Source organism: Enterovibrio qingdaonensis (genome assembly GCF_028683135.1).
Taxonomy (GTDB): Bacteria; Pseudomonadota; Gammaproteobacteria; order Enterobacterales; family Vibrionaceae; genus Enterovibrio; species Enterovibrio qingdaonensis.
The window spans coordinates 57,672-114,511 of sequence record NZ_JAJUBB010000001.1 but is presented as its reverse complement, the minus strand read 5'-3'; the positions used below and the strand labels follow the sequence as shown (position 1 = coordinate 114,511).

The following is a 56,840-nucleotide window of genomic DNA, read 5'->3' as shown; positions in this document are numbered from 1 at the left end:
GTATCATCCATATCACAAGCATCACCAACGAAAGGCCTGTGCAAATCTTTCGGAAATTTAGGCACCTTGGCAAAGCGGTCGTTAAAGTCAGCGATGAAGTAGGGCAGCCATCCGTTCGCTTCCTCAATCGTATTGATCTTTTCCAGACGCATTTCCTTGATCAGTCTGTCCTGAAGGGTTTTGTTTGCACGTTCAACACGTCCTTTTGCTTGGCTCGAATTTGCACAAATGAGTTCTATGTTGAGCTCTTGTAGAGCTCGTCCATATTGTGTAATTCGGTCGGTATGTGCATCACGCTTGCTGACATGGAAAATGGTGTGGCGATCACTATAGAAAGCGACAGGCCTGCCGTGTAGTTCAATGTAGCGTCGAGTTGCTGCTAAATAGTCAAAGGTAGATTCAGTCTCACTAAAGTGTAGGTGCATTAGTTTACCCGTGGCATCGTCAATAAAGACCAAAAGGCAACACTTTGGGCTTCTGCCTTCAAACCAATCATGATGAGAGCCGTCAATTTGAATGAGTTCACCTAGACAGTCTCTACGCTGACGTGGTTGATAAATTCTGGGCTTGCGTTGCGAGTGAGGAACCCAAATACCGGCAGCCGTCATCCAACGGCGAAGGGTCTCGACGGCAAGGTGAATTGCATGAAGATGTGAAAGCTTTTCCGAGACCAACTTCGGTCCAAAATCATAATAGTGCTCACGAATGACGGCGATAACTTGTGAACGTAGTTCATCTGGATAAGATCTGTTACTGGGTTTTCCTCTGCGTTCAGACAATAGAGACTCAGCTCCATCAGTTTTGTAGCGACTCACCAGACGGTATAGATGTCTTGCAGTAATACCTAAGCGTCGTGCGGCTTGCGTTCCAGATAGGCGTCGGTCAATGACATTTTCGATCATCCGAATTCGGTGCAGTTCTTTATCTGTCATAGTCAGCAGCATGTTCAAAACTCCGCTGTGGAGAAGATCCAAAGCCTAGCTGAACATGACATTTCTAATGGGCTCAGATATGACACTACTAAAGAGTTCTAACACCTTAACTACGCTTTATGTATATTATGTTAAATGAGATATGCCGCTACGTGAAATGTGACTCTCTACTGTAATGACCCTCTTTCTTCAAATAATTCAGTCTATTAAACGTAATTATCTATTTACCATAAAATAGATAATTACCAGCTTATTAAGAAACAGCCACGAAACGTGGTTTCCTGCCAGCTTCTTCGTCCTCTGGGAATTATTGGGTTTTGGTGCGGGAATCTGATTCTTTGACTCCCGACCAAATTTACTTACGGTTCACGGCGTTGATACGTGCGCCAACTTCCGTACTCGGAAATGTCGACGGCACCAACCGTTCCTGCTTGCTCGCAGATAAATCCAGTGACTTGCGTGCCATCATCAAGTTCGACTTTGCCGAGTCCTAGTGGACTTGGGATGTTTGCCAGAAAATCCCCTAAGCGAGCTATCGGCATTTCCCATAACTCCATTGCGATACTCACGCCGCCTTCCGTTACCTTGACCATGCCTGGTCGTTTCGGGCCTTCTCCAGCTAACGCAAACAATCGGTAATTGGCTGCACTTTGTCGTTGCGCGACAAAGCTGGCTTGTCTGTCAGTTAATTGATGATTCAATGGCAAGTCTTTCATGTGTGCACCACACACCGCGATCAGCATCGATTCTGGTACTGGCTCAATCACATCAAAGGCTCGCTCGCTTTCATAAGCGTCTGCCAGAGCCAACAGTTTTCGCTCCGAACCCTTATCACCAAACAAAGTAATGCCAAATGGCATGCCTTTGCCTCGTTCATCCGCAGGAATGGCTATGGCCACATAATCTAATAGATTCATGAAGTTAGTGTAATAGCCAAGGTTTGTGTTTAGCTCAATCGGATTATCTCGCATCTCGGCAATCGTATAGATAGTCCCTGCCGTTGGGATCAGAATGGCATCGACCTTACTCAGAATGGAATCCGCTTTTTGTTTCAGAGCTTTAAGCTCATACTGCGCTTCAAATGCATCAACAGCAGACAAGCTTCTCGCACTACTGACAATCGCTTGAATGGACGATTCACATTGGGATTCGTGTTCATCAAAAAACGTTTGAATTGCAGCGTAACGCTCAGCTACCCAAGGGCCGTCATACAGCAGTTTTGCTGCGTCGAGGAAGTGTTTAAAGTCTAACTCAACAAGCTCTGCACCGAGGTTTTGGCATTGCTTTTTGGCAGCATCAAACCGCGCTTCGAAGTCGTCATTACCAAAAAAAGACAACAGCGATTGGTTAGGGACCCCAATTCTCGGCAGACTCGCCATGTACTCTGGCTCAATTTCTGCCTCGGCAAAGTCTCTGGCATACGCATCTTGCGGATCATATTGACCGGCGATGGGCAGCAAATACTGAATGTCTTCAACTGAATTGGCCAGCAAAGTGACGCAATCGAGCGAGCGACAAGCTGGTACTACGCCACGACAACTTAGGCGTCCAATACTGGCTTTTAAGCCAACAAGCTGATTGAACGCCGCGGGCACTCGCCCCGATCCTGCCGTATCGGTTCCCAGTGCAAACATTGCCTGATTCAGTGCGACAGCAACCGCACTGCCAGAGCTTGAACCACCAGAGATATACGTGGGATCGATGCTGTTTTTGCACGCGCCATAAGGGCTTCGTGTTCCGTTCAAACCTGTCGCAAATTGGTCGAGGTTTGTTTTTCCCAGAGGCACTGCACCTGCTTCTATAAGGGCTTGAACAACGAATGCTGATTGACCTGGCGTGTAGGAAAATGGCTCACACGCTGCGGTCGTCGGTAATCCAGCTAAATCAATGTTGTCTTTAACGGCAAATGGTACGCCGTATAGTGGTAAAAATTTGGGGTTAACACTGTTAAGCCGCTTAATATAACCGTCTAATTGTGCTTCACTTACCACGCTTATCCAGCAGTTATGCGCGTCAGCTTTCGCTTTACGCCACGCCAGATTCAAGTATTCCTCAGGCGTAATCAGTTTTTGTTTGTAGGCATCGAGTAGTGCGTTGATTGAGGTGAATTCCATTTAAATCTGCTCCATCACAAGCAGTGGTTGCCCTGCCTGAACTTGTTCGCCTTCTTGTTTTGACAACCTAACGACGCGCCCTCTTTGTGACGCTGTCACTTCAATTTCCATTTTCATCGACTCTACGATGAGAATAGGCTGTCCCGCTTCAATTGTGTCGCCCTCGTTGACCAACACACGCCAGACATTGCCAGCTAATTGGCTTGGAACGACAAACTGGCCCTGGTCTAGCAGCTGATCTTCGGTTTCTTCCTTTATGTCTGAAATAGAAACGAAATTGGCGTCGCCACTTTCTTCCCAGCGTTGACGTTCAGCATCAAAGGCGTGTTGTTGCTGCTGCTTAAACGCGGCAATGGCATCTGCTTCTTTCTCCAACAGAGCTTCGTAGCCAGCAAGACTGAAGGTGGTTTCTTCAATCCGAACGTCAAACTTGCCCAGTGGGAAGTCTTGTCGGATTTTCGTCAGTTCTTCAGGCGATACAGGATAGAAACGGATTTGGTCGAAAAAGCGAAGCAACCAAGGTTGGGTGAAGGTGTTGTTTTCTCGGTAGCGATTCCACATTTGCAGGGTTCGCCCCATCAGTTGATAACCGCCCGGCCCTTCCATGCCGTAAACGCACATGTAAGCTCCGCCAATGCCAACGGCATTTTCAGGTGTCCATGTTCTTGCGGGGTTGTATTTGGTGGTCACTAAACGGTGGCGAGGATCCATCGGTGTTGCGACGGGCGCACCAAGATACACATCGCCAAGTCCCATCACTAAGTAATTGGCATTAAAAACAATCTCTTTGACTTGCTCAATGCTGTTTAACCCATTTATTCTGCGGATGAACTCGATATTATCGGGGTTCCACGGCGCATTTTTGCGGACAACGTCATCGTACTTTTTCATCGCTTTTTGAATAGATGGGTCGTTCCACGACAGCGGTAAATGTATGATGCGAGACGGAACACTGAGCGACGATATATCACCAATCTCACCTTCTGCGATCTCAAGTATCGCGATCAATTCGCTGACGCTGCAACGCAAGTTGTCGTAATGGACTTGAAGGGAACGGATACCGGGCGTCAATTCTTTGATCGCAGGTATACACATTTTTTCTAGCGCAAGCATCAGGGCGTGAACGCGGAAACGCACGCGAATATCCAGGGCTTGCGGCCCGTATTCCACTAAGAGGTAATCTTCACCGCTTGGGCGATAAACCACCTGCTCGCCATAGCGTTCCTTGTCGATGGTTTTGAGTATGGGCGAACTGAGTGGAGCTGAATCCAAGTGCAGTTCACTGGCCAGACATTGGCCGACAGAAAGAATTTGATGGCACTCTGCTTCTTCAGCATCCACAAAGGTAACTGGCTGGAATCGTATTTTGTCGCCAGGTTTTAATTGTCCCAGCTTCCAAAGATCGGCTTTTATTACCGTCGCAGGGCAAACAAACCCGCCAAGACTTGGGCCGTCTGGCCCCAAAATAACAGGCATATCGCCCGTGAAGTCAACGGTTCCAACCGCGTAGGCGTTATCGTGAATGTTCGAAGGGTGTAATCCCGCTTCACCACCGTCAGCTCTCGCCCAATCGGGTTTTGGCCCGATCAAACGTACCCCTGTGCGGCTTGAGTTAAAGTGAACTTCCCATTCGGCCTCAAAGAAAGCGTCGATATCTTGGTTTGTGAAAAAATCAGGCGCACCGTGTGGGCCGTAAATCACACGCAGTGTTTTACTTGCGGCGAAGTCGACAGGCTCCATGCTTCGTTCATTTCCACTGGGTGCTGTATGTTCCGGGTTGAGCAAGTGAATGACGTCGCCGCCCATCAGGGCTCGCCCTGAGTGACCGCCAAATTTCCCCAAAGTAAAGGTTGAGCGGCTACCGAGATACTTAGGGCAATCTAAGCCGCCCTTAAACAATACATACGCACGTGCGCCTTCGCCTGTTACTGCACCGAGTTCTAGTACATCCCCTTTTTCTATGGAGAGTTCCATATTTAAGGAAGCCGTTTCTCCGTTGATAGTAATTGGTATTTCTGCGCCTGCCACAACGATATTGACAGCAGTGTTGAATCTTAACGAGGGCCCATTGGCGATGATTTCCAGCCCCGCACAAGAAGCGTTATTGTCCAGCAATTGGTTTCCCAAACGGAAACTTAGACTGTCCATGGGGCCGGAAGGTGGAATCCCAACGTGCCAATAGCCTTCTCTTCCCGGTATGTCTTGAATCGTGGTTTGTGTCCCTGCGGCGAGCACATCAAATGTCAGAGGCTGGTAATCAAACTGATTGAGGCTTGATGTCAGGATCTCCCCGTTGGTGACAATATCTTCCTGAGCCAGTTGAGAAAGATACGCAATGTTGCTTTCAATGCCATACAGCCGCGTTTCACGTGTTAATTCCGTTAACCCTGCCAAGGCATCTTCTCGCGTGCCGGCATGTACCATCAGTTTGGCGAGCATGGGGTCAAAATACGGACTTACCTCAACGCCAGATTCAATCCAACCATCAACACGCACTATTGTGCCGTCTTCACGTTGTTCGGGTCTGTTCATAACAACGTTATCAGGTAAGGCAAACTGGTTGATCAAGCCCGTCGAGGGCAAAAAGGATTTGTTTGGATCTTCTGCGTACAGGCGAAACTGAATAGCGTGGCCGAATGGCGTTGACATTCTTGCTGTGACCCAGCTTTCTTCAAATTCATCACAGCCAATCTCAATCATCAGGCGCACAATATCGACATCGAACAACATTTCCGTCACGCCATGTTCGACTTGCAGACGGGTATTTACTTCAAGAAAGTAAAACTGCTGGGTAGTTTCATCGAGGATAAATTCAACCGTGCCCGCACTGCGGTAATTCACCGATGCCGCCAGTCTTTGTGCCGTGTCTTGTAATGCTGAACGTGTGATTTCATCTAAGTTGGGTGCTGGCGTTTCCTCCATCACTTTTTGGTTTCGACGTTGCGCGGAGCAATCTCGCTCGCCGAGTGTCAGTACATTGCCGGCACCGTCGCCAACAACTTGCACTTCGATGTGTCGTGCGCACGTGATGAATTTTTCAAGGAACAATCCACTGTGGCTGAAGTTGTTCTCGCCCAATCGCTTGACTGCATCGAATGCGTCGGCCAATTCGTCGCTGTTCTCACATAAACGCATCCCGATGCCACCGCCGCCTGCGGTGCTTTTCAACATCACGGGATAACCCATGCTGGCCGCTTCGCACTGCGCATCTTCAAGGGTATCTAGCAACCCAGTACCAGGTAGCAACGGAACATTTGCGTTTTCCGCCAATTCCCTCGCGGTATGTTTCAGGCCGAACATGTTCATCTGTTCGGAGGTGGGGCCAAGAAACACCACGCCAGCTTCTTCACAAGCGGCGACAAAGTCCGGGTTTTCACTCAAAAAGCCATAGCCGGGATGAATCGCTTCTGCGCCAGACGTTTTGGCAATGTTGAGGATCGTCGAGATATTCAGGTAAGTGTCCGACGCGCTGCCATTGCCTAAGCAATAGGCTTCGGTGGCGTTTCTGACATGCAGGCTTGATGCATCATCTTGGTGGTAAACCGCCACACTGTCGATTCCCATTTCATCCAAGGTGCGAATGATTCTACACGCTATCGCTCCGCGGTTGGCGATCAGAATTTTTTTAAACATCGTTAGCTCTTGATCTAGTCGGGTCGTCCCGAGTAACGCGAGAGGCTTGAGCAAAATGCTGCTGACAGGGTCGTCCCTTACCTCAATAAATGGCGTTTACGCCGCACTCCACACTGCGATTTCTATCGGTGTTGGGTTATATGCGTTGCAGGGGTTGTTGAGTTGCGGGCAATTGGAAACCAATACGATGACATCCATTTTCGCCTCTAACTCCACGTATTTACCCGGTGCACTGATACCATCAGCAAAGGTCAATCCACCTGCTTCGGTAACGGGCACATTCATGAAGAAGTTGATGTTATGGCTAAGGTCACGCTTGGACAGTCCATATTCTGGATGTTCGCTCACTGCCAGCAGCCAGGAGTCTCGACACGCATGCATGCAGCGTTTTTCTAAGGCATAGCGGACTGTATTACTTTCCGTTGAACAGGCACCGCCCAAGGTGTCATGTCGGCCACACGTGTCGGCAACAACTTCAAGTAATGGGTTATTGAGGTTTGACTGTAATACCGAGCCTGCCGTGAGATACGCGTTGCCCTGCTCTCTTAATGTGTCCATGGCACTGTATCGTTCAGCGGTATTGTTCGCGTTAAAGAACAAGGTGTCTGCGGCCTGATTACCTTCTAGGTCGGTAATGCGAAGGCGATCGCCAGCCTTCACCACTTTAAAATAGTAATCGCCGGCATCAACGACATCACGAATTTGCGCTTGGCTTGTCTGTAGTGTGCTTTCTTTGATCATTGCGTGGCTCCTTCTTTGACGTAAGATGGCTGATATTGGCGCGTGTTGAAAAAGCCTCGGCGGTTTTCGTCGCAAAGGTTGAGGCAAGGGTCATCATCCGCCAACGGTGGCGACGGGATCATTTCGACGTTTACCGGTTTTCTCGGATACTCCTCTGCCTTGTTCATGGCATGCGGACAGGTTGAAAACACAACCACCGTATCCATCTCAAAACGCAATGTGATGACATCTCCGGCATGGCTGTTATGTGCTTCGTAGCTTAAGACGCCTTCTGACGACGTGTTCACTCGGCTAAATAGATTCAGCGGCGCAGCGAGATCGCGAAGCCCGAGTCCAAACTTGGCCATTTCCACCAAAACTGCATCGTGGCCGTTTTGAAGCCAGTTATTTCGGTCTGTTTGGTAGTCTCGTTTTCCCCACTGCGCGTCAATGTGCTGTGAATGGCTAAGGCCACCAACACTGTCAATCCACCCCGTGTCATCACGCACGATTGAGCAGAAAATACGGCCCATGTCCGAGTAAACACAGTTCCCTTGGGTAAGCTTAAAGGTGTGTTGGCACTTCAAGCTGTCCGGCAAGTTAATGCGCTCCAGTGTATTGCGAGGATTGAACATTAGCAGAGAGACATTCGCCCCACCGATGATGTCGGTAAAGCGAAGGCTGAACCCTGCGGGGACTTCCATCGACCCGTGTTGCCCTCCGTCATAAAGGTGCTGAAAGAGGCTGTTTAGCGACATAATCTTTACTCCTTTTGGTTTGCAGTTATGCGACTTCCTTTTGCTGTTTAGCCTGCAAGTCGGCGATAAGGGCTTCTTGCCCCGGTGTATTCAACGGAATATCAAACGTGACTTGAGAGCCGTATCGTTCCGGTTCTTGCGGGTCATAACGAGGTTTATCAAACACCCACAACCGCGAGCCCAGCTTGAAGCCTTCTTGCAGGTCGTGAGTGATCATAAAGATGGTCAGATTTTGCTCTTGCCAGATTTGGTTAATCAAGACGTGCATGTCTTTTCGAATACCCGGATCGAGCGCGCCAAAGGGTTCATCAAGCAGGAGTATGCGTGGCTTTTTCATCAAGGCTTGTGCGATAGCGAGCCTTTGTTGCATACCGCCGGACATTTCTGACGGGAAGCGATTGGCGGCGTGCGCCAAGCCGAGCTTATCAAGCTGATCCATGGCTTTGTCCTTCAGAGCGGTCTTGCCACTTCCCCATACTTTTCCAAGCAAACGAGACGCTTCAAATTCATCCGCCACCATGATGTTCTGAAGTGCCGTCATGTGCGGAAAAACGGAATACTTCTGAAACACAATGCCCCGCTCAGGCCCTGGTTCGGAGTTAAGCGGTTTGCCATCTAACAGGAGTTCTCCACGAGATGGTGATTGTGTGCCCAGCAGCATGTTAAGAAAGGTAGATTTACCACAACCCGATGTACCTAAAATGCTGACGAACTCCCCTTGCATCACACGGATGTTGAGACGTTCAAGCACGACATGGTCGCCATACTCTTTCCAGACATTCTTTGCTTCGATGATGGGTTGCAGCGCAGTGTTGTTATCCATATTCAACTGCCTCCTTTTGATGTGGCAAACCACGGGTAGGCTTTCGCGGATATCTTCTGTAGGCCCCAATCCATCAAAAAGGCGAGAATCGTAATCCACACCACGTAGGGTAAGATGACATCCATTGCCAGATATCGACGGATCAGGAAGATGCGATACCCTAGCCCTTCCGTTGATGCGATGGCTTCCGCCGCGATGAGAAACAGCCATGCACTGCCCAGTGTTAACCTGACGGCTTCAATCAGTCTTGGCATAACTTGCGGCAAGACGACACGGAGCAGCAAGGTCCAAGAGTTAGCCCCCAGTGTCTGCGCTTTGATAATTTGCTCACTCGGCAAACTTTCGGTGCGAAGCTGAAGATCTCTCACCATCATTGGCGTGATACCGATAATGATCAGCATGACCTTAGAAAGCTCACCCAACCCCAATGCGATAAACAGGATAGGAAGGATTGCCATGGGAGGAATGAGCGATAAAGCTCTTACCAGCGGTGAAAGCGGAGCTCTAACATAAGGCACCATGCCGTTGGCGATACCTATCATCAACGCCAATAACGCACTGATGCCAACACCTAGTGTGAGCCTTTCCAAGCTAGCAAGCGTGTCTACCCAAAACAGGTACTCGCCCGTGCGTCGACTTGGCTCAAACGCCATTCTCGCAAACCCGTCTGCAATGCTGGCAAACGATGGCAGCAATTTGTCATTTGGGTTAACGGCCAACCGTGCATCAGACGCCAGAACATACGCTGCTATCAAGAGTACAAAAGGCAAGCATGCGAGAGCGACTCGACCTAATGACGAGGGTTGGCGATTGATAATCCGTGTCATCGTTTCACCTTAAAGTTCGCCGTTGGCGGCCATTGCCATAAACTCAGGATTAAATCTCAACTGAACATTCGCGCTGTCTCCATACACCCCAGACGGTGTTTCGATACCAATGAAGCCCGCATCTGGCGCACCATCACCAAGCAAACCGTGCTTGAATGAAAACTCCGCCACTTTACCCATAGTGTCTTTAAGCGTTTCTGATTCAGTGAAACTTACCGCTTCTGAGGGTTGATAAAACATCTTGGTTGAGGCCAATTGCGCTTGGTATCCCGCCAAGTCGGTACCTGATGATGCAGCCATAAACTCCAACGCGTTCAAGCCTTGTTCGTCGTCTTGCTGCATCTGCGACATGATTTCATACCATGCACCAGTGAGTGCTTTACCAAGTTCAGGATGCTGCGCCAAGGTATCGCTGTTCACGACAAGTAGGTCGATGATCTCGCCGGGGATCTGAGAGGAATCGAAGACTTTATGACTGGCTGGCATTTTCTCGATTTCCGCTAGGAGCGGGTTCCATGTTGTCACTGCGGTTACGTCTTCGGTGGCAAACGCGGAAACCAAATCTGCATCTGCTGTGTTCACCACAGTGATGTCTCGCTCAGTCATGTCAACGCTTTCCAGTGCACGTGCCAACAGGTAATGGGATACGCTGAGCTCAACAAGATTTACACGCTGGCCTTTTATGTCTGCAAGCGCATGATCTGTTTTTAAAATGATGCCGTCATTGCCATTGGAGAAATCACCAACAATCAGCGCGGTGGAGTCCACACCACTCGCGGCTGGAATGGTCAGTGCATCCATGTTTGTCATGACGGTGGCGTCGAACGCGCCAGCGGTATATTGATTGATGGACTCGATATAGTCGTTCACCTGAACGACTTCGATATCAATGCCGTATTTATCTGCCCACTTTTCTATGATGCCAGCACTGTTACCGTAGTCCCACGGAACCCATCCGACGTAGATTGACCACGCTAAGCGAAAAGAAGGTTTCTCTGCCGACCAAGCCATGCTCGAGACAACAGAGAAACTAACAACGACAGCAAGGAGTATACGTTTGAGTAAGTATTGGAGCGATGTAGAACGAGTTTTCATAGCGACCTCTGCCTTGAGATTTCACGAATTAACAGCACCAAAGAGATATCGAGTCTCCCGGGCTTTTGTCCCTCCGTGTGACCTCAGCAATTGGCGTTACACCAATGCCAGCGAGGTTGACAACTCTCGGACCAGCCATGCATTTTTATCTCCCCACAAGACATTGCACCGGAACCCTAGTTGTCTATTGCCAAATTTTCAGTAGTGACGCTTTTAAGCGCGGTAACCGATACATCTTTGGTACGCTACTGAGGTGTACAAAGCAAAAGCGTTGCCAATTTTGCAGGTTGTTGTTTTTGATTGAATTATCAATATGACGGCAGTGTATTCGGTATGAAGTGCGCTGAACTGGTGCAGACTTTGCACAAGACTGACGCTTGTTTTTCGACCACTCCGCCAATTTTGATTCCCTCATTTTGCTTTTAGTCGGGCGCGTCTTACGCTCATTATTAGACAACGAGAATCCCGAAGATATTGGTGGATTTCGTATCTGATCACCCTTTCAGTAACCGTTAAGCAGTCAGTTACTTAGCAAACAACAAATCTATGTGTGCGCTACACATGTTTATTTCTCTATGGGATACAGTTGCTATGGTACTTAACGACAAACAAGACGACGCAGAGAGCAGTAAAGACAAAACCAAAAGGTTTGGGGCTTGAAGAAAAGCTGATTAACTCTCGCTCAATCATCATCTCTGGTGAAGTGAATCAGGAGCTGGCACAACGCATTTCAACGCAGTTGCTTATCCTACAAGAGATCAACGACGACCCAATCTATCTGTACATTAACAGCCAAGGCGGACATGTCGAAGCGGGCGATACGATTCACGATATGATCAAATTCGTGAGACCGAAAGTGATTGTGATTGGCACTGGTTGGGTCGCAAGTGCAGGCGTAACGATATACATAGCTGCTGAAAAAGAAGACCGTTACTGTCTGCCAAATACGCGCTTTATGATCCATCAGCCGCTCGGTCAGGTGAACGGCAAAGCATCGAATATCGAAATTGAAGCGAATGAGTTGCTCCGTATTCGCGCAAGGATCAACAAGTTGATCAGCGACGCGACAGGAAAACCTCTAGAACAAGTCGAACAAGACACCGACTACAACTACTGGATGGATCCGGCGCAAGCTATCGATTACGGGCTGGTGGCCAAAGTTGTCAGAAACATTTCTGAAATTCGCTAAGCACTAAGTCAGAAGCACAAAAGCGGGCTAACTTGGCTCGCTTTTCTATTCGAGATATAGATCCCCTATCGCATCATCTTCTTCAAGCGACCATCATAGTAGAAATCTCGCTGGTCGATGACTTTCACTTTCTGGCTTTCAGGGTGAATGGGATTGATAAGGAAGTTGTATTCGCTGGCGATGATCGCAGACGGAAGCTGAATCACTGGAGTTTGTTGCTCTTGCAGCCACATCGAACCGAATTGTCGTGATACGTCTGCATCTGGCACAGCATCCCAACCGTTTGGCAATTCGCTTTCACTGACGCGTTTAATCGCAATATCGTCCGGGATATAAATGGTCATCATAACAAGTGGTGGCATTTGCACTGGGCTTTCGTGAACAAACCGTTCAAGCGCAGCCAAGGAACGTGAACCTGCGGTATATAGAATCGGTTGCCCTTTTTGATGCCAACGACCAGAGGCAAACATGCCGCCCATACCACTGAGGTCCGCAAACTTTTTGACCGATAACCTGAATACTTCCATCAGGCGGTCATTCCATGCATCAGCCTGTTCAGGATGGTTTCAACATATTGAATGCCGGTATTGGTATCTAGGTAGTCTACCGCTGCCTTGCCGCCAAAGGCGACTTGAGGCGTTTTAAGCCAATCGAGAGCCGTTTGGTGACTGCCATAGTAATCAACAGCCAGATCTACGACACGGCGGATCGCAAGTGTCTTTTCGGATTGTGACGGTGTGAGTAAATCTGTGTCACTTTTACGCTGTAAGCTTCGTGGACTTAACCCAATAAGAGACACCCATTCGCCACTTGTCATGGCCATGTCGTTCATCACTTTGCGGGCATGCTTCACTGTCAGGCCGTGGCGAATGATTTCAAGCTCAGTATCTTGATTGATCACTTGCCCTTTTTTAACCACACCTAGAGAAACTAATTGCTCTGCGTACATAGGTTGCCTCCGTCAGACTATGGTTAAATTATGTGCGCCATTTGTCGTATTGTAAAGCGTCAGTTGTCGGCATTGCATTCTAGATTGGTAGCTTAGTCCGCTTTTTTACCTGACCAAATGCAAAGCTGGATTCAATGGCCGCAATGTTGGGAAGCCGCGTCAATTCACGCCGAATAAAGCGTTCATAGGTTTTCAGCGACTCACTGACGACATGCAAAAGGTAGTCATGCGTTCCCGTCATTAGGTAGCATTCCAACACTTCATCCATCTGGTTTATCAGAGATTCGAAGCTTTCCATGTTTTCTTCGGTCGGCTTTTCGAGCTTAACCAATACGAATACGTTGATGGGAAGTCCACATTTCTCCTGATCGATATGAGCGTGATACCCCGTAATAACGCCCTTTTTCTCAAGTGCACGAACCCTGCGCAAACACGGTGAGGGTGAGAGCGAGATACGGTCAGATAACTCTTGATTAGTTAGCCGCCCTTCTCGTTGCAACTCACTGAGAATGTTCCTGTCAATCTTGTCTAACTTGACGTCCATTTCCTCTCCTTTCCTTTTTGAGCAATATTCATTCACTTATTGCTTTTTCAATTAGCAGGATATGCCAAAAATTGGCACTTCAACGCCATATTTTGCAATTTATATGATCGCGGCCTTTGCTAAGTTTTTAAAAAAGAACGGAAGACGGTTTATAAGGAGATCCACATGAATACATCCACGCAGCTGAGCCCGCTTAGAAAAACGACAAAATTTGAAACAGCGGAAGCATTAGCGAAAGAGCAAGCCGAGCACTTTGGCATCGACGCAAATACTGAGTATGGACAGGCTCTTATCTCCCTTGCAACAACCCTCTATCAAGCCAATCACCATACGCATGACTTGTGGGCGATTACCTTAGATGGCTTAGCTGATCTGGACAAAAATGACCGCATTGCTTGGTTTAACGCGAAACGTTTTCTCTCCTTCCAACTCGCCAAGGTGCTAGATAACCTTCAAAACCCGATGCGCGCGACTTATCAGTCGATAGCAACACAAAATGGGCATTTTGCATCTAAAGGGGCGTATCCCATCTTTGACAATGTGGCAGCCATTTTTTCAGCAAGTCCTGTTATCACACGCACCGCGACCTATTTGTTTGCATGCACAGAATGGGTTGAAGATGCATTTAACGGCAGAGAGCCGCTACATGATATTTACTCTCGATTGCTCAACCCAACCTCAATCAGCTTGGCCAATCACATTGTGGATTTGGAAGCGGGCAAATTGGCCGACCAGTACTTGGCCTGGAACTTTAACTCCGGCATGGCGGCGATTGATGGACTACTTAGCCATTTATTAGGGCGTGAAGATGTCGTGATTGCTTCCCGCAATGTTTACGGTGGCTCCTATCAGCTGCTGCACGACTGGTACGGAAAATCTTCAAATCTTGATGTCGCGATCGAATGGGTAGATGGATACGACGCGGCATCATTCAAAACTGCCATTGAGGACGTAAAATCGAAGTATGCTGACCGTCTTAATCAGGGCCGTCATATCTACATTTATATAGAGAGCCCTTGCAATCCACATGGCTATGTCCTCGATGTTGCGGGGATCTGTAAAGCAGCCCATTCAAGTGGTATTCGCGTGATCACCGATACAACCGTTGGCACACCATTCCTTCATCCCGTATTGAAGCGTGATGACCCTGCGGAACGTCCTGATTTTGTCATTCACTCTTATACGAAGGAACTCGCAGGCTCAGGAACAACCACGGCTGGTGTGGTAATCGGTCGTAATGAAGATATGTTTATTCCAAAAGGTGACAGCGTCACATGCATGAATTGTGATGGGACTGAACGAACCGTGAATTGGAACGAAACCTTGTTCTGGAACGTGTATTACATCAAAGGGGCTTTCCTCGATGCTGACAAGGCATTCGAAGTCCTGAACGGCATGAAAACCTATGAAATGCGTGTTCTGCAAAAAGCCATTAATACGCTGACGCTTGCGCGAGTTTTCCAAATGCACACCGACATCAATGTGTCTTGCCCTGCATTACCCGACAACCCAAATTACCCGCTCATGAAAGCTAATATGCACCTTGGTTTGCCAGCTGCGCTGTTTACCATTGATATGGAGGGCTCGACCGTTCGCCCGGCTATCGAGAAAAACGTGTTTAAGCAATTTTTCGATATGCTGGAACCCGCAATAGGTATGCAAGTGAGTCTTGGACAAACAAACACAGTTGCGCTTTGTCCTGCGATGACAACACATTCAGAACTGGATAGTGATGCCCTCAACGCTGCGGGCATCAAACAAACTACGATGCGAATAGCGGTAGGACTTGAAGACCCAAGAGCGTTCCTATCTCACATACAAAGAGCGGCGGAAATGTCGATTGATGCAAAGCATCCAGATTTTTCTGCTGAATTCCCTACTCCAGAGGAAATCGACAAAATATACAAACAAACATATTTAGATGTTCACCAACGTTTTGTTGATTCGCTCCCTCAATACTCAGCATTATTGCAATAGCGTTTAAAACACCCAGCGCGACTTTCTCTATTCAATCAAAGGAAGACGCGCTGGACTTCGTTATCGAACCATCGCTGTTTAAATAACACATTGTCACTTGAAACAAGGGGAAGAGATCTTGAGTAAGTAATTGTAACTGCTGTAATCTGTTTACTTTGTTTAGCAGTTGTACATCGGGTTCACAGTACCATTCGCCAAACCGATGCAACTCCCTACTCGCCTGTGCTTTTCCTCTTGCCGTAACCACTTCAATTTTCATTCCAAGCCGCGAGGCTTCGAACCCACTTGCTTTCATTGCCAGCGCATTAATCATCGCGTCTTCCAGCCCTGCAACTTGCTGCGCCGTTAATACGGTGTGGTCTGTGGCCTCCAGAGCTGTCTGCGCTTTCACCATTTCCAGAGCAATCGTTGATAATGAATGAATATTCTTACGTATCACTGCTTCACTATTTCTACTTGAACGCTCAAATATAAGACCAACGATCGACAGCAAGATCACTAACGCAATGGCCATCAATATTCGCTGCATTTGAACACTCCATATCGACGCTGTAATTCGCTGATATATATCGTTGTTACCATTGGAGACACGTAAATGTTTAAGCAGTTGTTCAAAGCGCACGATATCAGCCCTGGGGTGGAAGCGAGTAACGTCACCAAACATAAACATGCAAATATCGGAATTACATTAAATTCACATTAATTGATTAACAATTCAATTAACGACATTCGGCATTCTCAAATGGTACTTAGTTAAGCAAAGTAATTATTCTAATCCCACTTATAAACTGTTGGTTATAAAGAATGACTCACAAATGAGAATTGCTTTGTAAAAAGTCCTATTAGTACTTTTTTCATTGAGTACTAAATTTTTGCCAAATTCAGAACGTCTTATTTATGAGATTATTTATTACGTGATTTATTACTTTAGATTCAAGAGGTAGACGAACCAATCCCTTACTATTTAACACTTTGAAAACGCTTTCATAAGCTATTGATTGCTCAACAACTCTAGCTATCAAGCATTTCATCTTTATGTATTCAGTCTTGGTTTTACAACATATTTTGCATGAATTTCCCGACCCGATTTAATTCGCGATTCAAAAAATGAACCCTATATTAATTCAGAAAAGTGTGAGCTCGATATCTACTTATAAAAAAGGAAGTATTTAGACCTCGAAATATATTGCAAATATGTTTATAAGTGAAATAATCCGCGGCGCAATAAATGTTAACACAAATGCAACATGCTGCATTGGATTGACACTTGAAAGCATAAAAAAACTGAAAAGGACTCGGTAATGAAACGTTTTATTTCGGCTGCTGGACTGTCGTTGTTCGCCAGTTCGGTCTCTGCAGAAGGGATCGATCAAGCAATCAACGAAATAGTCGCTCCCATCGTAAACCCCTTCGTAGGTATGATCTTCTCGCCCATCCCACTCCCATTCCTTGATGCAGAAGCACCATGGATTGTGTTGTGGTTGGTCGTCGCAGCGGTCATCTTCACCTTCTATCTTGGCTTTATTAACTTCCGTGGATTTGCTCACGCAATCCGATTGGTTAAAGGTGACTACACCAATCCAAACGAACCCGGTGAAGTTTCTCACTTCCAGGCTCTAGCAACAGCTCTGTCTGGTACGGTTGGTTTGGGGAACATTGCAGGTGTTGCTGTAGCAATATCTATTGGTGGTCCAGGTGCAACCTTCTGGATGATCCTCGCCGGTCTTCTTGGTATGTCTACCAAATTTGTAGAGTGTGCGTTGGGTGTTAAATACCGGAACACGAACCCAGATGGTTCGGTATCTGGTGGTCCAATGTATTACTTAAGCAAAGGTCTTAAGAAACGAGGCAATCCCGCTTTTGGCCGCACGTTAGCCGTTTTATTCTCAGTTTGTGCAGTCGGTGGTGCCTTAGGTGGCGGTAACATGTTCCAAGCTAACCAAGCATTTAAGCAAGTGGTTGGCGTTACTGGCGGCGATTTGTCTTTCTTCGCTGATAAAGGTTGGTTGTTCGGCCTAATCATGGCTGTGATTGTCGGTGTGGTTATCATCGGTGGTATTAAATCCATCGCGAAAGTGACCGAGAAAGTCGTCCCATTCATGGCAATTGTCTATGTAGGTGCAGCTATTGTCATCATCCTGCTTAACATTGGACATGTGGGTGATGCATTCGCAGCAATCTTCAACGGTGCGTTTACTGGTGAAGGTGTAGCTGGGGGCGTAATCGGTGCGATGATCCAAGGCTTCAAACGCGCCGCGTTCTCGAACGAAGCGGGTGTTGGTTCCGCGGCGATTGCGCACTCGGCAGTAAAAACCAAAGAACACATGTCTGAAGGTTTTGTATCTTTGCTAGAACCATTCATCGACACCGTTGTGATTTGTACCATGACCGCTCTGGTTATCATCATTACAGGTCAACTGTATGAAGGTCAGGAATTGACAGGTGTTGCACTAACTTCAGCAGCATTCGGAAGTGCAATTTCTTGGTTCCCGTACATCCTAGCGATTGCAGTTGTTCTGTTCGCGTTCTCTACGATGATTTCATGGTCTTACTACGGCCTGAAAGCGTGGACATATCTGTTCGGTGAAAGCATCCGTGCGGAATTGACATTCAAACTCATGTTCTTGGTGTTTGTTGTCATCGGTGCATCGATGAACCTGGGTCCTGTTATCGACTTCTCTGATGCAATGATCTTTGCGATGGCACTTATCAACATCATCGGTCTGTACCGTCTGGTGCCTGAGATCAAAGCGGATATGAATGATTACCTTGCACGTTTAGAAAGTGGCGCGATTGCACGCTACAAAGGCTAATCACGGTTAGTAAGGTATAAAAAGAGATGCCAATTGGCATCTCTTTTTCTTTCTAAAATGAGTCGTTAACCGCCAGCCAGTTTGACTGTGTGACCTTTCTTTTCAAAGTACGCTTTAATTTGGTCGCGTTTATCACCTTGAATTTCAATAACACCGTCTTTCACTGAACCACCACAGCCACACACTTTCTTTAGTTCTGCTGCAACGAGCTTTAGTTGGGTGTCTTCCATATCCAAACCGGTAACAAGGCAAACACCTTTACCTTTACGCCCTTTTGTTTGACGTTGGATGCGAACGATACCATCACCTTTATCACGAGCCGGTGCTTGTTTTTCTTCTTTGATTCGCCCAGTTTCGGTTGAATAAACCAAGCGGCTATTGTCGTCTTTCATAATTCACTCTTTGACGCATTGCTATGGGCACATGGTACCAAAAGATGAGTAAGCGATTGAAGTAAAATAGTTCGTGGCTAACTGACTTAAATGAGGATTAACGTACCATTGAGTGAGCATCAATGTAATTCTTAATCATTGGCAATGAGCCTTTGATCAATTGCCCGCGCGCAAGGATATACCACTGCCCCGGTTGTTTTTCATCACTCATGATTTGGATGCCTTTATAACTTTCTGCACGAGCACGTTCTGCTGCACGGAAGTCTTGGCGCCCAAATTCAGAAGGACGACGGAAAATACGTGTGTCACACCACCAATCGATGCATTGTTTTACACCGAGAAGGCTACCTGACACACTCTTACCATTAACTGTTGAGGTATAGAGTTCACCCTGGCTTACAATTTGATGCCCACGATGAGAATACCGTTTTTTCATTAGCTACCTGTTCTTCATAGTTCTAATTATTTTGCGGGGAGGATTCTAAAGAATATAGCCGGAGAAGAACATAATTTTTGGAACCAAATTCAAATAAATATCCTCTTGAGAACAGTCAGTTACACTTGGTTAACGCAATGTTACTGCTTGGTGGGAACGTTTTTATCAACAAATTGCTTGAGGGCTGGCAACGAACCTTTTAACAGGTTTCCTTGAATGATCATGTACCACGCTTTGTCATCATCTTCAGAGTCATTCATAATTTGAATGCCTTTGTACTCTTCTGTCCTCTTCGCTGTCGCATCTTCAAATTCCTGTTTTTCAAAGTCATTTGGTTCGCGAAGAATGTTGGTATCACACCACCAATCAATGGACTGTTTAACACCCAATAAGCTCCCGAGAACACGTTTCCCGCCAACACGGGCACTGTATTCCATTGTTGCTTCATCGGCTAATTCTACATTGTAACCGCGATGATAAAGACGTTTTCTCACTGTTAGCACCTCGTCACAGGCCCAATGAATGTTACAGATGTAACAAGTACTATTTACACTCTGTAAATTAGACCAGATTCAAGCATACTGCCAAATTTCTGTCCGTCCTTTAGCCAGAAAAACTGACATTTGTTTAGTGGGTTATGTGATCTCCGGACTTCATTAATCCTGAGTATGATGGAATAATGACGGTCATCATCATTTAGTTATAGTGCGTTAAGCCATGAAAAAGATTGAACCTATTCTTGATTCTTCCGAAATAAAAAAGAGCATTGCCCTTTTCAAGCAAGGACAGGTCGAATTGGAGGCATGGCAAACACTTACAAATAACCTGTACAGTCACAACTCTCTACTGAGTTTTCAAAATGACTGGATTACCTTTGTAAATTTCTGTAGAGACGTGAATGTATGTCCTCTGCCCGCTGCAGTAACAGCCGTTCGACGCTTTGTTGAACACTCAGCAAAAACGCGAAAAGCCGCCAGTATTAAACGCTATGTGATTACCCTTTCTTTAATGCACCGCGTTCATAGCCTGCCAGATCCGACAAGACACAGAGAGGTACGCTTCACCCTAAACCGCTTGTACCAAGAAAAATCTGACGATGCGGGTCAAGCGAATGCGTTCATGCTTTCTCACCTTTCTGAGTTGACCGCAAGATTAGGCAACAGTGAAAAACTAAAAGATGTTCGAGACCTGCTAATTTGGACCTTGTGCTTTGAAGGTATGCTCAAACGCAGTGAACTTGCCGCTTTGCCTTATAATGCGCCGAGAGAAACTGAGGAAGGTTTTGTTCTGGCTGTTGATGACCAATTAATTGCGCTAAGTCCAGAAGCGAAAGAACAAGTAGACAAATGGTTTGAGATGTCCGGCATTATTGACGGCCCGCTGCTTCGCGGCATAAACAAGCATGGACATTTAAGCGATGCGCCAATGGATCACTCGTCTATTTACCGTGTATTCCGTCGTGCAGCTACAGAGTTAGGTCTAGAAGGCTCGTTAACATTCTCTGGGCAATCTCCACGAGTGGGCGCAAGCCAAGAGCTCGCGGACGCGGGGAAAACCATCAAAGAAATTCAGCATCAGGGAAGATGGAAAAGCCCCGCTATGCCAGCCCAATACGTTGGGAACAAAACGGCAAGTAGCGAGGCAATGGCTAAATTCAAACGAAAAATCGAAAAGGACTAACCGTTATTCAAGCCTGAACGAATACAGCTCTGAAGGTAGTCAGAGAACGTGTGTCCGTTATGTTCCATCAGTTTTGGGAACATCGAGATAGGCGTCATACCTGGGTAGGTATTAATTTCATTGAGAAGCACGTCGCCTTCTGACGTTAAGAAGAAGTCTATACGAGACAGATCTTTTAATTTCAGATGAACAAACGCTTTTTCTGCGTATTCACGCATTTGAGCGATTTGCTCTTCGGTTAAGTTCGTAGGTTCAACGGTCGTCAGGCTATGGCTGCCCGCGCTGTACTTTTCTTCGTAGGTGTAGAAGGTGTCTTCAGGGCTACAAATCTCACCCGGGTTCGTCACGATCACGTCGCCATCAAAATGGTATGCGGCCAATTCAAGTTCACGAGGACGCACTGCTTTCTCAACAAGCACTTGGTTGGAATAGGTAAATGCGCTCTCTACCGCATCTTTCACCGCAGATTTTTCAGTCACTTTGTAACAACCGACTGAAGACCCTTGACACGCAGCTTTCACAAAGATTGCGCCCCAACGGTCGAACGCCTCTTCTGCTTTAACAACGCTGTCTGCGTTGTTTTCGGTCAAGAAAACATACGGCGTATTTGGAATGCCAATGGCATCAAACCAAAGCTTTGACGTGATTTTGTTAAAACAAACAATGCTGGCAGACGAGTCGCAACCCATGTAAGGCAAACCAGCAAGTTCGAGCAGCGATTGAATATCGCCAGTCTCACCAGGGAAACCGTGAATACACGGCACAACATAATCAATGTTGACGGTGTCATTGCCAACATTTAGCGTTTTATCCATGTTCAGGCGGCAATCCTGCCCGTCCATGTCTTTCCAGCCGTTCTCTTTAGTCAGCTCTACGCGAATAACAGATACAGAAGGCAATTTACGTAATTCAGATTCTACGTAGTTCGCGGAGACCAAAGATACTTCGTGTTCGGCACCACCGCCGCCACACAACAACAATACTTGAGTTGGGTTCATGACCTTTCCTACTCTACCCTGAGAACGTTCAGGGGCATTTAATATTCATCTGCACAATCCGGTGCATTACAGAAAGCCGCTCTATAGTAGACAATCACTTTGAGCCTTTCATCCGAAGAAAAGCAAATATCTGTCAAATTTTGCGTGATTGCGCAAAAACCCAGCGTAATGTAGGTCTTTTTTACTGAAAAGCGGCGTATCCCGTTTTACTAATGAAAAAAGAGAGCCGAAGCTCTCTTTTTTAAAAAACGGTTTAACCTAATTCACTCTAATCATTTCCGGCGTTGCGGAAGACTTAATAGACGCCATCGAACGAATGAATGGACCGTACGCTTTAATGTTTTTAGGTAATGCATTCAACGCTTTCTTAGCATCGGCTTTTGAGTTGTACTCCCCATAAAGCAAGGTGTACCAAGGCAGTCCATCAACCATCTTTTTGTTCGACCATACTGGCTTATCTGATGGTAGCTTGTTCACGTAATCACCAAAGCCTTTATTGTGGCTTAGTGCGACAACCTGAATGGTGTACTTGCTGCCCGACGTCATCGCAGGCTTAGTAACGGGTTTTGGTGCGGGCTTCGCTGTGCTCACAGGCTTGGTCATCTTAGGTTTTTCAGTGACAACCGGTTTTGGCGCAGGTTTAGGTACAGGCATCGCTTCTTGAGTTACTGCATCATCCGCCAAGTTAACCGCGACAGTCTGGGTTACTGGCATCACTTCTTCTTCTGTCGTTTGTGTCAGTATCTGAGACGTTGTGGCACCACCTACACAACCAGCAAGAACAAATGTCAACGCGATGGGAAAGATTTTCTTCATGAATTTTCAACTGTTATGAGCCATTACTCTCTATTTTGTACCTATGAACGTATTCATTCAATAGAAAGTACGAGGGGCCTGACAAGACTCTGCATCAGGTCACACATACTTACATTTACGTTATGTATTGCCAAACGACCTCGTGACGAAGGATTTAACGGCACGGTCTATCTGCCACGACTCAATGTGATTAAGTACAATAAGCTTTTGACGACAAAGACAAGTTGTTTTCGTTGTGGATCACAGCAAGGGCGACATACAAAAGCAGCAGCCTCGTAATCGCGATAGTATAAGAACGCCTGATAGTGAAAGTTGGAGAAGGAAATGACTGGCCTAGATATGCTCTTTAAACCAAAATCCATTGCTGTGATTGGAGCATCAGACACACCGGGGAGAGCCGGAAACGTCATTATTCGAAACCTGCAATCCGGCGGATTTAATGGTCCAATTATGCCAGTCACACCGAAATACCAAGCTGTTGCAGGCATCCTCGCCTATCCCACCATCGAGTCTCTCCCTTTAGTGCCCGATCTCGCCATACTTTGCACACAAGCATGCAGAAACAGTGAACTTGTCCGTCAACTGGGTGAGAAAGGCGTCAAGGTCACGATTATTTTGGCCGCAGGGATGAAAAAAACCGTGGCGCATGATGGCAGAACAGAATACGAGGTGATGCGTGAAATCGCATCACAATACGCCATGCGAGTGATAGGGCCGAACAGTCTGGGCTTGATTCTTCCTTGGTTAAATCTCAATGCCTCTTTCTCCCCGATTCCAGCAAACAAAGGCAATATCGCCTTTGTCTCTCAGTCCGCCGCCGTATGCACCACAATTCTTGATTGGGCAAGGAACCGCCGCATTGGCTTTTCCACGTTTATATCGTTGGGCGAAGCCAGCGATATCGATTTTCCAGAGTTGCTTGATTACTTGAGTCGCGAAAGTAAAACCGACGCAATCATGCTCTATATCGACAATATTCAGAATGCGCGCGCGTTTATCTCCGCGGCACGAGCAGCCTCACGTAACCGAAGAGTTCTCGTGTTAAAAAGCGGACGTACGCCAGAAGGCGCCGCATCGCTACCGCATTTACAGGCAGACGACCTTGGTTTAGACGGTGCCTACGACGCGGCAATTCGACGCTCCGGTATGCTTCGCGTAAAAACCACCCATGAATTATTTGCAGCCGTTGAAACACTTTCCCATTCGGTACCGCTTCGAGGTGAAAGACTGGCAATCATTTCAAATGGTGGTGGCCCTGCGGTAATGGCCGTCGATGCCTTATTGGAAATGGGCGGAAAGTTAGCCGTCTTGAGTGAAGAAACTATCGATAAGCTCAATAGCATTCTTCCCGTCAGTTGGTCACAAGGTAACCCCGTCGATATCGTGGGTGATGCAGATACGGAGCGCTATAAGAAAGTCACAGAGATCTTGCTTGAAAGCGATGAAGCAGACGCGCTGTTAATTCTTCATTCTCCTTCTGTGACGGCACCAGGCTTGGCGACAGCAAAAGCCCTTGCCGACATGCTTAAAAGCAGCCAGCGGGCTAAACGCTTTAATATTCTGACCAACTGGCAAGGTGAGAGTGATGATGCCACCGTTGCGCGTTTGGCTTTTGCACATGCAGGCTTCCCCGCCTATCGAACCCCTGAAAGTGCCGTTACTGCATTTATGCACTTGGTAGAATACAGACGAAACAAAAAGCAGTTAATGGAAACACCCGCTTCGATTGGTCAGATAGATTACGACGTTGAAGGCGGAAGAACCCTAATTCAACATGCGATAGACAGTCAGCAAACCTCATTGACCACCCATGAAGCAAGACCATTTTTGGCGAAATACGGCATCAATGTGATGGCAACGTGGTTGGCTGGCGATGCGGCCGAAGCGGCGCAGATAACCGAACAGGTCGGTTACCCTGTCGCGATTAAACTTCGCTCGCCTGACATTCCACACAAGTCAGACGTGAATGGCGTAATGCTCGATTTAAACAATGCCATTGAAGTCGCCAATGCGGCCCAACTGATGTTAAATCGCGTATCACTCTCCTATCCGACGGCACGGATTGAAGGACTTCAAATCCAAGGCATGGCGAACCGTGCAGGTTCTCAAGAATTACGCGTATGTGTTCGACACGACCCTGTATTCGGCCCAGTCATACTATTGGGTGAAGGGGGTTCAGAATGGAATGTGAACCGTGATGCGGCTGTCGCTATTCCACCGCTTAATATGACGCTGGCACGTTATTTAGTTATTGGCGCACTTAAAAATGGCCAACTACGCCAGCGCGGCCACCCTTACACATTGGATGTAAACGCGCTCTGCCATTTCATGGTGACACTGTCACAGATTGTTATCGATTATCCGGAAATTAAAGAGCTTGATATCCACCCGCTTCTTATCACCGGTGACAGTATCACGGTACTAGATGCTTCTATTCAGCTTTGTGCCTTCCAAGGTGATGCAAATACGCGTCTGGCAATTCGCCCCTATCCCAAAGAGCTTGAGCAACAGGCCACACTGAAAGATGGAACGCCCATTTTGCTTCGTCCTATCCTTCCTGAAGACGAGCCAAATCATAAATCGTTTGTTGAAAGAGTGTCTGTTGAAGATCTCTACAAACGGTTCTTCTCAGATGTCGGCGAACTCAATCATGAAGCACTGGCCAATTTGACCCAAATAGATTACGACCGCGAGATGGCGTTCGTTGCTGTGCAGCGTGACGTTAGTGGCAGCGATGAAATTCTTGGCGTTGTTCGTGCACTGGCAAACCCAGAGCACACCGATGCGGAATTTGCGGTATTGGTTCGCTCAGATCTCAAAGGAAAAGGCCTTGGCCGAATTCTCATGGATAAAGTGATCGACTATGGGCGCTTAAGCGGATTGAAAAGGCTCAATGGCATGACCATGCCCTCAAATTCCGGCATGATAGCCCTCGCCCAACGCGTTGGATTCAGTATTGATGTCCAACTTCAGGATGGCGTTGTTGAAATGGATATGATGCTTTAAACCTTCACTTCAAACCACCAGCAATTATCAGATCAAAAAAGCCAGCTAGTTGCTGGCTTTTGTCTATTGGCTTTGCAGCATTTGGCGGGTTTGGTTCATGGTTCTAGACCCCGCTGTACCGTATGTATTGATATCGTAGCGGTTTGGCGAATACCCACGCTGTTTGCGGTAACTGATATCTAGTTTTCTCAGATCAATGCCATATCGCTGGTTTAATTGTGAAATCACTTCATCAATCTTGGCCTGAGGCGAATTTTGCTCTCTGAGGAAATAGTAAAGGTTTGTTGCGCGTTGCAAGTCCATCTTTGTCTCCCCGTTTAGTTGATGAGGAGAGTGTACGCCTGAATCAGAAAAAGATAATCAGCAGAAAACACAATTCATTATTACCAACGAGTAATAATCAGCGTGTGTTCAACCTTGTGCTGGCACAGCACTAATAACGTGCGGATTATTCAAAGATTTCATAGTATCGAGAGACGTTTGAGGTAACTTCTCCCCAATGGGAAGATTTCACCCGCTTCTGATGAGACTCAAAAGCAGCTTTGTCGACAAATTCTTCATAAACGTCAAATCGCAATGGGTTTTCAATGCACTGAGATACTTCAAACACAAGGCAGCCCGCCTCTTCACGCGTCAATCGCTTGTGGTTTTCCAATTCCGATTTAACGATGTCGAGTTCAGGCTCAGGGACCAGGATGTGCCCTTTTAATATGACTTTTGACATGAATTCCCTTCATTCAGCGGCAGGTCTATTCAACCTAGCCTTTATTCTTTGCGCGTCTTTTCAAGGCTTTTTGATACCACGCCTCTTCGAGATACCAAAACAAGGTTGCGATCGCTGGCATAATGAGTAAGACGAACAAGGAATGCAGGACCTGCTCCTCCATATGACTTTCCTGCCATACACCATCATTGCCAAAGTAGGCACCAATAAAGCGGCCCAAAATCAATGCTAATGACAGCAACAAACTCGTTGACGCCACATATCGCAATTGGCCTTTATCTCTGTTTTTTTCCCAACGCTTGATCAACCTGTCGTTCATAACGTGCCATCCGAAAGAGATTGATGTCGTTTATCTTGCCAAATACACATGCAAATTGCCGTTCAGTAAGTCACGAGTAGGCATTACGAGGATTGACCAACATCTCAAATCGCTGATTTCACGAACGTTTAATCTCAGCAATTCGGAGAGTTAAATACTCAGATGGCGAAAACGAGAAAGGCACTATAAGAGTGCCTTTGTGCAGTAGTATTGGACGACCGATGGGAATACGTCTAGTTCAACGACGACAACGCATAGTCTACGACGATGATATCTTCGAGATGGGGAACGAAAACTTCTTTCAATGCTTCATGCTCAGGATGGAAGAGGTATGTATCTCGGGCACCTTCATCTTTAAAGGTCATAAATACCACGTGCGTGTATCCTTGGTTTTTCCCTTCCGGGCTGTTGTTCTCTCCCCATTCGACAGAAACGACCCCTTCTACGCGTTCAACCATTGATTCAAACTCTTCGCGAATCTCTTCAAAATCGGCTTCATTTGACGCTGGCTTGAACTTCACCAACAGAATATGTCTGATCATGATGCTGCTCTCCCTGCTAAAACATGGTCAAACTATACCCAAAATTCGTGTATCAGCGTGAGCGGGTCATCCCACTTTTTCTTCTGTGATTGGTTGTATCACTTTCAGCACTTTTGGGAGTTGGCGAATAAGCCAACTTTTTGCATTCCCCATACGATTACGCTTCCACGCCATAACCCAAATTAGCTTGTATATCTCACTGCCTTCTAGCACTTTAAGTCGACCTTCTGCGAGGTCTTCTTGAATCCACCAAGCAGGCATGGTGCCGATCCCATAACCATCCAATATGGCGTTGTACTTTTCCGTCATTGAGCTGACCGTTAAACGTGGCTGTTCATCGAGAATATTGTAAGTGTAGGTTTTGGCACTTCGCGCTGTATCTGCCACAGAGATACTGCGATAAAGACGACGAACATCAGGATCATACGGGTTCGTATGCTTATGAATGGGGTGATTTGCCGCAGCCACCCAATACCCATCTGAATATCCAAGCTCTTGGACTTTAACACCTTGAGGAATCGTCGGCGGTTTTGGGCTTATCAGAATATCTGCCCGGTCATCATCCAGTGCCTCCCACGATCCTGCGAGGATCTCTTCTTGTAAACGCACGCGCGTATTCGATTCCAAGCTCAGTTTTTCCACCAGAGGAAAGAACTGCCGAGCGGTTAATAGCCCATCAAAGGCGATTGTGATGTCTAACTCCCATCCGTGAGCAAGAGATTTTGCATCAGCGATGAGTTCGTCCGCCGCATTGATCAATATGCGACCACGCTCCAAAAGGAGTTTGCCCGCATCTGTGAACGACGCCTTGTGTCCAGAACGGTCAAATATCACCAGATCTAGGTCTTGCTCAAGTTTCTGAACCTGATAGCTCAACGAGGACGGCGCACGATTAAGTGAGTCTGCGGCCGCAGCAAAACTTCCTTTCCGATCAATCGCGTCTAAAACCTGAAGTGCTTCGAAAGATAGCATGATTAAAGTCGTTCCTTGTTAATTCTAAGTAGATGACCCGAGTACACTGGATTTGTATTCATTTATGCGTGTTCTCACGTATCAACTTTGTATAAGCCTGTCACAATAGTCTGAAACAAAACAGGATTTTCTCTAAAACCTCAATTTCGTGATGAACAACTCGCCATTGGCTTGTCATCTGTCTTACGCTTAAGAATGAGGTAACTATGAAACTAGATCGCATTGAATTATCGGGTTTTCGCGGAATACGACGCCTTTCCCTTGATTTGGATGACCTTACGGTTCTAATCGGCGAAAACGCATGGGGCAAAAGTTCGTTGCTTGACGCGCTTTCTCTGTGCCTACCATCCTCGGGTGAACCATACCAATTTCAGCGTAGCGATTTTCACATCGACCATACGCTTGGAAATGCCCAAACTAACCAAATCCAAATTATCTTTCGATGGAAAGAAAGTTTCTCAGGCGAACACCGCGCTCGACGTTATCGCCAATTCACTCGCGTTTGGAACCTTTGTGATGAAAGCGGACTTCGTCGCTTAGATTTTCACATCAACGCCATCCATGACGATAGAAAGATCACTGTAACGCGAGGATTTCTCGATGAAGTCGGCGACATCAAAGACGTCGAAAATAGCGACTCGCTTGCCATTAAGCTTACTCAACTCCATCCCATTGTTCGCATTCAGGATGCCCGTCGTCTAAGAGACACTGACATCGATTTAAATGGCAATGCCACTCGCCTTGAGAAACGGCTTGAAAACACAGTTAAACGTCTTCAGCAAAAACCCGGGCACGTAAACAAAGGCGAGCTTAGAAGTGGCTTAAAGGCCATGCGTACTCTTTTAGACCACTACTTTGCATTTGGTAGTCACAATCGTTCTCCCGGGGAAATAGAGCCATACCGTCACCTAAACATGCGAGCGAACTATGTTCACCCATTGGAATTGGTGGCCAATAACACGTCCAATCAAAGCCGGTTACTTCTTATGGGGCTGTTGAGCACTTTTGTTCGTGCTCGGGGCCCTAAGCAGCTTAAAGCCAATGCGCGTCCAATCGTTATTTTTGAAGACCCAGAAAGTCGGCTTCATCCTACGCTACTCAATCAGGCATGGCGGCTTATCAACCTTATGCCGATGCAGAAGATACTGACGACAAACAGCAGTAACCTTCTGTCTTCCGTTCCCCTTACCTCCATTCGACGTTTAGAAAGAGGCTCAACGCTCACAGAGACATTTCAGGTTCCTCATGACCACTTGAGTAAGAATGATCAGCGTAAAGTGTCTTTCCACGTTCGCTTTCACCGGCCTAGTGCCTTGTTTGCGCGTTGTTGGTTGCTGGTTGAAGGTGAGACCGAAGTATGGCTATTCAATGAACTGGCAAGAATCCAAGGATATGATTTATCGGCAGAAGGTGTACAGTTGATTGAGTTTGCCCAGAGTGGCTTAAAGCCATTAATTAAACTTGCAGGAGCCTTAGGCATTGAGTGGCATGTGATTGCTGATGGTGATTTTGCAGGGCAAAAATACGCGCACACAGCACGCAGCTTTCTTAACGGCAATCAGGAAAAACATCGCCTTACTGTCCTTCCAGACCGAGATATTGAGCACTATCTCTTCAACAACGGCTATGAACCGCTATTCCGTGCTATGGCACATATCGAAGGAAATAACCCTCATGTGCCCGCGAAAAAGATCATTGCCAAAGCACTGAAGAAATACGCTAAACCCGATGCCGCCCTCGCCATCATCGAATACACAGAAAAACACCATGACGAAGCCATCCCTTTGTTGCTCAGATGGACCCTTCAGCGCGTGATCAGTATGGCGCGAGGAGCGGGCTAACAAAGCGTTACTGCTTCTCAAAAAATAGCGTGACGCGCCCTACTTCAACGCCAAACTTCTTCATAGAGGTGAGGTTAAAGACGCGCTTATCGTCCTGACGAAACATCCAGTCGTCTAACGTTAACACGTAGGTGCTACCATCAACATCAACCGCCAGTTCGTAAACCCAATGCAGAGCGTTGCCTTGCTCCGCACCTAAAGCAATGCCAACAACATCGTCCGCACGTCCTTGATATGACCCGTCCCTCTGCTTGTCGATAACCCAAATTCGATTTTGCGTTTCACCGTCGTCAAACAGGAAATCTTCGTTTAAGGTCAGCGTGTTTCCTTCTCGTGTCCCCGTGAGTTCGACAGAGAAACGTCGCGTTTGTATTCCGGTAAAATCTTGAACCATTCCCCAAGCTAAAACCCGACCTTCGAAATATTGGAAAAGATCAAATGTAGGGGTGGCGTGCTTATAGTCTGATATAGAACTAGAGCACCCCACAGCAGTCCAAAGAAAGGCAAATATGACGGCAAATTTCTTCACTGCGGCTTGCTCCCGATCAGTGCTAAGCGGATGGATGGGTATGAGGTGCCAGGCGACAACCATATATCAGAAAATGCGTTGGCCAAGTCAGCATTGTCCAACTGACCTGATAAGGTGACGGCTCCCTTGAAAGGTTGATAGTAAAACGTGCCAGCGTTATTGTTGAGAACATAAATTAGCCGATCACCTTCTCGCACATTCGGCCATTTACCTTTCATTTCAGGCAACCAATTAACGATTTCCTGCTTCGTTATCCCTAAGTGTTCCCATTGCTCGACAGTAGCTTCGAGCAGATCATCACCGTCAATATCTCTGCTGTACGTTATCACCAAAGCGATGGGCTGTTTTTCCGAATGATATTCCCCAGAAGGCGTGCGCAGTTCGCTGTCGTAAATCTTCCAAAAGCCCCAAGTCAGAGACGCGCTACCCACAGATGGCCACCACTCCCAGTTGTCGCTTTGTTGTGCTTGAGTCATTGGCATTGAAGAAGGATTATTTGCTAAGGCTGCTGCGCTAGGCAATAAACCGAACAAACACGCTAACACTACACTCGCCCCAACGTGTAAAGCGTTTATGTGCCTTTTGATGTTATGCATTTGTCCTCCTTGTTGGCTGCCCAACGTAGCAGCGAAATAAAGGTGACAGTGTAACCAAGCCAAACAACAGCAAGTATGATAAAGCTACTCACTACACCGAAGCTAAATGAAACGGCTCCAAGGCGTTCACCTGCCAGATAACTCACACCTCCTCCTACGGAGCCCGCCAACACTAACATCCATGTGGGCTTCGCCAGTAACCATTCGCGCATTAGCCAGATATAAACGGCGAATCCTGCCCACAACAAGCACAGCCATATTGGAAGAAACGGTGTGTCGAACCTAAGTACGTCAAAGTGCCTAAGGACGTAGTCGCCGGTTATACCTATCAATCCAAACAGAAGAATGGCAAACAACACAGTTCGGTCAACGAGTAACGCACCTATCAGGGCAAGAATTAGGAAAGGAAGTGCTGTATGTTGGCCAACGACCGCCGCAAACCAGTACATATTGAACCACACCGAAATAACAATAAATCGCATGCTTTCCTCCCCTGAAACCGATATTCAATTGCATCAATACCGACGTGGTCGTTATCCTCTCCACCCCGAACGACTCAGTACCAGTTGTACGGTACTGATGGTGCGTTCTAAAAAGCCGCCTTCGCAATAGCAGAAGTAGTAACGCCAAAGTCGTGAGAATCGCTCGTCATATCCGATATCTTCTAATTCGTCCTGCTTCTCGGCGAAGCGCACGTGCCAATCTTGCAATGTTTTGGCGTAATCCATCCCAATGTCTTTCATATCGCGAACGACAAAATCAGACTGACGGGTAAATTGCTCGAGCAGCACATTGACGGACGGCAGGAAGCCTCCGGGGAAAATGTGCTTTTGAATAAAATCGACGTTCTTGCTGTAAGAGTCGTAGCGTTGATCAGCGATAGTAATGGCTTGAATCGCCATCAAACCATCTGGTTTGAGTAAGGACTGACACGTTTGAATGTAGGTTGGCAAAAATTGCTTACCAACGGCTTCAATCATTTCAATGGAAACTAATTTGTCATATTGACCATCAAGGTCGCGATAATCCTTTTTCAGCAAGGTTATTTTATGCGTTAAACCTTCATCGACAATGCGGCTTTGTGCCCATTGGTATTGCTCTTCAGATATCGTGGTCGTGGTGACATGACAACCGTAATGTTTAGCTGCATGAATCGCCATTGCCCCCCAGCCTGTTCCAATCTCAATAAGATGGTCACTTGGTTGAAGATTCAACTGCTGGCATAGCCGATCCATTTTTTTAAACTGCGCCTCTTCTAAAGAGTCAGAATCGTTTTCATAAATGCCGCTGGAATACAGCATTTCTTCGTCGAGAAAGCTTGCATACAAATTGTTACCCAAATCATAGTGGGCGGATATGTTCGACCGAGCATTGTCTTTTGTGTTGCGGTTTTGCCAATGCGACACCTTACGCGCAAGTACGCCCATCCAGCCCACTTTGCTCTCTAACCTATCTAGCGAATCGAGATTTCGACAAATGACCTGTATAACGCGAGTTAAGTCAGGAGAATCCCACCAGCCGTCTACATAGGCTTCAGATGCAGCTATGCTTCCGCCAGAAAGTATTCTCTGATACAGCCCTGGGTGTCGGACAATGATCTCTGCGTGAAGATCGGCACCGTGTTCACCCAATTGGTGCGTTTGACCATCACAGTCAACCAGTGTTAGCGATGCATTTTTTAAATGCCCCAATGTACTGATCAGCAGGCTTCTGGCAAACGTGTCTTTCTTTGTGACTGGCAGTCCTGCTGTTTCGATTTGACTCGTATACATGGTTACTCCTTCACCTGTTCTGGGTGTCCATAGAACTTCGCGCCCTTGATCCATAACTTAAGAGCCTCCCAGTAAATTGACACGACAACCTTGATCGTCATTATTGGGGTCTTCGCGATGAGCTTTGCGAGTTCCATTGACGTAAAAGGTTGTCTTTTCAACGCGAGCGTTGCATCAAACTCGCGCTTCTCTCTGTGAGTTTCTAAGTGCACAAATGCGGTTTTATCCAGTGCCCTCAATTTCCAAACGTACTTCTGGTCAATCGGGTTAAACGGTGACACGTGGAATGCTTTGTCATTTTCCCAATACTTACCTGCTGGAACCGCGTAGTAGTGACGCTGATTCCACGGGGTGTTACTCACTTCAGCCAATACGTACTGCCAACGATTTTGATCGTCGTAAACGTAATAAAAATTAACCGGACTGAAATATAGGCCGAAGTAACGCAGATGACAGAGCGCAAGCACTTTCCCACTAAACTTTTTTCCGGTTAGCGCAAACACCTTGTCCTGCACCGCTTGCTTCGTATCTTCACGCCCTTGCATGTAATCAGGTCGGTAAAATGACGCCATCGCCCATTTACGTGATGAAAACCCTCGAACTGACGAAGACAAAATCTCTATCTCGTCCAAATCAACCAGTGCCATAAACATGGGGTAGGTAAATGTATGCTCAACGGGGGAAAAACGGCGATGTCTAACGCTTCCAACAAATAAACCACTGTTAAGCTGTTGTTGTTTTTGACACGCATTTTTTTCATGCGCATTAACGGGGGCTTCACTTGTCATGAGGCTTTCCTTAATGCAGCTCCACCTAATGAACCGTGCGACAGTGAAATACCGTTGATCACATCTAGCGCACTACGAACACCGTCTTCATGAAATCCGTTATACCAATACGCGCCGCAGAACCAGGTGTTGTTGTGACCGTTGATCACATGACGCTTCCCTTGCGCGTCAATGCATTTTTGGTCAAATACCGGATGGGCATAGACAAACTTACGGAGGATCTTGCTCGGATCGATGCTGTCCGTTTGGTTCAAGGTGACACAAAACGTTTCTGGTGATTTGATGCCCTGAAGAATGTTCATGTTGTACGTCAGTGCTGCTGGTCGAGTTTCTCGGTTATCTTGAATACCAAGGTGATAATTCCAACTTGCCCACGCTGCTTTTCTGGTGGGCAGCATCGCTTCGTCCGTGTGCAGAACAACCTCATTGTTCTGATATTCGATTGAAGAGAGCAAATTCGTTTCGTCGAACGTGGCACCATCGAGCAGAGCTAAAGCTTGGTCGCTGTGACAGGCAAAAATTACCTGATCGAATTTCTCAGCATTTTCAGCGGTATTGATGGTCACTTCATTCTCGCTGCGCACTACTGAGCGAATGTCCGCACCTAGCCGGATACGATCTTCAAATGGCGGTATTAGCTTTCTGACGTATTCACGCGATCCCCCTGGAATGACATACCATTGAGGGCGATTAGTGACATCTAACAAGCCATGGTTTTGAAAAAATCGCAGGAAAAACTTGAGCGGAAAGGCTCTCATATCAGACAGTGTTGATGACCAAATCGCCGCACCCATGGGAAGGATGTAGTTCTGACAGAAATACTCGCTATATCCACGCTGAGAGAGAAATTCCCCTAGCGTCTGCTCAGTCAGCCCATTGCCGTGGGCAGCCTGAGAATATGACGCTCTGGCCTCTTTGTTAAAGCGTAAAATCTCCGCGATAAACCCATAAAAACGTGGATTAAACAAATTACGTTTTTGAGCGAACAACGAAGAAACACTGTGTCCGTTATATTCGAGCCCATTGTCTTCATTGCGTACGCTAAAACTCATTTCAGTTTCTTGCGCACTCACGCCTATTTCTGACAACAAGGTTTGAAAATTTGGGTATGTTCTGTCGTTAAACACAATAAAACCCGTGTCTATCGCGTACTTTCCACTCGCTACTTCAACATCAATGGTTGCGGTATGACCTCCAACGTAATCGTTGGCTTCGTAAACAGTGATGTCATGCTCACGATGCAGATAATGAGCACACGTCAAACCCGAGATCCCGGAACCAATAATTGCAATTCTCATTGTGTTTTCCTTGTCATTTTCTTTACGAGCGCAATCTGCATTGAGCTAGGTAGTGTTGACAGCATTTTGAGGAAGTAACTGAATTTACGTGGGAAATGGACCTCACTTTTCCGTTTGGCTAATCCCTGCCTGATTTCCAAAGATGCTTGTTCCGGCGAGATGAGCATTGGCATTGCAAAGTCGTTTTTGTCAGTGAGTGGCGTTTTCACAAACCCTGGCGATATCAAAGAGACAAATACACCCTTTCTTTCCAAATCAACGGCGAGAGATTTCGCAAGATACGCCACTGCCGCTTTAGATGCGCCGTAAGCTTCTGCTCGTGGTAATCCAAGATATGCTGCGGTCGACCCCATTAGTGCGAGATGCGTTTTATGAGTAAAACTGTCTTGAAGGGCTTCGATACAATTAAGTAAGCCGAACAGGTTGATATCAAAAACACGCTTGAACAAATCAACATCGATACGCCCTTTATCGATATATTCACACGTGCCAGCATTAAGAATGATGAGATCAATGTCAGCGAGGCAACTCAATGCCTCTAGGGTTTGTGCCTTATCGGTCGCGTCAAACATCAGCACACAGATATTGCCGTGCACACCAGATAAACTTTCTAACTTGGCCGAATTGCGTCCACAGGCAATTACGTTCCACCCATCTTGGGCATAGTCCTTGGCCAACTGATAGCCAATGCCAGAAGACGCGCCTGTAATCAAAACCGTCTTCATTGGCCCAACCTTTTCTTGATAAGTTTTACCGCCGATCCGAGAAAAGGGAGTGCCTCATAAAGCATTTCACCTAAATCAAAATAGTCTCTGTGTCTAACAACCCGACCGTCTTTGAGCGTCAGCTTTGTGCACCCGTTTACTGATCTGGCTTCTCCGCCTTGCAACTTAGGGTGTGACAATGTCATGGTCCAACTTAAAAACGCCACGCTTTCGTTGACTGCATAGTCGTGAATTTCAAAACGACAGTCGGTCACGTTCATGTAAAGCGATTCAAAGTAACTCGCGAGGTTTTCATACCCTTCAATGCGATGAGCGGGGTCTTCAAACACCACATCTTCACTGTAAATCTCATCAAGAGAATTGAGATTATCTTTCCTCAACGATGAGTAGATAGAGATAAACTTATCAAGCGTGTCTCTGTCTGAATGGATGGTTGAGTGCATCATGATTCCGCCCTGTGCGTGCTTTGAGAAACTTTCGCTATTTCAAACATGGTAATCGTTTTCTCACGCGCAATTTTGTGGTTGACGATGGGGCTGGGATACGCAAGTTCCTGCCCTTGTTTTTCCGCCCAAGAGTGAGGATCGTGGAGAGCCTTGTCTGGGACAGTTTCTAATTCTTTCAACCATCTACGGATAAATCGGGCATTCGGATCAAATCGCTTACTTTGCGAGTCAGGATTAAAGATACGAAAGTATGGCTGAGCGTCTGTCCCAACCGATGCACACCACTGCCACCCGCCGTTGTTCGCAGCAAAATCACCATCCACAAGACGGGACATGAAATAACGTTCCCCCCAACGCCAATCCAAATGCAGATCCTTTACGAGAAAGCTGGCAACAACCATTCGAAGCCGGTTATGCATCCACCCTGTTTCATTAAGTTGTCGCATGGCCGCATCCACGATAGGGAAGCCAGTTTTCCCTTGCTTCCAGCGCTCAAATTTGAGTTCGTCGCCCTGCCATTCAATATTGTCCGTCCAGCCTTGAAACGCTTTCCCTTTGCTTATGTTTGGATAGCGCGCCACGATGTGCTGATAGAACTCTCGCCAAATGATTTCTGACAACCAAACAAACGCACCTCCTGACCCTTTCTCTAAACAATCCGTTTGTTCAACAAGAAGTCTGGCGACACATTGTCTCGGGGAAATCGCGCCGATTGCTAAGTACGGTGATAACTGGCTGGTGGCGGGAATAGCAGGAAAATCTCTGGCTTCGTCATATTGCGTTACGCGGTAACGGCAGTAATCACGAAGACGTTGAATAATGGTGCTGTCGTCAATAGGCCAACTAACAGAATCGATTTGTGGATAATGAAATTCGATGGCGTTTTGTTGTTTTAGCAGGCCTTGCGTCAATGCATTCGTTTCTACAGGTTCCGGCGTAGCCAGAGGCTGAGGCAAACATTGCATAAACTTCTTTATCCAAGCTTTCTTAAATGGCGTAAACACACGATAGGTATTTCCCTCACCGGTCAAAATCGAACCCGGTGCGAAGATACATTTATCATCAACGGAATTTAACGTTGTGCTAGTTAAGCTCAATAGCCCCGAAATGCCATTGTCCCGATTCACTTCGTCAAACTCGTAATCACGTGTGCAGTAAATATCAGCGATTTGGTATTCTTGACACAGCTGGGCAATCACTGGGTTTATATCGCTATAACCAGCGACACTCTTAAATATCAGTGGAATGTTTAACGCCTCTAGATCTTGCCTTAGCCCCTGTAATCGTCGACTGATCAAATCCGCCTGAATTGGTGCCATATGGTGCTGTTTCCACTGCACATGGGTTTCAAAATACACTGCGATGACAGGTTCGCCATCTTTACAAGCTTCCGTTAACGCAAGGTTGTCTTTGACGCGAAGATCTCGCCTGAACCACATGAGTTTCATTGCGTTTCTCCCTTATGACTGTGATCACCGCCATGTAATTTGGGCGTTGACGCTGGCAATAGCTCTGGATGAATCACTGTGCATTTCCCTGCAATTACCATGCTCAACATCCCTTTCCCCATGATTTCTTCAAGCTCTTTTCGACAACTGGCGGATAACGCTTGGTCAGAAAACACCACCAGTTGTTCAACTGATTGGTCGATTAACGACACATAAAGGCCTGATATTCCGCTATTTACCCCTTCCAATACCGTGACACTGTAACCTTCAAGCTGTAACTTAAGGGCTTTCACGTATATTGAGTAGCCGGGATTCTCATCCAACCCCACCAGCCAACACCATCTAGTGTTTTTTCCTTTTGCGTTATCAAACGCAAGGTACGCGAGAGTATTTCTCAACGCCGTCTGCCACAAACTGATGTAGGGCTTCATCGCAGGCGATTTTTGCCTCAGTAACCAATCATCTAAAGGGTCAAAAATACGTTTTTCCAAAACACGTATGGGGTAATGCTTCGTTAAATCTAAGAGTTGTTTGGTTAAGGCTGTCGCATGTAAAGACATCAGCGCATTTTGAACAGCAACATACTCTGTATCTGGCTGTTCAACTTCTTCATGCACTCCTGTTTGGGTTTCTAGCAAGGCTTTTACCTGACTTACCGCAACCCCTTTATCTAGCCAATTTAAGATGTCTCGTATTCGGCTTACATCACCTGAGGTGTATAATCGGTGCCCCTTCGGAGTTCGCTGAGGCTTAAGTAATCCATACCGCCGTTGCCACGCTCTCAATGTGACGGAGTTTACCCCAGTCAGATCCGACACTTCGCCAATCGTCAGCAAGGTTTCTTCATAGGCCATAACGTAACCTCAAGCTTTCAGGATACGGATTCAAATAGCTCTGCTTGCGTAGGTAGTCGTCAGGGTTTTGTTGAAGGTGGTGGTTTATGAGCGTGAGTGGAGCAAGTAACGGCATATTCCCCTTACGGTAAGACTCAATCAGTTTCGCGAGTTCCGCTTTCTGGTTCTTATTGAGATCACGCTTAAAGTAACCTTGTAGATGCATCAACACGTTAGTGTTATTTTTTCGACTCGCTCGGTGAGCAATAGCCTGCATAAATAAAGTTCGGTACTCATAAAAGAATGCATTGATGTCGTGTTCCGCAATACGGGCAACAAAAGATCCTAGTGCTTTGTATGACGTGGGGCTGTGTGCCATAAGCACCAATTTGTAGCGAGAATGAAAGTCGATGATTGCTTTTCGGGTGATCCCCGACGCCACTGATTGATACAGGTCGTGAAGCGCAAATACGCGAAAGACAAAGTTTTCTTTCAATACAGGATCATTAAGCCGACCATCTTCTTCTATGGGTAACCAAGGCATTCGCTTGATCAGTGCTTGGGTGTATAGTCCCACGCCAATTTTCTCAGAAGCCACATGGCCATTTTCACGATAGATTTTTACCCTCTCCATACCACACGTCGGTGACTTAGCACAGACGACATAACCGCAAAGCTCCATGCTTGCCAACCGCTCAGCAGTGGACTCGCTGAATGCCATCATCTTATCCGTATGGTCAATTTCGCTGTCTTTTGTTTCAACGAGCCGAACACCGATTTCCTCTCCCCGATCCAACAAGCGTATGGTTGGTCGTGGTGTTCCCATGCCGATCGCCATTTCCGGACACACAGGAACATACTCAACGAAAGGTTGTAACTCTTCGCTGACAAAGTGGCTTCGCTTATGTCCTGTATCAAACCTTACCTTTTCACCGATGACACATGCACTGACTCCAAGTTTAATCGCCATTTTGTCGTTCCTTCTTGTACAGGGTTTCTACTTTGTACAACTTAAGCGTAACAATGGATCACTCTTGTACAAATTTTTTTCCTCGTACAACATGAGAACCATTAACTTCCTGGGACACGAAGGCATTTCAAACAACAAAAAAGCCCGCTGGATAAGCGGGCTCGCGAAGTAATAATTTTCCGCAACGACTACTGATCTGTTGCTGCTTCCTGTTCAGCGTTGATTGCGATTTCTATCTGTTCTTCAAATCCTTTCAAACGTTTGTAAATAGACATCAACTCAACAATTGTGCTCCAAGAATGAACAAGGAACTGGAATGAATCCTCAACCTTACCGAACGCACGAAGAATTTGCTGTAGAACACCCAAGGTGATCGCGCCAGAGACAATCGTTGGACCTAACGCAATGTACGGCACGATGACGGTGTACTGAATGTACGACCATTTCGCAATGTCGAAGTACAAGTAGTGGCGATACAGGTTAAAGTAGTTTTTACGTACATTTTGGAACAGTTCTTTGACGGATTCAGGTTGTGCACGGTCGTCATGATCTTCACCGAAAACCAATTCTTTACGATAAGCGGCTTCGACTTTTTGGTTTTTAAACTCAAGGCCTGGCAGTTTGATCCCCACGATGGCCAACAGCACTGTACCAAACAGCGCAGAGAGAATAGCGAGGTAAACCAATGAACGGCTGACCTCACCAATCCACGGTAATTCAGTCACATGCTCACTTAAGGTCCATAGAATTGGAAGGAAGGCTACCAATGTCATGAGTGAACGCATAAAGCTAACACCCAGACCTTCCATAATCCGTGCGAAGCGCATTGTATCTTCCTGAATACGCTGTGATGCACCTTCGATATGGCGGATTTTGTTCCAATGTGACATGTAGTAGTCATTCATCGCAGTACGCCAACGGAACACGTAGTGTCTGACAAAGAAGTCGAGCATGACGGCAATGATGATGTAGACGGAGACGATATTGAAAAACTCAACACATCCTGCGAAGAATTCCTCGAACGTCACAGCGTTTGGTTCAGAAAGGGCTTTTTGTATGAGGTTGTAAAAAGAACCAAACCATTCGTTTACTTTGACATCAATTTCTACTTTGTACCAAGTCACATAGAGAATAAGCGCAGAGCCGAGAATCGACCAATGAAACCAACGCTTATCCAGAAAAAACGATTTAAACATAAACACACATCCTTAGGCCTTGTGTCACTCTTTGAGTCCATAAATAAGAAAGAGTTTCTCGGGTCTGTTGTTCTTTGATGATCAATTTTTGTTCTAGCGAAAAACGTTTTAGGCGCGGCGAGGTGTATGTCGCCTAGTTACTCTAAGCAAATGCAGCTCAACAAAGCACAAAACGGTTTTAGCAGAACCCTTCGGGCAGCGTTTGTGTGGACTTTCTCCTTCGTTATCTGCTTCTCATGTAGGCCAGCTACACATCGAAGCCTCTGCCTTGCATAAAGTCCACACATACTGCTGCAAAAATCATCAACAAAGAGCAACAGACCCTAGTCTTACCAAATTGAACGTAATTTCTCGCCCTATATTTCAGTCTAGTCGTAGAATTTGGAATGACTCGACGTTAACAAATTGATCTTATTGATTAAAACAGCAAAATCAACAAACCACCAGCTATTCATCACGCATTTGGGTGAAACATATAACTGTTGCAAGCTAAAAAGGTGAAAGGTAAAAGGTAAAAGGTAAAAGGTGAATGATGTTATTGAATGAGGATATGTGTCGAGGACAAAGGATCGGAAGGCGTAAACGTTGTTTTGAAAATATCAAACGGAACAGGATCGCCAAAATAAGAGCCTTGCAGCATTTCCACACCGGCGCCTATCAAATAATCTGCCTGCGTTTTGTTTTCGATACCTTCTGCAACCACGTGTAATTTTGATTCTCTGGCAAACGCGAGTATGGAGTCGAGGATTTTGATCTTAAAGTTTTCCGTGCCAATCCCGTCTACGAACATACGATCAATTTTGATCGTATCGATATTCAGAATATGGAGATAAGAAAACGCCCCATAACCGGTACCACAGTCATCAAGTTTGATGGAAATACCTTGCTCGGTCAGCGTTTCAATACATTCTGATGCTTTATTCAAATCACTAAACTTCGTCCGTTCAGTGATTTCTAAAGAAAGAATATGCGGGTCGATACCACACTCTTTAAGCTTAGAGAGTAAGTTTTCTGCCGTATCCGCGCGTTCTAAATAGCTTGGCGAAACATTCACGCTGACAAAAAAACGCTCAGGTAACACGGTACTTTTTAAGTGATGCAACACATTGTCGATAAGCTGATCCGTGATTTTGTGGATTGTGCCGTTTTGTTCAGCGAGCGGAATAAAGGTATCAGGTGGAATATACTCACCATTTGATGCCAGCCACCTGACTAACACCTCACCGCCTACCACTTTGTATTCTCCGCCTTCGGGACGAACAATAGGCTGATAAAACGGCTTGAGTGCATTCGATTCGATCGCCTCGTTAAGTAAGCCCGTCAGGCCCTTTCGCTCCGTCTGATTTAGTTCAAAACCGACCGCAAAAAGTACGCCAAGCAAAATGATAAACACCGAAACCATGTCAACGAGTTCACCAACCAGAAAGTCCACGCCTTCTTGGTTAATATACAGCTTAATCATCATCTTATTTTCACCCATCGGCCCTTCATAGACTTCTCGATAAGGCACATCGGCGTGGTGATAGAGCTGTATCGTCCGACCGTCCACATTGACGGTCATGTATAAGCACATTTCGCAGTTTGAGAGAAAGTTTCGCGGTTGCTGGAAAATAAATCTGAGGGTGCCTTGTGATGTATGGAGTCGCATTTCCTCGAACTGACTGTTTTCCATGATTAACGTAACATCATCGAAGTCCAACTCATCCTCTGGCGGGAAACTGCCGAAAGGTCGCCCTGCTTTTTCACTGTTATAGATGGAACAGGAGTGATTATTGGTTAGGTGAAGGTCGACATAATCGACAAAGAGGTTACTTGATTTTGCTTGATTCATCAGCTCAATGTCTTCGTTGCTACATTGATAACTGAGTTTTGATGACAAGGTTTTCAGCTGTTCAAAGCTCTCCCGGTACAGCCCAGAATAGAGTGTGGACAACACAGTCGCATCCTCCTGAATTTTCTGCTTTACCAGCCAATTGGCAACTGAAAATTGAGAGAAATATGCAACCAGAGCTGACAATATAATTATCAACAATGCTTTCGTATGTTTTTTGAGCCAATCCACTGAGGCCCCTATCCATTCCATCATCCTGTAGCTAAGAATAGGACACTTGAAGGTAATGATTTTAAAAAAAAACGAGACGCTGCAAGGATTCGTATCAGTAATCAGGTCAATCGTGAAAATCACTGCCGCAAATCTCGGGGGGAGGACTTTTGTTGATTGCATAGCTATTCAGTAACACAATCATGATCTTAGTTCTTATTTTTAAGACATTCTTTCCTTTCTATTACATTGCGATTTGCCCCTGATGACATAGACTTCTTTGAGAGACACATGACTCATAGTTGAGGTTATCCCCTTGCACGACACCACTCAGCGCAATGATCCTTTCACTGAAACGTCGCAAAATGCACCGCGCTTTGTATCTGTCGTCGCGATTGCAGTCGTTTGCATGCTTATCCTTATCTCAACCTTTACCCTGTACCGAAGCGCACAATCGCGCCAGGTCGAACTTCAAGACCAAATGCTCAGCATTGAAGTTAATCGACTACAACGGGCTATTGAGGTGAATTTGCAAAAAGAAGCCTATTTCATTGTATGGCTGGCAAATAACTTCCAAAACGATGGCGATGTCACAGAGCAAAACTGGCGATCTGTCACTGCCAACATCCGCGAAACCTTTCCTTTTTTCGTTGGTGTGTATTGGATGGATCTCGACAATAAAATGGTGCTTCGATCCCCCTCATCGTTTAAACCTAACAATGATGTAAGCGACTGGAAAATTGCCCCCACAGTCAAATTTAACACCATGCCTGTACTGTCAAAGCTATCAACGTCTGATGTCATACAAGGTGATAACGGGGATCTCTATATAGAAATGCTTCATCCGGTCGAATTTGGCGGAAAAATAGCCGGCTATCTTGGGGCACGCTACGACGTTAACCATATGCTGAGTGCTATTGCTGAACAGTTTCTTCGCCCCCAACAAACGTTAGTGTTAAGTGACAACAACGCTCAGTTTTATGGCGAGTTACCCCATCAGCATGGCGTACTCGCCAACATGGTTGATGTGAATGCATTGAATGGAAAATGGCAACTGACCGTATGGCAGCAAACAGAATATAACCTTTCCTATTTCTCGTTACCGATGCTTATTTTTATCTCCGGTATCGTTGTGACCGCGTTAGTCGCAATTTCCCTCTACTTACTGGAGGTCAATGTCATGGGACGACGCGCCGAATCTGAATCGGTCATGAAGCTGAAAGGGGAAATCACTCAACGCAGGGAAGTCGAAGCGCAACTGCAATTCACTGCCAACCACGATCCGCAAACCCATTTACCTAACCGTTTTGCACTTGAATGTTATTTGGAACGTTCTATTCGCAGCGACCAAGATGTTGTGCTCCTGTGTATTGCTCTGGACAAGCTTCAAGAGATAAATGATATGTACGGCTACCTTGTCGCAGATCAGCTATTGCTAGAGGCTGCTAAGCGCTTTAAGTCTGTGTTGCCACCTCACGCCCTGCTCGCCAGAACCAGCAACGACCAATTTATGATCGCCTGCCCGGGCATGTCTCAACTGGAAGCTGAAATGCAGGCTAATCAATTGAGAATGTGCTTAGAAGAAGAGTTCTATATTGAAGATAACGACATTCTCACGAGCTGCGCGATTGGTATTGCATACCGCTACATTGAAGACATGCGTGCTGATGAATTACTTCGACATGCAGATACCGCGTCACACAAGGCCAAAGTATTGGGTAGCCGTAAGGTTGTCGCGTATAACCAAACCATGCAAGAACAACTGAATCATAAAAAAGAACTCGAACGAGCCATTCGTAAAGCGATAAATAACGACGAGCTTCAATTGCATTTTCAACCACAGGTTGATTTGAGAACACGACAAGTCGTTGGTGTGGAGGCTCTTGTAAGATGGGAATCCACAAATGGCGCGGTGATCAGCCCAGATATCATCATTCAAACTGCAGAAGAAACAGGGTTAATGCAGCGCCTTGGCCATTGGGTCGTCGACACTGCATTAAAACAATACTCGCACATGCTTGATGAACGATGCGCCCCAAAGTGCATTGCAATTAACGTTTCCGGTCACGAGTTCCAGGATGGGTATCTCGCCGACTACGTCATTCGGTCTGTCAATCGCTATGATATTCCGCCATCGCGAGTACAAATAGAGCTGACAGAACAGGTTTTCATTGAGAATCTCGAACGGAACCAACACATACTTAACCGTTTAACCACCTCGGGTATTAGTCTTGCTATTGATGATTTCGGTACGGGATATTCGTCACTCGCCTACCTAAAACACTTCCCAGTAAACACCGTGAAAATCGATCGCGGATTTATTAAAGATCTTCCTCAATCGAAAGACGATCTCGTGATATGTCAGGCGGTCGTTAGTATGGCGAACCTGCTTCAATTGAAAGTGGTTGCCGAGGGTGTGGAGACGATTGATCAGCAAGAATTACTGAGAAACATTGGCTGTAACTTCGCCCAGGGGCATTTCTACTACCCTCCAATGCCAGCAGATGATTTGATTGCCTTGCTTAAAAAACAAAGAGCCGGGCGATTATACCCAGCATCTTAACAACGAAATGCGAACGACTGACTTACGCAGCCGCTGTTTTCCAGACATCTGGCATCAGAGAGATCACGGTATCCCCTACTGAGAACCAAATCTGTCCATCTTCAATGGTCGACTGAATTGCCATCGTACGGCTAGATGCTGCCGCTGCCGCATCCAATACTTCATCCACAATATTAATAATGGTCAAGTTCTTGAACGGGTGTAGTTTGTTTAGCAGTGACGCTTTCCATGCCGCCGCAGCATGATCACCGTATGTGAACAGCACGACTTCTTTGGCTTGAGAGCACGCTTTTTTCAAACGTTTTTCATCTGGCAAACCTAGCTCAACCCAGAGCTCGATTTCATCACTGTAATTTTTGATCCAAAGCTCTGGCTCAGATTCTTCACAAAGGCCCTTAGTGAACTGCAAACGCTCGTCGGCATACATGGTCCAAGCCAGTAAACGCAACATCATGCGTTGTTCAGTTTCGGATGGGTGCTGCGCGAGCGTGACGTTTTGGTCGAGGTATACATGTCGTGACATGTCCGCGACGTTAATCGACGCTTTGTACACCGTTGCTTTAAGTGCCATGGTAACCCTAAAAATTAAATGTTGTCGTTGATAAAGACCTGAGCAAAACCACTGTCGTTGCAGAGACGCTCTTTATCTTTTTTGGCCAGACGCTTTATTTTCCATTCAAGGGACATCGCTTGTTGCTTTGTCCCTATCTCACGCGTCCATGCCAAAGAAAGCGGCTGTTTGCCTCTTAAATACTTTGCAGTTTTCGTACCATTTTTCTGGTGTTCGTCAAAACGACGAGCCACGTCGATTGTAACGCCGCAATACAGTGCATTGTCATTAGTACGAATCAAATAGACATGCCATTGGGCTTTGTCTTTTGACGCTATATTTTCGTCAGACAAGGGAGCCTTGTCTTGCGCTTGCATTATTGATTGTTGCCCAGCAGTTCGTTGACGAGCTCTTTAAGCTCGGCCACTTCAGCTTCCAATGCCTCAACACGCGCAGTCAATCCAGTATCGGCAGCGGAAGACACAACAGATGGCTCAGCCACCACTTCAGGTGTTTCAGAACCAAACAAATGGACATAACGACTTTCGCGCTTACCCGGTTCACGAGGAAGCTGCGCAATATGGCCTTTTTCGATCATTTTTGCCAGCACAGACTCTACATCACGAACATCTGAAAATTCACACAATCTATTTGTGCGTGTACGCAGTTCACCTGGCGTTTGCGGCCCACGAAGCAACATCACGCAAATAATGCCTTTCTCTTGCTCGCTAAATTGCAACGAACCGAATTCGGTATTGCAGAATCGATGCTGATACTTGGTCACACGGCTACCAAAGCCTTCAACATCACTAATAAGACGCTTACCTTTCAATAGCTCGACAGTGTCTAACACCTCGGCTTCAGTAAGAGATAAAACAGGATCACGATTGCTTTTTTGATTCGCAGCTGTCGTCAGGCTGTTTAGTGTTAATGGGTATTGTTCTGGAGTTGTGACTTCCTTCTCAAGCAAACATCCGATAACTCGAGCTTCATGGTTGGTTAGTTCGATAGCCATAGTTAATACCTCAACATAGATCGTTATAACGCGAGGTTATAGCAACCAACGCGACAGGCATCAATAACTCTTGTCAGGAATTGCCAGAATGACACACGTAACTGTCTAAAGTTTCGCCCATTTACCGAACGTAGGCATGCAAACGTGTCGCAGACGTGTGATTTCGGCTCAACGAGTAAAATTTTTGTCACGCGCCCTTCCCTATTTCAGATAGTATTCAGAGTATTGAATTTTACATGCCTGTGTCTCTAACCGAAGAGTGAAAGGAGTAGTAGTAAATGGGAATGTTCGGCAAAAGCAAGCCTTCCAATACATCCATGTCTTTAGTCGCCAAACAATGCCGTATTGTCGGTGATTTCGATCTTGAAGGTGACATTCAATTTGATGGTCAAGGCGAAGGTTCTATCATCAACGCCCGCAACGTTGTTATCTCTTCTACTGGCCACTTTAAAGGCAGCATTCGCGCAGATCACGTTACTATTAACGGTCTCGTTGAAGGTACCTGTATTGCTCGCGAAGTTGATATCTTGAGCAACGGTAAGCTAAAAGGCCAAATTCAGAGCGAGCAACTCACCATTGCCAAAGGTGGCTGCCTAATGGGCGAAAACGTCATCAAAGAAGAACCCGCTTTGAAAGTGGTAAACGAGAAAAACAAGAAAGCTGAAACGAACACCAAAGAACAAGATAAAGCGCAAGCCTCTGCATAAGCCTATTAGTGCCTTAAATATGGACAAATAGAGAATGTAATCACGCATTCCTGTTGACTTCACCTACTGGCACTATAGGATGCGCAATGTTTTGCGTTATCAGGAATAAATAAGATGTCTGAACAACAAATTGAAGCTGTAAAGCTAGAAGACATGTCTGCAGAACTGCAGCAAGTTATCAAGTACGAGCAGGTGCCTGCTGAGCTATTCACTATGCTAGCGTCTGTACACGAAGCGTCTGAAGACGTCGTTCGTTTGACTTGGGATTCTTTGCCAGCAAGTGCACAGAACATTCTGGACAACTTCGAACAGTTCCACGCGCTAGTTAGCCTAAGCCAAAGCTACGCGGGTCTGGATTTCATGCAAGAAACTCAAGACATGAAATTCGAAGACATGAACGAAGAGCAAACGGCTGAGTACAAAGCGACTCTGCTGGACAAAATTCTTCACAACTGTGTGAAAGACCTTGCGAAGCAACTGAAGCAAGCGCGTCTGAAGCCTGTTATGAAGCGTGAGTTCCGTGAGATCTTCACTAAGTAACTGTTCTGTAAAGCACAGTTCTTAAGAAAAAAGAGGTGACGTTGTCACCTCTTTTTTCTACTCAGCAATGATCACGCTCTCAAATCAAGTCACCAATTGAACCGACTATTAAGAGTCCAGCACAAAGAACACTGCCCAAGCTACATTCAGCAAAGGGTAATAAAGTGTTACCGCAAACAAGCAGTCTAACGCTATCAACCAACCCAAATGCTGCTCAAACCATTCCGTTGTTTTCACATACCGATCCGCAATCCAAACAAAGACTAACGCTAATGGCAACCCGAAGATACCCATCGCCCAGTACGTTGACCCAACATCATGGATATAGTGGAAGTAAAAAAGAGTGCTTCCCACAGCAAAGAGCAAATAGGCAATAGCGGAAAGAATCAAACGAACGATTACATATTTCATCGTTTTAGTTTAGCGTTGCCAGATTGACGATCACCTGTGTAAGAGAAAAGTCTCCGTTTTTCTTGAAGTTGAGATGAAGATATCAAAGACTTCCCTTTTTATCCTTGCGTTATAAAAGCTACAAATAGGGTACGTATGATGCAAAGAGGAGCAACACGGAAACGGCCCAAACCAGAAAGAAAAACTTAATACTTACCGCTTGTTCATACAGCCCTTGATCAAAGTAAATGTAGACCATCCTTAGACCAAGCAATGTCCCCAACGAAGCACTATAAAGACCATACGTTACTAAGAGGTTGCTGAAGCTTCTTGATGCATTCATATCGGTGAAGTGCCAATGCGCGAACGCTATTGCTAGGGCAATCAAAAATGCGCTAATCACCCATATCGCATAAGATCTGTACTTCATTGAAATTCCTTTTCAAATACAAAAATGACAGTTTTCACTGAAAACAATGCAATATACTGTTGCTAATTAAAACACCAATGGGAAAACGAAGAATATCGTTGCTAACGCAAATGCTTTTGAAACAAGCACCATAATCAGCAGCTCACCAATTTCCGCCTCAGTCTCCTTTTTCAGGAGGTAAAAAAGTGCTATCCACGATGCGATCACCCCCACATAAGGTATCAATCTGCAAAGAGCCGATAGAAAACAAACCTTTATAACACTAAAAAAACTGCAATACGCCGTAGAAAGCGGCATCCCTGCATAGAGAGACGCTACCTTCATTCCAAGCCAGAGAAATATTGAGCTTAAAAGTAAATCGGCAAATACGATCATTACGATTGAGACTATATCCATACCACTTTCCCTGTTTAGCTACTGCGTGTTAGTCGACAACGTATCCGCATCAAAGACGCGACTTACCCTCCGACAACAAGCAATGGTTAAAATGAAGTTAATAATAGGTGGATTTATATCATCAACCTATCAATTGAACGCTTTCTTCAACGTGTAAATGCGACAAAGTAAACTTTTCTGCATAGTGAAATTGACCTTTTGCAAACCGTGCAAATGAGCAGCACATCAAAGGATAAACCTTTTCAGCTCTAACGAATGCAGGCGGAAAATAATGCTTCTCGTGGAGGGTGAAACGTGAATTTCCAGAAGGATTAGTGGGTTAATATGGGTAGGAAATAAAAAAGGAGATGAATTTATCATCTCCTTTTGTTTGTGCGATTTGATTAGGTTCTGTAGAGAACCTTCACCACATGCCAGCCAAATTTTGTTTTGACGAGGTGTGGTGTCAGTACTTCACCAGTAAAACAGACTTTATCGAATTGTGGCACCATTTGACCACGGCGAAACTCGCCCAAGTCGCCACCTTTCTTGCCTGAAGGACAGGTTGAGTACTTCTTGGCAAGTGTCTGAAATTTTGCGCCTTTTTTAAGTTGCTGAATGATGTCTTCAGCTTGATTTTGGTGCTTCACCAAAATGTGCAGCGCGTGTGCAGTGTTAGCCATATTGCTACCTTCCTACTGCTGTGTTCAATGTGGCCGCCGATTATAGAGATTTCACTCTGAGCACGAAAGCCAATTCTGTGCTTATTCTGAGTCGCGCTTGGGTGGAAGCTCGGCCAACGGTAACCAATGTACTTCGACGCCCGCTTGAGCAAACATATCGGCACTGATTTTTATCTTCTCTCCCCAACGAGAAAGGAAATCTTCACTTTGCTCGGGGCAATATACTTGTGAAATACCCGTTTGGATGATTTTCGCAGCACAGTTCGGGCATGGGAAATGCGTTACCCAAATCTCACAACCTTCGAGGTCACGCTTCGCGAACAGAATGGCATTTTCCTCTGCATGAAGTGTTTTAAGTAGCTTCATGTCGCGATCATCCGTATCCGCACTGTCAGAAATACCGTGTGGGTAGCCATTAAATCCCACCGATACAATGCGTTTACCTTTTGTAATAACTGCACCGACCTGAGTTGAGGGGTCTTTACTCCAAGAGCCAACTAGCTCTGCCATTTGATAAAAACGTACTGCCCACTTCGAGATCATCGTGTTTCCAATGTGTTACCCAAAAAATACTTACCGCTATTTTGCTAAACTGCGGACAAATGCTCAACAAAAAAGAGCGGCCTAAGCCGCTCTTCTTTTCTACATCAGGTTAGAAAGCCCCGCTATTCAACCACAGGTGGCATAGAATCGATGCAACATAGCCGATAAATATGACAGGAGCCCATTTCAAGTGACCGAAGAAGGTGTACATACCTCTCGCCTGCCCCATCAAAGCCACACCTGCCGCTGAACCCAACGATAGCAAGCTGCCGCCTACCCCTGCGGTCAGTGTAACCAGTAACCAGTTACCCAATGACATTTCGGGCTGCATCGTCAAGACAGCGAACATAACCGGAATATTGTCGACCAATGCTGACAAGATACCCACCAATGTATTGGCCCATATTGGATCCCATTGCAGGTACATCACATTTGACACACTTGAAAGGTAGCCAATGAGGCTCAAGCCGCCCACACACATGACAACGCCGTAGAAGAATAAGAGCGTATCCCACTCTGCGTGTGAGACTCTGCGAAATACATCAAACGGAATAACAGAACCTAAGCGACGTAAAGCGGCTTCATCATTCTTTGCCTGTGCCAACGCTCTTTTACGCGCCAACGAGTTTGGCAGCGTTTTGCGCAGGTAAAAACCGAAAAATTGAAGGTATGCCAAACCCATCATCATCCCGATAACTGGCGGGAAGTGAACCAAGCCATGGAAGCCGACGGCGGTTACGATGGTAAACAGGAAAAGCACAACGATGCGCCTCGCACCCCGTTTCAGTTCAACAAACTCCTGCACCACATCTGGCTGTTCTTTCGGTACGAACAACGACATGATAAATGCAGGAAGAATATAGTTAACCACTGACGGTACAAACAAGGCACCAAACTGCGTAAATTCAACAATACCCGCCTGCCAAACCATCAGTGTTGTAATATCACCAAAGGGGCTAAATGCACCACCCGCATTAGCTGCTACAACGATGTTTACGCAGGCTATGTTGATAAATCGTGGGTTATTACCCCCAATTTTCATTACAACTGTACACATTAATAATGCAGTGGTCAGGTTGTCAGCAATAGGTGATATGAAAAAGGAGAGCCAACCTGTGATCCAAAACAATTGACGAAGATCGTATCCCTTACCGACGATCCAAGCCTTCAACCCATCAAATAACCGCCTCTCTTCCATGGCCGAGATATAGGTCATTGCCACCAGCAAAAATAGCATCAATTCTGCGTATTCGAGCAGGTTATGCTCAATCGCGGTTTGGGCAATTTCTATCTTTCCCGCATTGGAATAGACAAAACCCAGTAATAGCCAGATCAAGCCTGCGGCCAAGAGTACGGGTTTGGATTTACGTAAGTGGATTTGCTCTTCCATCATAACCAGCGCGTATGCGCCAACAAAGATAACCAGAGCAATGTAACCTACTGCGGAGTTAGTGAGGTCGAGCGGGGTCCCTGCGCTTGCAGCAAATGCCGTTCCCGGCAACAGCAGCATTAGCGCCATTAGTAGCTTCATTTCTTGCGCCTCCAAGCGAATTGTGTCCTTTGCGATGGGAAAAATCGCTCAGCAGTATTTCGGCCATTAGAGGTGCTGGCACTTTCCCCAAAGCCTTCTCTCTATACAGTTGTTGTTATATGGATGAATTACGCGAGTTCCTTTGTGTAAAGAAATTTGCGTAAAGAAAATCGATGAGAGAAGTAATTGGGCACATATGATAGATGGTGAATGAGAATATTACAGGCCTAACTTCTCGCTTTCTGGCTCACCCCGCAAACATCAACATTTACTGAGAATTTTTTGTCATCAATCCGACTAAATGAGAGAAGGATCTTTCATTTCAATGCGTAAAAGTGTTAGTAGCACGTAATCTCGTTCCTCAACTTGCTATCGCCACCTTGGATTTACAGTGTAATTTGTTAGTGCGTTACCCACCCCAGATCAAACTTTTTTACAAAAAGATGATTTTTCTTCTGTAAAGCTCTTGTGACAGATTATTCACTACCTTATAACAGTAAATGTTATATGTAGGTTTGCATATTGTTTCATTTGAGGTGTAACCCTCCGCTATTATGCTGAAGCTTGAATATCAAAAACATCATAAAAGTGTTGTTTATTCATTGAGTTAACAGCATAAATGTTCAATAGGAACGTAATCAGGCAATACAGTTAGTCTTGTTTTGCAACTTTACTACCTGATTTAACGTCAATTTTTGGATATAACAATGGATTAACACGTGACGATTTAGCCGGGTGCTCTTTACCCAACGTCACTCATCAGGGAGAAAGCGATGAAAATTTCCAAACTAATCATGTCCGCATGCTGTGCTGCCACTCTTTTTACTGTGCCTTTTACCGCCAGCGCAGACACTGCAAAAGTAGCAGTATCACAAATTGTTGAACATCCAGCTCTGGATGCTACACGTCAAGGTCTTCTCGATGGTTTGAAAAAGCTAGGGTACGTTGAAGGTGAAAATCTTGATTTTTCCTACCAGACTGCACAAGGTAATCCTGCCATTGCTGTACAAATTGCACGTCAGTATGTCGGCGAAAGACCTGACGTACTTGTAGGTATAGCCACTCCTTCAGCGCAAGCATTGGTCGCCGCGACTAAATCAATTCCTGTTGTGTTTACCGCTGTCACCGATCCTGTTGGTGCGAAGCTAATTAAAGACATGGAAAAGCCGAACGCAAATGTGACTGGCTTGTCGGATTTGTCACCCGTTGCACAGCACGTTGCCCTTGCTAAAGAGCTACTGCCAAACATGACATCAATCGGCGTTGTCTATAACCCAGGTGAAGCAAATGCTGTCGCACTGGTTGAGTTGCTGCGCGAAGCCGCTGATGCTCAAGGCCTGAAAGTTATTGAAGGCACTGCGTTGAAAAGTGCGGATGTACAATCTGCTGCGCAAATCGTTGCTTCCCAAGCGGATGCGATTTACGCACCGACCGACAATACGGTTGCCAGTGCTATCGATGCACTCGTAGGCGCGTCTAACCAAGCTGGCAAACCTGTTATTGGTGGCGCAACGTCATACATTCCTAATGGTGCTGTTGCCGCTCTTGGTTTTGACTACTACCAAATCGGTGTTCAAACCGCAGATTATGTTGCAGCGTTACTCAAAGGCGAAGAAGTCGCGAATCTCCCAGCGAAAGTGGCTGTTGGTTCTGATCTTGCCATCAACCTCAAAGCAGCTCAAAAGCTTGGCATCACGGTGCCTCAGGCGTTGCTAGACCGCGCAACCACGGTAGAAAAGTAATTCACTAGGAGTAGTAGTACATGACCTCAATTGCCTTTTTTGGCACGCTGGAAGTAGGTCTGGTTTATGGCCTAGTAGCTCTAGGTGTATATCTAACCTTCCGAGTTCTGGATTTCCCGGATCTTACTGTTGATGGCAGCTTCCCTATGGGGGCTGCTGTCGCAGCAACGCTAATCGTCTCTGGCGTTGATCCTTGGATCTCTACGATTGCTGCGATATTTGCGGGTGCCGCTTCTGGGCTTATCACTGCATTTCTAACCGTGAAGTGCGGAATACTGAACCTGCTTTCCAGTATATTGACAATGATCGCGGCATTTTCGATCAACATTCGCATCATGGGTCGCCCAAACATTGCACTTCTCGGTGAAGAGACCATTCTCACACCGTTTGAAAATATGGGTATCGACCCGGTTTATGCGCGTCCCCTTGTTGTTTTCATCTTGGTGTTGATCAGTGCATGGTTTGTCGTTCGATTGCTAAATAGTGACTTTGGTTTAGGTCTCCGCGCTACCGGAGTTAACGCAAGAATGGTTCGCGCTCAAGGGGCGAGCACCGCGTTTTACACCTACTTTGGTTTGGCTCTTTCAAATGGCTTTGTCGGTTTTTCCGGTGCCTTATTTGCCCAAACAAACAGCTTTGCCGATGTCACCTCAGGTGTCGGTACGATTGTTGTTGGCCTTGCGGCCGTCATATTAGGACAAACGCTGATCCCCGGCCGAAAAGTTTGGGTCGCTGTTGTCGCCGTTATTCTTGGTTCAGTGCTCTATCGCTTAGCCGTCGCGTTTGCTCTTAGCTCCGGCATGTTTGGCTTGAAAGCTTCTGATCTCAACTTGGTTACTGCCCTACTCGTTGCGCTTGCATTGGTCGCACCTAAAGCGAGAGAGCAATATCAGAAGAAGAAGAAAATCAAAGAAGCGGGGGCAACAAAATGATTGAATTAAAAGACATTGAAGTCACTTTCAACCCCGGCACTGTGCTTGAAAACCGCGCATTGCGTAAAGTCTCGCTTACCGTGCCTAAGAACCAATTTTTAACGGTTATTGGCTCGAATGGCGCGGGTAAATCCACCTTGCTAGGTGCTATCAGTGGTGAAACACCTATGATAGGTGGCAAAGTTGTCATTGATGACATTGACGTGACACGTCAACCGGTCCACCAGCGTGCAAAACTCGCAGCACGAGTATTCCAAGACCCGTTGGCTGGTACTTGTGCAACACTCTCCATTGAAGAAAATCTCGCCCTTGCGTTTAAACGCGGTGGCATTCGTGGCTGGAGTTTGGCAACGTCAAACAAACGTCGAGCGGTTTTCAGAGAGCGTATTTCCATATTGGGATTGGGGCTGGAAGATCGCCTTGGCGACAGCATCGGCCTGCTTTCTGGTGGTCAACGACAAGCGGTAAGCCTCGTAATGGCGACACTTTCTGACAGTAAACTCCTGTTACTCGATGAACATACCGCCGCACTTGACCCGCGCATGGCAGCCTTCGTTATCGATCTGACCAAGAAAGTGATTACCGAGTTCGGACTGACCGCATTAATGGTCACACACTCTATGAAAGATGCACTGGCCTGTGGCGATCGTACCGTCATGCTTCACCAAGGTCAGATTGTATTGGATGTGAAAGGTGAAGAACGCGCAAACATGGACGTTCCTCACCTCTTAGAAATGTTCAGCAAGGTTCGTGGTGAAGAATTGGCAGACGACAGTTTGTTGTTAAGTTGATTTTGTCTTCAATACATAACAAAGAGCGGCTTGGGTCGCTCTTTGTCTTTTGTTAGCCTATAAGCATATCCACACAACATCGAGCTAGGAAAAAGGGAGGAAGTTAAATGGTTTCACTCGAATTTCTAATCACATCACTTGTGGTTGTCCTTATCCCAGGCACAGGCGTGTTGTACACGATTTCAACAGGATTATTTGTCGGTTCGCGAGCCAGTATTTGGGCATCAATAGGCTGTACAGTCGGCATCGTGCCTTCAATGATCGCCAGTATCACCGGACTTGCTATTCTAATCCACACCAGTGCTGTCGCCTTTCAAGTTGTGAAATATTTGGGCGTCGCCTACTTGCTGTTCATGGCATGGTCGATGTGGAAAAACAGCGGCGGACTGTCTGTTAAAGAAGAACAAAGTAGCCACAGTATGATGGGAATAGCTGTTCGAGGTTGTCTGATCAATGTGTTGAACCCTAAATTGACCTTGTTCTTTATGGCCTTCCTGCCTCAATTTATCCCTAGCACTCTGACTAACCCAACACCAATGATGCTGGCACTGGGCTGCATATTTATGGCCATGACATTTGTGGTATTTGTTGGCTACGGGTTACTTTCTGCGACAGTAAGAGAGTATGTGCTCAACTCATCTCGCATCACGACGTTATTGCAACGCGCATTCGCAGGGAGTTTTGCGTTGTTGGGATTAAAACTCGCATTTTCAGAACGTCAATAAGTACGCTGTATCGCGCAATAAAACAGCCCCGCTAATGCGGGGCTGTTTGTTAGAAGCGTTTTAGTAGCCTTCCCATTAGTGAAGGATGATAATCCCATACATGATCAAACATTTGCATCAACGCAGGGTTTCCATACTTTGAAAGATTGAGTGCATGAAAGCGATTATGTTGCGCTTTAAGATTATCCACTTTCTCTTGTACTTCTTTATCCTGCTCTGGAGCCATAAAGTCAGAAATTACCACCAAATCTGCATTTCTGTATTTGTCCGTTCCCATCAAATCTATTGAGTGAGTCAACACAGGAGCCAGATCTGTCCCACCGTGAAATGAATAGGAGAGGAAGTTCAACGCTTCTTTCAGCCCTTCTTCACCCGTGAGTTCGTAACTAATATGATCGGTTGAAAAAATCATCACCGTACATTCGCGTTCTTCACGAACCGCAATCTGCATTAGCGCATATGCCATCGCCTTAGCACATTGCTCTGGGTATCCACTCATCGAACCTGAAGCATCAACACAAATGAGAAATGGTCCTTTCTCAACATCGATTTGCTTACTTTCAGGTTTAAACGCTTTTACT

The 56,840-nt window shown here is 46.2% G+C and carries 58 protein-coding genes and 1 riboswitch (2 of these 59 cut by a window edge); of the genes, 13 read left to right on the top strand and 45 right to left on the bottom strand.

Annotated elements, in window-relative coordinates:
- From LRP49_RS00565 to LRP49_RS00530, 8 genes are all read right to left on the bottom strand, one after another.
- Positions 1 to 932: the 5' portion of an ISNCY family transposase gene (locus LRP49_RS00565; RefSeq protein WP_274140077.1), read on the bottom strand. It extends 370 nt beyond the left edge of the window; only the first 932 of its 1,302 coding nucleotides appear in the window; it begins with the start codon at positions 930 to 932; its stop codon lies beyond the left edge, outside the window.
- A gap of 359 nt (positions 933 to 1,291) precedes the next feature.
- The gene (atzF, locus tag LRP49_RS00560) at positions 1,292 to 3,046 is read right to left on the bottom strand and encodes an allophanate hydrolase (protein WP_274139473.1); all 1,755 of its coding nucleotides are present in this window, start codon (positions 3,044 to 3,046) and stop codon (positions 1,292 to 1,294) included.
- Positions 3,047 to 6,679 (bottom strand): urea carboxylase, encoded by a 3,633-nt coding sequence (uca, locus tag LRP49_RS00555; protein ID WP_274139472.1) that lies wholly within the window; start codon positions 6,677 to 6,679, stop codon positions 3,047 to 3,049.
- A gap of 96 nt (positions 6,680 to 6,775) precedes the next feature.
- Complete coding sequence (locus tag LRP49_RS00550) at positions 6,776 to 7,420, bottom strand: urea amidolyase associated protein UAAP2 (RefSeq protein WP_274139471.1); 645 nt, start codon at positions 7,418 to 7,420, stop codon at positions 6,776 to 6,778.
- Positions 7,417 to 8,157, bottom strand: coding sequence for an urea amidolyase associated protein UAAP1 (locus LRP49_RS00545; protein ID WP_274139470.1), 741 nt, complete (start codon positions 8,155 to 8,157; stop codon positions 7,417 to 7,419). Before LRP49_RS00545 ends, LRP49_RS00550 begins: the two co-directional genes overlap by 4 nt.
- 25 nt (positions 8,158 to 8,182) lie before the next feature.
- Complete coding sequence (locus tag LRP49_RS00540; protein ID WP_274139469.1) at positions 8,183 to 8,980, bottom strand: ABC transporter ATP-binding protein; 798 nt, start codon at positions 8,978 to 8,980, stop codon at positions 8,183 to 8,185.
- Positions 8,981 to 8,982: 2 nt separating this feature from the next.
- Entirely contained in the window at positions 8,983 to 9,807 is an 825-nt protein-coding gene (locus LRP49_RS00535; protein ID WP_274139468.1) for an ABC transporter permease, read from the bottom strand.
- A gap of 9 nt (positions 9,808 to 9,816) precedes the next feature.
- Positions 9,817 to 10,902, bottom strand: coding sequence for a putative urea ABC transporter substrate-binding protein (locus LRP49_RS00530; protein ID WP_274139467.1), 1,086 nt, complete (start codon positions 10,900 to 10,902; stop codon positions 9,817 to 9,819).
- 52 nt (positions 10,903 to 10,954) lie between these two features.
- Positions 10,955 to 11,093, bottom strand: a riboswitch (guanidine-I (ykkC/yxkD leader).
- A gap of 395 nt (positions 11,094 to 11,488) precedes the next feature.
- Between LRP49_RS00530 and LRP49_RS00525 the strand changes: the two genes are divergently transcribed.
- A complete protein-coding gene (locus LRP49_RS00525; protein WP_274139466.1) occupies positions 11,489 to 12,091 on the top strand; it encodes an ATP-dependent Clp protease proteolytic subunit in 603 nt (200 codons plus the stop codon).
- Positions 12,092 to 12,156: 65 nt separating this feature from the next.
- On the opposite strand, the gene LRP49_RS00520 is transcribed toward LRP49_RS00525, so the two are convergent.
- From LRP49_RS00520 to LRP49_RS00510, 3 genes are all read right to left on the bottom strand, one after another.
- Entirely contained in the window at positions 12,157 to 12,618 is a 462-nt protein-coding gene (locus tag LRP49_RS00520; RefSeq protein ID WP_274139464.1) for an RES family NAD+ phosphorylase, read from the bottom strand.
- Positions 12,618 to 13,040: a type II RES/Xre toxin-antitoxin system antitoxin gene (parS, locus tag LRP49_RS00515; RefSeq protein WP_274139463.1), complete on the bottom strand. Its 423-nt coding sequence runs from the start codon at positions 13,038 to 13,040 to the stop codon at positions 12,618 to 12,620. Before parS ends, LRP49_RS00520 begins: the two co-directional genes overlap by 1 nt.
- A 79-nt stretch (positions 13,041 to 13,119) precedes the next feature.
- Positions 13,120 to 13,584 carry an Lrp/AsnC family transcriptional regulator gene (locus tag LRP49_RS00510; RefSeq protein ID WP_274139461.1) on the bottom strand — a complete coding sequence of 155 codons (465 nt, stop codon included), beginning with the start codon at positions 13,582 to 13,584 and terminating at the stop codon, positions 13,120 to 13,122.
- A 165-nt stretch (positions 13,585 to 13,749) separates the two neighbouring features.
- Between LRP49_RS00510 and LRP49_RS00505 the strand changes: the two genes are divergently transcribed.
- A complete protein-coding gene (locus LRP49_RS00505; protein ID WP_274139460.1) occupies positions 13,750 to 15,561 on the top strand; it encodes a PLP-dependent transferase in 1,812 nt (603 codons plus the stop codon).
- A gap of 31 nt (positions 15,562 to 15,592) precedes the next feature.
- Here the strand turns inward: LRP49_RS00505 and LRP49_RS00500 are convergent, their stop codons facing one another.
- Entirely contained in the window at positions 15,593 to 16,090 is a 498-nt protein-coding gene (locus LRP49_RS00500) for a hypothetical protein (RefSeq protein ID WP_274139459.1), read from the bottom strand.
- Positions 16,091 to 16,862: 772 nt separating this feature from the next.
- Between LRP49_RS00500 and LRP49_RS00495 the strand changes: the two genes are divergently transcribed.
- A complete protein-coding gene (locus LRP49_RS00495; protein ID WP_274139458.1) occupies positions 16,863 to 18,374 on the top strand; it encodes an alanine/glycine:cation symporter family protein in 1,512 nt (503 codons plus the stop codon).
- A 65-nt stretch (positions 18,375 to 18,439) separates the two neighbouring features.
- On the opposite strand, the gene yciH is transcribed toward LRP49_RS00495, so the two are convergent.
- The 3 genes from yciH to LRP49_RS00480 all read right to left on the bottom strand — a co-directional run bounded on the left by yciH (position 18,440) and on the right by LRP49_RS00480 (position 19,696).
- Positions 18,440 to 18,766 (bottom strand): stress response translation initiation inhibitor YciH, encoded by a 327-nt coding sequence (gene yciH / locus LRP49_RS00490; protein WP_274139457.1) that lies wholly within the window; start codon positions 18,764 to 18,766, stop codon positions 18,440 to 18,442.
- A 97-nt stretch (positions 18,767 to 18,863) separates the two neighbouring features.
- Positions 18,864 to 19,202 (bottom strand): DUF3319 domain-containing protein, encoded by a 339-nt coding sequence (locus tag LRP49_RS00485; RefSeq protein WP_274139456.1) that lies wholly within the window; start codon positions 19,200 to 19,202, stop codon positions 18,864 to 18,866.
- 140 nt (positions 19,203 to 19,342) lie between these two features.
- Positions 19,343 to 19,696, bottom strand: a complete 354-nt coding sequence (locus LRP49_RS00480; RefSeq protein WP_274139454.1) for a DUF3319 domain-containing protein — start codon at positions 19,694 to 19,696, stop codon at positions 19,343 to 19,345.
- 223 nt (positions 19,697 to 19,919) lie between these two features.
- Here LRP49_RS00480 and LRP49_RS00475 point away from each other — a divergent pair, with 223 nt between their 5' ends.
- Positions 19,920 to 20,882 carry a site-specific integrase gene (locus LRP49_RS00475; RefSeq protein WP_274139453.1) on the top strand — a complete coding sequence of 321 codons (963 nt, stop codon included), beginning with the start codon at positions 19,920 to 19,922 and terminating at the stop codon, positions 20,880 to 20,882.
- Here the strand turns inward: LRP49_RS00475 and LRP49_RS00470 are convergent.
- Entirely contained in the window at positions 20,879 to 21,880 is a 1,002-nt protein-coding gene (locus tag LRP49_RS00470) for a D-alanine--D-alanine ligase (RefSeq protein ID WP_274139452.1), read from the bottom strand. The genes LRP49_RS00475 and LRP49_RS00470 overlap by 4 nt on opposite strands.
- A gap of 258 nt (positions 21,881 to 22,138) precedes the next feature.
- Positions 22,139 to 22,696 (bottom strand): SPOR domain-containing protein, encoded by a 558-nt coding sequence (locus LRP49_RS00465; RefSeq protein WP_274139450.1) that lies wholly within the window; start codon positions 22,694 to 22,696, stop codon positions 22,139 to 22,141.
- A gap of 324 nt (positions 22,697 to 23,020) precedes the next feature.
- Between LRP49_RS00465 and LRP49_RS00460 the strand changes: the two genes are divergently transcribed.
- Positions 23,021 to 25,702, top strand: a complete 2,682-nt coding sequence (locus LRP49_RS00460) for a bifunctional acetate--CoA ligase family protein/GNAT family N-acetyltransferase (protein WP_274139449.1) — start codon at positions 23,021 to 23,023, stop codon at positions 25,700 to 25,702.
- A gap of 63 nt (positions 25,703 to 25,765) precedes the next feature.
- On the opposite strand, the gene LRP49_RS00455 is transcribed toward LRP49_RS00460, so the two are convergent.
- From LRP49_RS00455 to LRP49_RS00435, 5 genes are all read right to left on the bottom strand, one after another.
- Positions 25,766 to 26,005, bottom strand: coding sequence for a hypothetical protein (locus tag LRP49_RS00455; RefSeq protein ID WP_274139448.1), 240 nt, complete (start codon positions 26,003 to 26,005; stop codon positions 25,766 to 25,768).
- 145 nt (positions 26,006 to 26,150) lie between these two features.
- Complete coding sequence (locus LRP49_RS00450; RefSeq protein ID WP_274139447.1) at positions 26,151 to 26,426, bottom strand: putative quinol monooxygenase; 276 nt, start codon at positions 26,424 to 26,426, stop codon at positions 26,151 to 26,153.
- Positions 26,427 to 26,460: 34 nt separating this feature from the next.
- The gene (locus LRP49_RS00445; RefSeq protein WP_274139446.1) at positions 26,461 to 26,745 is read right to left on the bottom strand and encodes a hypothetical protein; all 285 of its coding nucleotides are present in this window, start codon (positions 26,743 to 26,745) and stop codon (positions 26,461 to 26,463) included.
- A gap of 233 nt (positions 26,746 to 26,978) precedes the next feature.
- On the bottom strand, positions 26,979 to 27,287 hold the full coding sequence (locus tag LRP49_RS00440) for a Dabb family protein (RefSeq protein ID WP_274139445.1): 309 nt from the start codon (positions 27,285 to 27,287) through the stop codon (positions 26,979 to 26,981).
- A gap of 66 nt (positions 27,288 to 27,353) precedes the next feature.
- Complete coding sequence (locus LRP49_RS00435) at positions 27,354 to 28,259, bottom strand: LysR family transcriptional regulator (RefSeq protein WP_274139444.1); 906 nt, start codon at positions 28,257 to 28,259, stop codon at positions 27,354 to 27,356.
- Positions 28,260 to 28,465: 206 nt separating this feature from the next.
- On the opposite strand from LRP49_RS00435, the gene LRP49_RS00430 reads away from it, so the two are divergent.
- Complete coding sequence (locus LRP49_RS00430; RefSeq protein WP_274139443.1) at positions 28,466 to 30,100, top strand: DUF2813 domain-containing protein; 1,635 nt, start codon at positions 28,466 to 28,468, stop codon at positions 30,098 to 30,100.
- A 7-nt stretch (positions 30,101 to 30,107) separates the two neighbouring features.
- Here LRP49_RS00430 and LRP49_RS00425 read toward each other — a convergent pair whose 3' ends face one another.
- From LRP49_RS00425 to LRP49_RS00365, 13 genes are all read right to left on the bottom strand, one after another.
- A complete protein-coding gene (locus LRP49_RS00425) occupies positions 30,108 to 30,629 on the bottom strand; it encodes a DUF3833 domain-containing protein (RefSeq protein ID WP_274139441.1) in 522 nt (173 codons plus the stop codon).
- On the bottom strand, positions 30,626 to 31,225 hold the full coding sequence (locus LRP49_RS00420; protein ID WP_274139439.1) for a chalcone isomerase family protein: 600 nt from the start codon (positions 31,223 to 31,225) through the stop codon (positions 30,626 to 30,628). The genes LRP49_RS00425 and LRP49_RS00420 overlap by 4 nt, the downstream gene beginning before the upstream one ends.
- The gene (locus tag LRP49_RS00415) at positions 31,201 to 31,707 is read right to left on the bottom strand and encodes a DUF2878 domain-containing protein (RefSeq protein ID WP_274139438.1); all 507 of its coding nucleotides are present in this window, start codon (positions 31,705 to 31,707) and stop codon (positions 31,201 to 31,203) included. Before LRP49_RS00415 ends, LRP49_RS00420 begins: the two co-directional genes overlap by 25 nt.
- A gap of 51 nt (positions 31,708 to 31,758) precedes the next feature.
- Positions 31,759 to 32,997 carry a cyclopropane-fatty-acyl-phospholipid synthase gene (locus tag LRP49_RS00410; RefSeq protein ID WP_274139437.1) on the bottom strand — a complete coding sequence of 413 codons (1,239 nt, stop codon included), beginning with the start codon at positions 32,995 to 32,997 and terminating at the stop codon, positions 31,759 to 31,761.
- A 2-nt stretch (positions 32,998 to 32,999) separates the two neighbouring features.
- On the bottom strand, positions 33,000 to 33,785 hold the full coding sequence (locus LRP49_RS00405) for a DUF1365 domain-containing protein (RefSeq protein ID WP_274139436.1): 786 nt from the start codon (positions 33,783 to 33,785) through the stop codon (positions 33,000 to 33,002).
- Positions 33,782 to 35,083, bottom strand: coding sequence for an NAD(P)/FAD-dependent oxidoreductase (locus LRP49_RS00400; protein WP_274139434.1), 1,302 nt, complete (start codon positions 35,081 to 35,083; stop codon positions 33,782 to 33,784). Before LRP49_RS00400 ends, LRP49_RS00405 begins: the two co-directional genes overlap by 4 nt.
- Positions 35,080 to 35,808: an SDR family NAD(P)-dependent oxidoreductase gene (locus LRP49_RS00395; protein WP_274139433.1), complete on the bottom strand. Its 729-nt coding sequence runs from the start codon at positions 35,806 to 35,808 to the stop codon at positions 35,080 to 35,082. Before LRP49_RS00395 ends, LRP49_RS00400 begins: the two co-directional genes overlap by 4 nt.
- A complete protein-coding gene (locus LRP49_RS00390; protein WP_274139431.1) occupies positions 35,805 to 36,254 on the bottom strand; it encodes a nuclear transport factor 2 family protein in 450 nt (149 codons plus the stop codon). Before LRP49_RS00390 ends, LRP49_RS00395 begins: the two co-directional genes overlap by 4 nt.
- Positions 36,251 to 37,702 (bottom strand): deoxyribodipyrimidine photo-lyase, encoded by a 1,452-nt coding sequence (gene phrB / locus LRP49_RS00385; RefSeq protein ID WP_274139430.1) that lies wholly within the window; start codon positions 37,700 to 37,702, stop codon positions 36,251 to 36,253. The genes LRP49_RS00390 and phrB overlap by 4 nt, the downstream gene beginning before the upstream one ends.
- Entirely contained in the window at positions 37,699 to 38,556 is an 858-nt protein-coding gene (locus LRP49_RS00380) for a MerR family transcriptional regulator (RefSeq protein WP_274139429.1), read from the bottom strand. The genes phrB and LRP49_RS00380 overlap by 4 nt, the downstream gene beginning before the upstream one ends.
- Complete coding sequence (locus LRP49_RS00375; protein WP_274139427.1) at positions 38,546 to 39,505, bottom strand: YbgA family protein; 960 nt, start codon at positions 39,503 to 39,505, stop codon at positions 38,546 to 38,548. The genes LRP49_RS00380 and LRP49_RS00375 overlap by 11 nt, the downstream gene beginning before the upstream one ends.
- 188 nt (positions 39,506 to 39,693) lie before the next feature.
- Positions 39,694 to 40,701 carry a peptide antibiotic transporter SbmA gene (gene sbmA, locus LRP49_RS00370; RefSeq protein WP_274139426.1) on the bottom strand — a complete coding sequence of 336 codons (1,008 nt, stop codon included), beginning with the start codon at positions 40,699 to 40,701 and terminating at the stop codon, positions 39,694 to 39,696.
- A gap of 535 nt (positions 40,702 to 41,236) precedes the next feature.
- The gene (locus tag LRP49_RS00365; protein ID WP_274139424.1) at positions 41,237 to 42,637 is read right to left on the bottom strand and encodes an EAL domain-containing protein; all 1,401 of its coding nucleotides are present in this window, start codon (positions 42,635 to 42,637) and stop codon (positions 41,237 to 41,239) included.
- 514 nt (positions 42,638 to 43,151) lie between these two features.
- On the opposite strand from LRP49_RS00365, the gene LRP49_RS00360 reads away from it, so the two are divergent.
- Complete coding sequence (locus LRP49_RS00360; RefSeq protein WP_337992936.1) at positions 43,152 to 45,305, top strand: putative bifunctional diguanylate cyclase/phosphodiesterase; 2,154 nt, start codon at positions 43,152 to 43,154, stop codon at positions 45,303 to 45,305.
- A 22-nt stretch (positions 45,306 to 45,327) separates the two neighbouring features.
- On the opposite strand, the gene LRP49_RS00355 is transcribed toward LRP49_RS00360, so the two are convergent.
- Genes LRP49_RS00355 through LRP49_RS00345 form a run of 3 tightly spaced genes read right to left on the bottom strand, consistent with a single transcriptional unit; the run spans position 45,328 to position 46,870 of the window.
- A complete protein-coding gene (locus tag LRP49_RS00355) occupies positions 45,328 to 45,876 on the bottom strand; it encodes a YaeQ family protein (RefSeq protein WP_274139422.1) in 549 nt (182 codons plus the stop codon).
- Positions 45,877 to 45,890: 14 nt separating this feature from the next.
- On the bottom strand, positions 45,891 to 46,232 hold the full coding sequence (locus LRP49_RS00350) for a GIY-YIG nuclease family protein (RefSeq protein ID WP_274139420.1): 342 nt from the start codon (positions 46,230 to 46,232) through the stop codon (positions 45,891 to 45,893).
- Positions 46,232 to 46,870, bottom strand: coding sequence for a YceH family protein (locus LRP49_RS00345; protein WP_274139418.1), 639 nt, complete (start codon positions 46,868 to 46,870; stop codon positions 46,232 to 46,234). The genes LRP49_RS00350 and LRP49_RS00345 overlap by 1 nt, the downstream gene beginning before the upstream one ends.
- A 278-nt stretch (positions 46,871 to 47,148) precedes the next feature.
- Here LRP49_RS00345 and LRP49_RS00340 point away from each other — a divergent pair, with 278 nt between their 5' ends.
- Positions 47,149 to 47,577, top strand: coding sequence for a bactofilin family protein (locus LRP49_RS00340; protein ID WP_274139417.1), 429 nt, complete (start codon positions 47,149 to 47,151; stop codon positions 47,575 to 47,577).
- Positions 47,578 to 47,682: 105 nt separating this feature from the next.
- Positions 47,683 to 48,117 carry a DUF3069 domain-containing protein gene (locus LRP49_RS00335; RefSeq protein ID WP_274140076.1) on the top strand — a complete coding sequence of 145 codons (435 nt, stop codon included), beginning with the start codon at positions 47,683 to 47,685 and terminating at the stop codon, positions 48,115 to 48,117.
- Positions 48,118 to 48,225: 108 nt separating this feature from the next.
- Here LRP49_RS00335 and LRP49_RS00330 read toward each other — a convergent pair whose 3' ends face one another.
- The 6 genes from LRP49_RS00330 to nhaD all read right to left on the bottom strand — a co-directional run bounded on the left by LRP49_RS00330 (position 48,226) and on the right by nhaD (position 52,069).
- Positions 48,226 to 48,528: a hypothetical protein gene (locus tag LRP49_RS00330; protein ID WP_274139416.1), complete on the bottom strand. Its 303-nt coding sequence runs from the start codon at positions 48,526 to 48,528 to the stop codon at positions 48,226 to 48,228.
- A 118-nt stretch (positions 48,529 to 48,646) separates the two neighbouring features.
- Entirely contained in the window at positions 48,647 to 48,937 is a 291-nt protein-coding gene (locus tag LRP49_RS00325; protein ID WP_274139415.1) for a hypothetical protein, read from the bottom strand.
- 66 nt (positions 48,938 to 49,003) lie between these two features.
- A complete protein-coding gene (locus tag LRP49_RS00320; protein WP_274139414.1) occupies positions 49,004 to 49,333 on the bottom strand; it encodes a hypothetical protein in 330 nt (109 codons plus the stop codon).
- 383 nt (positions 49,334 to 49,716) lie between these two features.
- Positions 49,717 to 49,995 (bottom strand): peptidylprolyl isomerase PpiC, encoded by a 279-nt coding sequence (ppiC, locus tag LRP49_RS00315; protein WP_274139412.1) that lies wholly within the window; start codon positions 49,993 to 49,995, stop codon positions 49,717 to 49,719.
- A gap of 81 nt (positions 49,996 to 50,076) precedes the next feature.
- Positions 50,077 to 50,538, bottom strand: coding sequence for a dCMP deaminase family protein (locus LRP49_RS00310; RefSeq protein WP_274139411.1), 462 nt, complete (start codon positions 50,536 to 50,538; stop codon positions 50,077 to 50,079).
- A gap of 109 nt (positions 50,539 to 50,647) precedes the next feature.
- Positions 50,648 to 52,069: a sodium:proton antiporter NhaD gene (gene nhaD / locus LRP49_RS00305; RefSeq protein WP_274139410.1), complete on the bottom strand. Its 1,422-nt coding sequence runs from the start codon at positions 52,067 to 52,069 to the stop codon at positions 50,648 to 50,650.
- A 773-nt stretch (positions 52,070 to 52,842) separates the two neighbouring features.
- Between nhaD and LRP49_RS00300 the strand changes: the two genes are divergently transcribed.
- The 4 genes from LRP49_RS00300 to LRP49_RS00285 all read left to right on the top strand — a co-directional run bounded on the left by LRP49_RS00300 (position 52,843) and on the right by LRP49_RS00285 (position 56,259).
- A complete protein-coding gene (locus tag LRP49_RS00300; protein ID WP_420791509.1) occupies positions 52,843 to 53,811 on the top strand; it encodes an ABC transporter substrate binding protein in 969 nt (322 codons plus the stop codon).
- Positions 53,812 to 53,831: 20 nt separating this feature from the next.
- Positions 53,832 to 54,743: an ABC transporter permease gene (locus LRP49_RS00295; protein ID WP_274139408.1), complete on the top strand. Its 912-nt coding sequence runs from the start codon at positions 53,832 to 53,834 to the stop codon at positions 54,741 to 54,743.
- Positions 54,740 to 55,534, top strand: a complete 795-nt coding sequence (locus LRP49_RS00290; protein ID WP_274139406.1) for an ABC transporter ATP-binding protein — start codon at positions 54,740 to 54,742, stop codon at positions 55,532 to 55,534. The genes LRP49_RS00295 and LRP49_RS00290 overlap by 4 nt, the downstream gene beginning before the upstream one ends.
- 107 nt (positions 55,535 to 55,641) lie before the next feature.
- The gene (locus tag LRP49_RS00285; RefSeq protein WP_274139405.1) at positions 55,642 to 56,259 is read left to right on the top strand and encodes a LysE family translocator; all 618 of its coding nucleotides are present in this window, start codon (positions 55,642 to 55,644) and stop codon (positions 56,257 to 56,259) included.
- A gap of 49 nt (positions 56,260 to 56,308) precedes the next feature.
- Here LRP49_RS00285 and viaA read toward each other — a convergent pair whose 3' ends face one another.
- Positions 56,309 to 56,840: the 3' end of an ATPase RavA stimulator ViaA gene (viaA, locus tag LRP49_RS00280; protein ID WP_274139403.1), read on the bottom strand. Its footprint extends 917 nt past the window's final position; the window shows 532 of its 1,449 coding nt (coding positions 918-1,449); the start codon falls outside the window, past its right edge; the stop codon is at positions 56,309 to 56,311.

Excerpts from the sequence above, each read along its gene's own strand:
- atzF (WP_274139473.1), bottom strand. The coding sequence starts at position 3,046 with ATGGAATTCACCTCAATCAACGCACTACTCGATGCCTACAAACAAAAA.
- uca (WP_274139472.1), bottom strand. The coding sequence starts at position 6,679 with ATGTTTAAAAAAATTCTGATCGCCAACCGCGGAGCGATAGCGTGTAGA.
- LRP49_RS00550 (WP_274139471.1), bottom strand. The coding sequence starts at position 7,420 with ATGATCAAAGAAAGCACACTACAGACAAGCCAAGCGCAAATTCGTGAT.
- LRP49_RS00545 (WP_274139470.1), bottom strand. The coding sequence starts at position 8,157 with ATGTCGCTAAACAGCCTCTTTCAGCACCTTTATGACGGAGGGCAACAC.
- LRP49_RS00540 (WP_274139469.1), bottom strand. The coding sequence starts at position 8,980 with ATGGATAACAACACTGCGCTGCAACCCATCATCGAAGCAAAGAATGTC.
- LRP49_RS00535 (WP_274139468.1), bottom strand. The coding sequence starts at position 9,807 with ATGACACGGATTATCAATCGCCAACCCTCGTCATTAGGTCGAGTCGCT.
- LRP49_RS00530 (WP_274139467.1), bottom strand. The coding sequence starts at position 10,902 with ATGAAAACTCGTTCTACATCGCTCCAATACTTACTCAAACGTATACTC.
- LRP49_RS00520 (WP_274139464.1), bottom strand. The coding sequence starts at position 12,618 with ATGGAAGTATTCAGGTTATCGGTCAAAAAGTTTGCGGACCTCAGTGGT.
- parS (WP_274139463.1), bottom strand. The coding sequence starts at position 13,040 with ATGTACGCAGAGCAATTAGTTTCTCTAGGTGTGGTTAAAAAAGGGCAA.
- LRP49_RS00510 (WP_274139461.1), bottom strand. The coding sequence starts at position 13,584 with ATGGACGTCAAGTTAGACAAGATTGACAGGAACATTCTCAGTGAGTTG.
- LRP49_RS00505 (WP_274139460.1), top strand. The coding sequence starts at position 13,750 with ATGAATACATCCACGCAGCTGAGCCCGCTTAGAAAAACGACAAAATTT.
- LRP49_RS00500 (WP_274139459.1), bottom strand. The coding sequence starts at position 16,090 with ATGCAGCGAATATTGATGGCCATTGCGTTAGTGATCTTGCTGTCGATC.
- LRP49_RS00495 (WP_274139458.1), top strand. The coding sequence starts at position 16,863 with ATGAAACGTTTTATTTCGGCTGCTGGACTGTCGTTGTTCGCCAGTTCG.
- yciH (WP_274139457.1), bottom strand. The coding sequence starts at position 18,766 with ATGAAAGACGACAATAGCCGCTTGGTTTATTCAACCGAAACTGGGCGA.
- LRP49_RS00485 (WP_274139456.1), bottom strand. The coding sequence starts at position 19,202 with ATGAAAAAACGGTATTCTCATCGTGGGCATCAAATTGTAAGCCAGGGT.
- LRP49_RS00475 (WP_274139453.1), top strand. The coding sequence starts at position 19,920 with ATGAAAAAGATTGAACCTATTCTTGATTCTTCCGAAATAAAAAAGAGC.
- LRP49_RS00470 (WP_274139452.1), bottom strand. The coding sequence starts at position 21,880 with ATGAACCCAACTCAAGTATTGTTGTTGTGTGGCGGCGGTGGTGCCGAA.
- LRP49_RS00465 (WP_274139450.1), bottom strand. The coding sequence starts at position 22,696 with ATGAAGAAAATCTTTCCCATCGCGTTGACATTTGTTCTTGCTGGTTGT.
- LRP49_RS00460 (WP_274139449.1), top strand. The coding sequence starts at position 23,021 with ATGACTGGCCTAGATATGCTCTTTAAACCAAAATCCATTGCTGTGATT.
- LRP49_RS00455 (WP_274139448.1), bottom strand. The coding sequence starts at position 26,005 with ATGGACTTGCAACGCGCAACAAACCTTTACTATTTCCTCAGAGAGCAA.
- LRP49_RS00450 (WP_274139447.1), bottom strand. The coding sequence starts at position 26,426 with ATGTCAAAAGTCATATTAAAAGGGCACATCCTGGTCCCTGAGCCTGAA.
- LRP49_RS00445 (WP_274139446.1), bottom strand. The coding sequence starts at position 26,745 with ATGAACGACAGGTTGATCAAGCGTTGGGAAAAAAACAGAGATAAAGGC.
- LRP49_RS00440 (WP_274139445.1), bottom strand. The coding sequence starts at position 27,287 with ATGATCAGACATATTCTGTTGGTGAAGTTCAAGCCAGCGTCAAATGAA.
- LRP49_RS00435 (WP_274139444.1), bottom strand. The coding sequence starts at position 28,259 with ATGCTATCTTTCGAAGCACTTCAGGTTTTAGACGCGATTGATCGGAAA.
- LRP49_RS00430 (WP_274139443.1), top strand. The coding sequence starts at position 28,466 with ATGAAACTAGATCGCATTGAATTATCGGGTTTTCGCGGAATACGACGC.
- LRP49_RS00420 (WP_274139439.1), bottom strand. The coding sequence starts at position 31,225 with ATGCATAACATCAAAAGGCACATAAACGCTTTACACGTTGGGGCGAGT.
- LRP49_RS00415 (WP_274139438.1), bottom strand. The coding sequence starts at position 31,707 with ATGCGATTTATTGTTATTTCGGTGTGGTTCAATATGTACTGGTTTGCG.
- LRP49_RS00410 (WP_274139437.1), bottom strand. The coding sequence starts at position 32,997 with ATGTATACGAGTCAAATCGAAACAGCAGGACTGCCAGTCACAAAGAAA.
- LRP49_RS00405 (WP_274139436.1), bottom strand. The coding sequence starts at position 33,785 with ATGACAAGTGAAGCCCCCGTTAATGCGCATGAAAAAAATGCGTGTCAA.
- LRP49_RS00400 (WP_274139434.1), bottom strand. The coding sequence starts at position 35,083 with ATGAGAATTGCAATTATTGGTTCCGGGATCTCGGGTTTGACGTGTGCT.
- LRP49_RS00395 (WP_274139433.1), bottom strand. The coding sequence starts at position 35,808 with ATGAAGACGGTTTTGATTACAGGCGCGTCTTCTGGCATTGGCTATCAG.
- LRP49_RS00390 (WP_274139431.1), bottom strand. The coding sequence starts at position 36,254 with ATGATGCACTCAACCATCCATTCAGACAGAGACACGCTTGATAAGTTT.
- phrB (WP_274139430.1), bottom strand. The coding sequence starts at position 37,702 with ATGAAACTCATGTGGTTCAGGCGAGATCTTCGCGTCAAAGACAACCTT.
- LRP49_RS00380 (WP_274139429.1), bottom strand. The coding sequence starts at position 38,556 with ATGGCCTATGAAGAAACCTTGCTGACGATTGGCGAAGTGTCGGATCTG.
- LRP49_RS00375 (WP_274139427.1), bottom strand. The coding sequence starts at position 39,505 with ATGGCGATTAAACTTGGAGTCAGTGCATGTGTCATCGGTGAAAAGGTA.
- sbmA (WP_274139426.1), bottom strand. The coding sequence starts at position 40,701 with ATGTTTAAATCGTTTTTTCTGGATAAGCGTTGGTTTCATTGGTCGATT.
- LRP49_RS00360 (WP_337992936.1), top strand. The coding sequence starts at position 43,152 with ATGCTTATCCTTATCTCAACCTTTACCCTGTACCGAAGCGCACAATCG.
- LRP49_RS00355 (WP_274139422.1), bottom strand. The coding sequence starts at position 45,876 with ATGGCACTTAAAGCAACGGTGTACAAAGCGTCGATTAACGTCGCGGAC.
- LRP49_RS00350 (WP_274139420.1), bottom strand. The coding sequence starts at position 46,232 with ATGCAAGCGCAAGACAAGGCTCCCTTGTCTGACGAAAATATAGCGTCA.
- LRP49_RS00345 (WP_274139418.1), bottom strand. The coding sequence starts at position 46,870 with ATGGCTATCGAACTAACCAACCATGAAGCTCGAGTTATCGGATGTTTG.
- LRP49_RS00340 (WP_274139417.1), top strand. The coding sequence starts at position 47,149 with ATGGGAATGTTCGGCAAAAGCAAGCCTTCCAATACATCCATGTCTTTA.
- LRP49_RS00330 (WP_274139416.1), bottom strand. The coding sequence starts at position 48,528 with ATGAAATATGTAATCGTTCGTTTGATTCTTTCCGCTATTGCCTATTTG.
- LRP49_RS00325 (WP_274139415.1), bottom strand. The coding sequence starts at position 48,937 with ATGAAGTACAGATCTTATGCGATATGGGTGATTAGCGCATTTTTGATT.
- LRP49_RS00320 (WP_274139414.1), bottom strand. The coding sequence starts at position 49,333 with ATGGATATAGTCTCAATCGTAATGATCGTATTTGCCGATTTACTTTTA.
- ppiC (WP_274139412.1), bottom strand. The coding sequence starts at position 49,995 with ATGGCTAACACTGCACACGCGCTGCACATTTTGGTGAAGCACCAAAAT.
- LRP49_RS00310 (WP_274139411.1), bottom strand. The coding sequence starts at position 50,538 with ATGATCTCGAAGTGGGCAGTACGTTTTTATCAAATGGCAGAGCTAGTT.
- nhaD (WP_274139410.1), bottom strand. The coding sequence starts at position 52,069 with ATGAAGCTACTAATGGCGCTAATGCTGCTGTTGCCGGGAACGGCATTT.
- LRP49_RS00300 (WP_420791509.1), top strand. The coding sequence starts at position 52,843 with ATGAAAATTTCCAAACTAATCATGTCCGCATGCTGTGCTGCCACTCTT.
- LRP49_RS00295 (WP_274139408.1), top strand. The coding sequence starts at position 53,832 with ATGACCTCAATTGCCTTTTTTGGCACGCTGGAAGTAGGTCTGGTTTAT.
- LRP49_RS00290 (WP_274139406.1), top strand. The coding sequence starts at position 54,740 with ATGATTGAATTAAAAGACATTGAAGTCACTTTCAACCCCGGCACTGTG.
- LRP49_RS00285 (WP_274139405.1), top strand. The coding sequence starts at position 55,642 with ATGGTTTCACTCGAATTTCTAATCACATCACTTGTGGTTGTCCTTATC.